A 57,671-nucleotide genomic window follows, 5' to 3' on the forward strand; every position below is an offset into this window, starting at 1 on the left:
CAACAGACTTATTCCTTAATAGCCGATTTGCGGGCGTTGGTCTAAAATCAATACAGTCCTCTGCTGACTTGCTTTCAGCAAGATTTAAGCATACTTATCCTGCAACCTTATAATAATCCTTGTGCCAGACACTGCCCAGAACCGCCCAGAGCTGGATCTGAAGACCATATTTCCATTCGAGCTAGATAACTTTCAGAGAGAGGCGATCGCCGCCCTCGATGCAGGTAAATCCGTTGTCGTGTGCGCTCCCACAGGCTCTGGGAAAACGTTAATCGGGGAATACGCCATCCATCAAGCACTCGACCGAGGGCGGCGCGTCTTCTACACCACTCCCCTCAAAGCTTTGTCTAACCAAAAGCTGCGCGACTTCCGCAGTCAATTTGGAGACGACAACGTAGGTTTGCTAACGGGCGACATCTCCGTCAATCGAGATGCACCGATTTTGGTGATGACTACCGAAATATTTCGGAATATGCTCTACGGTACGCCGATCGGAGAAGTCGGTACTTCCCTCACCGGAGTCGAAACCGTGGTACTCGACGAGTGTCACTACATGAACGATCGCCAGCGTGGTACCGTCTGGGAAGAATCGATCATCTACTGTTCGAGCGAAATTCAACTGCTCGCCCTCTCAGCAACCGTTGCCAATAGCGACCAACTCACAGACTGGATTAACAAAGTCCACGGGCCCACAGAGCTCGTCTACTCAGACTTTCGGCCAGTACCGCTGCAATTCCACTTCGCCAACCAAAAAGGGATATTTCCCCTACTAGACGAGACCGGCAAAAGAGCGAATGTCCGGTTAGTCCCCAAAAAGAAGGGGCAAAAAGTAGAAAGAGGCAGCATTCCCACTCCGAGTTTGACCGATGTTTTGGCCCGGTTGGACGATCGAGATATGCTACCAGCAATTTACTTCATCTTCAGCCGTCGCGGGTGCGACCAAGCAGTAGCAGAAGTCGGCAATTTCTCCCTAGTTAACGAAGCCGAAACAGCCGAACTCAAACGCATCATTGACGATTTTTTACAGCGAAACCCAGAAGCAGAACGCTTCGGTCAAAAAGAAGCACTTTTAAAAGGCATCGCCGCCCACCACGCAGGCATTTTGCCCGCTTGGAAAGGTTTAGTAGAAGAACTCTTTGGCAGAGGTTTGATCAAAGTCGTATTTGCCACCGAAACCCTAGCAGCCGGGATTAATATGCCCGCCCGCACCACAGTCATTTCCACCCTGTCCAAGCGCACCGACAAGGGACACCGACTGCTAAACGCTTCAGAATTCCTGCAAATGGCCGGTCGGGCGGGTCGGCGGGGGATGGACAAGCTGGGGCACGTGGTCGCAGTTCAGACGCGCTTTGAAGGCGCAAAAGAAGCTTCTTATTTGGCAACAGCCAAAGCCGACCCCCTCGCCAGTCAGTTTACGCCCAGCTACGGCATGGTGCTGAATTTGCTGCAAACCCACACTCTCGACGAAGCTCAAGAGTTGGTAGAACGGAGTTTCGGTCAATACCTATCTACCTTGTACTTGCAGCCGCAGCAATCCGAATTAGACCGATTGCAAACAGAATTGGCGGTACTCGAAGAGTCCCTGGCAGCCGGAGGAAATGTCTCCACCCTGGAAAAACACCTCGCCCATTACGAAAAATTGCAGGCAAGACTCAAAGAAGACAAACGTTTGCTGAAAATTCTCTTGCAGCAAGCTGAAGAAGCCAGATTCAAGGAGATGTCCGTAGCTGTGGCTTTTGCAGTGCTAGGCACGGTTCTGAGCCTCAAAGGCAAGCACGTTCCGACAGCCAAACGATCGCACACAACTCCTGTACCCGCCGTACTGGTTGCCAAAATCCCAGGTTCTGGCCAAGCACCAAATTTGGTGTGCTTGGGCAAAGATAACCGCTGGTATATCGTCGCCATTAGCGATGTCGCTACCCTGCACGCCGAATTACCCCGCTTGAGCGTTGCAGATACCTTGAACCCGCCGTCGGAAATGCCCCTGAGACTAGGCCAGTGCCGCTTGGGAACTGAAGAAACTGCTTCAATTGCTGCATCGATCCCACAATTGCCCGCACCGGAACCGAGCCCAGAGGCGATCGAGCAACAACAGAAAATCGCTGCCGTAGAAGCTAAGCTAGAAATTCACCCGGTTCTAGAATGGGGCAATCCCGGTACTTTGCTCAAACGCCAGCGCCGCCGGGAAGAATTGAAAAAAGAAGTCCGCAAAAGCGAACAAGACTTAGAAAAGCAACGAGCTCGCTACTGGGAGCAATTTCTCAACTTAATCGACATCTTGCTGAATTTCGGCTGCTTGGAAAAAGTAGTTTCGGCAACGGGAAACCGAGATGACTCCTCCGACAGGTTAGTGCCCACAGTCTTGGGCCAAGCTTGCGCCGCCATTCGTGGCGATAACGAACTGTGGCTGGGTTTGTCCCTAATGTCTGCCGAGTTTGACGAACTCGACCCCCACCACCTCGCTGCAGCTTGTGCGGCCTTAGTTACAGAAGTTTCTCGGCCCGACAGTTGGACTCACTACTCGCTATCGCCGGAAGTTTTGGCACCTTTGGACAATCTACAAAAAGGCCTACGCCGCCGATTGTTTCAAGTGCAGTACCGCCACGAAGCTGCGATCCCGATTTGGCTGGAACGGGATTTAGTGACTTTGGTCGAACAGTGGGCTCTGGGCGTTGAATGGCTGGAACTGATTAGCCATACGAGTTTGGATGAAGGGGATGTGGTGCGGATTTTGCGCCGGACTTTGGATTTCTTGTCTCAGATTCCTCATGTTCCTCATGTTTCGGATGCTTTGCGGAGGAATGCTTGTCGGGCGATGCAGTTAATCGATAGATTTCCGGTGAATGAAGCTGCTACTTAGAAAAGTGTTGACAGTTGACTGTTGGCTGTTGACGGTTGACTGTTGGCTGTTGGCATCTAAATTGTATTTTTGGTTTTTCAACCCAAATGCACCCAGGTTTTAATCTAAAATCGTTTCCGGTGGCATCGGTATTGTTTAAATGCAAAAATGTCCAAACAGTCAACTGTCAACTGTCATGAGGAATAGATCCAAAATCTAAAATCCAAAATCTAAAATCTAAAATCTAAAATCTAAAATCGATCGATCGCACTTTTTCCTGATTCAGGTTGCAGGGCAGGATAGAAAATTGTATGGTGCGGATCGATCGATCTTAATTGTTATTGAAATTTTCCGAAACGGTGCGCTGGGTAATTCTCCTATTTTATGATGCAACAAATCAAAAAGCCCGCTCAAATGCCTGATGCCTGCTCCCAGGTTCAAAAAATTCGCTTTTTCACTTTCTTGCAAAAAGTCTTAATTGGAACTCTAGCGAGTACATTACTCAATCTCTTCATCCTATTTCCCTCTCCGAGTTTCGCAGAAGTAGTTCTGGGCGTTGTTCGCAGTTCCGAGAATTCTCCCGACTGGGTAAAGATTACCACGCGCCTCTGGGAAAGCGGCATTGCTTACAAACCAATCAATCTCGAAGCAATCAAAAGTACGGCGGATTTAACAGGCGTTAACGTGCTGTTTTTGCCCAACATTGAAACTTTGACTCCGGCACAAATTAAAGTTTTAGAAGCTTGGGCCTCCCAGGGTGGCCGCTTGATTGCTTCGGGCCCCGTCGGCCGCAGTTCCCCGGCCTTGGTGCGCCAATCTTTGCGATCGCTCCTTGGGGCCTATTGGGCTTTTCCGTTAACCCAGCCAGCGACGCCACAACCACGCAGCCGCTGTCGGGATCTCGCCTGCACCGCTTCTAGCAATTGGATACCCGCTGTCCAACAAAATGCCTCAGTCCAAGGCGGTGTCTTGATTCCGGCTGATGCGAACAGTCAAACTATTGCTACCTGGAAAGATAGTTCCGGTTCCTCAGCAGCCATCGCCACGGATCGCGCTACCTATCTCGGCTGGCGCTGGGGTAGCGACGGTTCGGCAAATGTAGATAAGGCTTGGCTGCAAGCCTCGATCGCCCGCTGGGGAGGCACAATCGCTTCTGGGCCTGTAGCGCCGCCCACTGCGGCCGCGACCCCACTGCCAACTCCCCCCTCCAGAGTCACTAGAAACAGCCCTAGTTTGCCGCGTACTACCCCGCTGAGCCGACTTTCTCCCTCTGGCTCGCTTTCCGATCCAGTACCTGCAACTTTTACAGACCCTTCGGATCAGTCGGCGCCGGCGGGTTTGGACGTGCAGCCAAATTCCAATAAGCCGATCATCAGCATTGAAGCGTACTTGATGCGCCAAGAACTCACTAACCTCCTCGGCAGGTTTGAAAGCGCCCTGACAGCATCTAATTCAGCCAATACCGCCATCAATCTCAATGCTGCTACCTCCCCTCAACTGGTGGCGGCAGAACAGGGCGGAGGTGGCCCGGCAGCCGGTCGCCCCCCTGTTCTGCAAGCGATCAGGGTGCGGGCGATCGCCCAAGCGCGGCAGGTTTTGCAAACTTTCGACCAACTCCTGCAACAGCAAAACTACGCGGAGGCTAGAAAGCAGTGGGTGGAAGCGCGGCAGTTGCTGTGGGAAAATTACCCGAAGGAAGGACAGCGGGTTGGGGCGGAAATTCGGGCGGTTTGGCTCGATCGCGGGACGATCGTCGCAGCGCGATCTGAGCAGGGTTTGGCCTCCGTGTTCGATCGGCTCGCAGCCGCCGGTATCAATACCGTTTTCTTTGAAACTTTGAATGCCGGATATACCATTTATCCCAGTCAAGTTGCACCGCAACAAAATCCCCTGACTGTTGGCTGGGACCCGCTGGCATCTGCGGTTAAATTAGCTCACGAGCGAGGCATGGAACTGCACGCTTGGGTTTGGGTTTTTGCCACAGGAAATAAGCGCCACAATACTTTAATTGGCCAGCCTAGCTCTTATCCAGGCCCGGTACTTTCCGCCCATCCACAGTGGGCAAATATTGACAATAAAGGACGCACGCAAAATCCTAACGATGGTAAATTTTATCTCGACCCTGCGAACCCGGAAGCGCGGAATTATTTGCTACAAATAGTCAACGAAATTGCCAATAACTACAAAGTAGATGGGGTGCAATTAGACTATATTCGCTATCCTTTTCAAGATGACAATGCGAATTTTACTTACGGTTACGGTATTGCTGCGAGGCAGCAATTTAGGCAGTTGACTGGTGCAGATCCCGTAAATATTTCCCCCAGAAACGGCAGTTTGTGGCGGCAGTGGGTTGAGTTTAAAACTAATCAAATTAATAGTTTTGTAGCTGAAGTTTCTCAGCTTTTGCGGCAGAATTATCCGCGCACAATTCTGTCGGTGGCAGTGTTTCCGCACCCGGAAAGTCAGCGGATTTACAAAATTCAGCAAAATTGGGAAGTTTGGGCTCGTCAAGGTATTGTAGATTTGATTGTGCCGATGACTTATGCTTTGGATACGAACCGACTTCAGCGCATCACCGAACCGCTGGTAAATGAACAAATTCTGGGTTCGGCTTTGATTTCTCCGTCGGTTAAGTTGTTGACTCTCCCGGAAGTTGTGGCGATCGACCAAATCCAAGCTTTACGCGATTTGCCAACAGGGGGCTATGCTATTTTTGCGGTGGAAAGTATCAGCAGCGGGATGCAGGGGTTTTTTAACCGCACTCAAGGCACCCCAGTGCGTTCCACTTCTGCTGCGGAGCCGATTCCTTACCGACAGCCGTTTGCGGCGGCGGCTTCGCGGTATACTGCTCTCAAGCAGGAATGGAGTTTTTTATTGGCTAACAATCAGTTGCGGGTGTCCGAATCTGAACTGAAAGTTTTGCAAAGTCGAGCGGATGAATTGGCGCAAGCTTTGAGCAAGTTGGCGGCAAATCCTTCTACCGAAAGTTTAGCAACTACTAAAAGATTGTTAAGGAGTTTTCAATCTCAATTTCAATCTTCGATGCGCTTGCATTCTGCGGAAAATAGCTATCAGGTGCAAACTTGGCAAAATCGTTTGGAGAGTTTGGATATGCTTTTACGCTACGGCGAAAGGATGGAGTTGAATCGCAGATAAATACAGATTTTTGGGGTGTGTGCTTGTTAGCTACTGTTTGTTCAAATGAGATGTTGCACCATTCTCAATAACCCTTCCCTGGGCGGGCAGGATGCCCACCCCACAAGAAAATGTACTTGTTGTGGAACAGGCCGGAAAGCCTGTTCCACAATAAAATTCATCTCTTGTGGAACAGGCCGGAAAGCCTGTTCCTAAATAAGTAATTGAGAATGGTGCAATAGATCAGATGATTTCGACTTAGGTCGATCGCGCCCAATGATCTGTATCAGTAGTTACGAAAAAACTCTGAGTAGAAATACGCTATTTTGATATAAATTGATCGACGGTACTGTCGTCAGTAAACTACAGCATAAGGATAAAAGGAAGGGCAAAGGGAACATAATTTACACTCAAAACTCCCAACAATTACCAATGCCCAATTCCCAATGCCCAATTCCTCTGAGGATGAATATGTTTCCTAAACCCCTCAATAGTTTAGCTACAAAAATTATCGGCCAAGTTCCATTACAAACGGTGCTCGTGGTTCCTTTTTTAGTGCAAATTGTCGGCACGGTAGGACTTGTAGGTTGGCTATCTTTCCAAAACGGTCAGCGGGCAGTCAACGATGTTGCCGCTCAGTTGCGGGGAGAAATTAGCGATCGCATCAAAGACCGCATGGAACATTATATGTCAATTCCCCACATTGTCAATCACCTGAACGTTCAAGGCATAAAACTGGGGCAGTTGAACCTAGAAGACAAGCAAAAACTAGAACATCATTTCCTAGAACAAATTCAATATTTTGATTCGATCAGCATCATTTACACAGGCAAAGAAAATGGAGAACACTCTGGAGCAATCCGCACTAAAGATGGGATTTTGATATCTGCTGCTGACAGCTCTACTGGCAATAAATTAGGTCGATATACTGCGGACTCTCAGGGAAACCGTGTTCAATTAGTCCAAATTTCACCCAATATTTACGACCCGCGAACTCGTCCTTGGTACCTAGCTGCCACTGCCGCAAAAAAACCTATTTGGACTCCAATTTATACAGATTTTTTGACGAGGGAACTGGCAATTACTGCTGCTTTGCCTATCTATGACGATGCTGGCAAATTGTTAGGAGTAGCTGGCAGCGATTTGCTCTTTTCCAGAATCAAAGAATTTCTGGTTAGCCTAAAAATAGGAAAATCAGGACAAACTTTTGTCATGGAGCGATCGGGGATGTTAATTGCCACTTCAACGGCGAGTCCAGAATTCGTGGTGGAAGGTAAAGAAACAAGGCGCATTAAAGCTTCAGAAAGCGAGAATCGGGTAATTAGCCAAACTGCACAATATTTAGATAAATCCTACGATAGCTTAGCTAAAATCAATAATTCTCAACAACTTACTTTTGATGTTGATGGCAAGCGAAATTTTATTCAGGTAGCTCCTTTTAAAGACGATCGAGGGTTGGATTGGCTGATTGTAGTAGTTGTGCCAGAATCGGACTTTATGGAACAAATTAACGCCAATACGCGCACGACTTTTTTGCTGTCGGTTGCAGCTTTGATTGGGGCGACAATTCTGGGGATTCTTACTGCTAAATGGGTGGTGCGGCCGATTTTAAGATTGAATGCGGCGGCGAAAGCTTTGGCGCGGAATGAATGGGATACAAAGCTCACTCTGAATCGCGAAGATGAACTCGGAGAACTTGCCACTGCTTTTAACAGCATGGCCGAGCAATTGCAGCATTCATTTACTTCTCTGTCGGAAAGCGAAAACCGAGTAAAACAATTTTTTAATGCAGTACCGCTAGGGATTTTTATTGCAGAGCCAAACGGTCAAGCTCACTACATTAATCCTATAGGAGAGCAGCTTTTAGGTCAAGGAATTGTGGCAACAAATTCCGAAAATTTGCGCCAATCCTACGGAGCTTATTTAGCTGGAACTCAGGAAATTTATCCGGCGGAACGCGACCCAATGTTAAATGCTTTACAGGGCAAAAGTGTCACTGTTGATGACATTGAAATCTCCTCGGCTGACAAAACTGTTCCCATGCAAATTTCGGGAACTCCTATTTATGACGCCCAAGGAAATATTATCTATGGAATGTGTGCTTTTCAAGATATTACAGAACGCAAACTAGCGGAGAAAGTATTAAGGGAATACAACGACAATTTAGCACTGCAAGTTGCAGAACGTACCGCCGATCTTGCCAAGGCAAAAGAAAAGTTTTCTAAAGCTTTTCGTTTAAGCCCTAATGCGATTACCCTGACTAGAATCAGCGATGGTCGCCACATAGAAGCCAATGAGAGCTTTTGTCGGATGATGGGGTACAGTCACGAAGAAATCATTGGCAAAACAGCGGTAGAACTCAATTTTTGGGCGAGTTTAGCAGAGCGCGATCGCATGATTCAAATGTTAAAAAACAAGACGGCTCTTCACAATTATGAGCTGAGGTTTCGCAATAAAAATGGTACAGAAAGAACGGCACTGCTGTCGATAGAAACCATCGATATTGACGGAGAAGCTTGTTTTTTGTCGATTTCTAGCGATATTACCGAGCGCCAAAAAGCAGAAACTGCCCTTCGGGAAGCAGAAGAAAAGTACCGCAACATTTATGAAAATGCTTTGAATGGAATTTTTCAAACTGCTATTGATGGGAAATACATCAGCGCTAACCCCGCTTTAGCTAACATCTACGGTTACGACTCGCCGACAGAATTAATAGCAGCACAGCCGAATTTCCATAACCAGCTTTACGTGAAACCGAACCGCCGCGACGAATTTGCAGCGCTGATGAACGAGTACGGGATATTATCAAATTTTGAATCGGAAATTTACCGCAAAGATGGCAGCATAATCTGGATTTCGGAAAATTGTCGCGCTGCCTGCGATGAAGCAGGCAATCTACTTTACTACGAAGGTTTTATTAAAGACATTACTGATAACAAACAAGCGGAAATCAAACTGCAGCAGGCGAAAGAAGCGGCCGAAGCAGCAAACAAAGCGAAGAGTACGTTTCTCGCCAATATGAGCCACGAATTGCGATCGCCCCTGAACGCGGTCATCGGCTTTGCTCAAGTCATGCTTCGCAGTAAAACGTTGTCTCAAGAAAATCAAGAAGATGTTGGAATTATCCTGCGGAGTGGTGAACATTTACTGGCTTTAATTAACCAAGTTTTAGACTTGTCAAAAATCGAAGCCGGACGCACGACTATTAATGAAAAAAACTTCGATTTCTACCAACTAATCGACGATTTAGAAGATATGTTTGCTCTCAAAGCTGAGCAAAAAGGTTTGCAGTTAATCTTCGACAGAGACGCCGAAGTTCCCCATTACATTTGTACTGATGAAGTTAAATTGCGACAAGTCTTAATTAATTTGCTCAATAATGCAATTAAATTTACTTCAGAAGGGGGAGTGTCGATGCAAGTCAAAGGAGGAAGACGGAATATACATAAAAACAGCACTGACCAATTACCCGGCCGCTACTGGCTGCATTTTGAAGTTCAAGATACTGGTGCAGGCATTGCTGCTGAGGAAATCCATCAGTTGTTTGAAGCATTCGTGCAGACGAAAACAGGTAAAGATTCTCAGGAAGGAACGGGTTTAGGTTTAGCTATTAGCCGCCAATTCGTGCAATTAATGGGAGGTGAAATTACTGTTAGCAGCGAGATCGGAAAGGGTGCAGTATTTCAGTTTGATATCCAAGTTCATCTGGTTGAAGCTGCTGATATTGAAAGCAAAAAAACTCAACGTCGAGTTGTTGCCCTCGAACCGAATCAGCCGAGTTATCGCTTGCTAATTGTGGACGATAAACCTTTGAACCGCCAACTGTTAGTAAAACTTCTGAGTCCACTCGGATTTGAGTTGAGAGAAGCGAATAACGGTAAAGAAGCGGTTGATATTTTTATGGAGTGGGAACCGCATCTGATTTGGATGGACATGAGAATGCCTGTCATGGACGGCTACGAGGCTACCAAACAGATTAAAACTACAACTGGCGGGCAAGCAACGGCGATTGTAGCCCTAACTGCTAGCGTTTTGGAGGAAGAACGGGCGGTGATTCTTTCGGCGGGTTGCGATGATTTTATGCGGAAACCATTCCGAGAGGAGGACATTTTTGTGGCAATGGGAAAACATTTAGGAGTACGCTATATTTATGAAGATCCAACCGCAGTAAGTGCCACAGGTGTAGAGGAGTCAAGTCAAGAGGTGCTGACACCGGAGGCTTTCGCCTCTCTTTCTCCAGACTGGATGGCCCAATTCAAGCAAAATATTTTGAGTGTGGACATGGAGGCGATCGCAACTTCGATCGCACAAATCGGCACTGTCAATCCCTCTCTTGCGGGCAAGCTTCAAGATTGCATTAATAATTTTGAATATGACAGAATTTTGAACATAATCGAACTCAGCGAGAAACAGTAAATACCCGATGAATTCAACTTCACCTAAAACCAATCGAGCTAATATTTTAGTAGTGGACGATACGCCAGAAAACCTGCGGTTGCTGGCAGGAATTTTGAGCGAAAAAGGCTATCAAGTTCGCCCCGTACCCAATGGCAAGCTAGCATTGTCTGCATCTCAAAAAATACCCCCGGATCTAGTGCTGCTGGATATTATGATGCCGGAAATGGACGGCTATCAAGTTTGTCAGCAACTCAAAGATTCTGAAATTACCAAAAACATTCCTGTTATTTTTATTAGTGCGATCAATGACGTGCTGGATAAAGTTAAAGCTTTTGCAGTGGGCGGAGTTGACTTTATTACTAAACCGTTTCAGGTTGAAGAAGTTTTAGCCCGGATAGAAACTCATTTAAAAATTTGTTCACTGCAACAAACTTTGCAAGAAAAAAATCAAGATTTAGCAGCGGCGCTGCAGGAACTGCAAGCCACCCAAGAGCATTTGATTCAATCGGAAAAAATGGCAGCCCTGGGACAACTGATTGCCGGCATTGCTCACGAAATCAATACCCCCCTGGGAATTATAGGTTCATCTATTAATAATATAGCTAATTTTTCTGACGAGTTTTTAGAAAAATTTCCTGAAATTTATCAACAACTTTCTGAGGAAAGCAAAGCTTATTTTTTAGCTTTACTGTACAGAACAACCCATCAAGAAGTTTTATTCACAAGCAGAGAAAAACGTAAATTTAAACAGCAGTTGGCGGCGGATTTGATGGCAGAAGCTGTGGAAAACTCCGAGGAAATTGCGGATACTTTAGTTGACATGGAAATCTACGAAAATATAGAAGAGTTCTTGCCACTTTTTAAATCGCCGGATTGGGAAGTAGTTTTAAATAGTGCTTACCAGTTTGCGAGCTTTAAAAAAAGTATTAGTCTGATACAAAGAGCGACAGCGAAGTCGGGAAAAGTAGTATTTGCCTTAAAAACCTACGCTCATTTTGATAGCAAACCAGAAAAAGTCCAGGCGAACTTGCATGATGGCATTGAAACCGTATTAACCCTTTATCAAAATCAGCTAAAACACGGTATAGAAGTAGTTAAAAACTATGGAGATTTACCCCAAATTATGTGCTATCCCGATGACTTAAATCAAGTTTGGACTAATCTCGTTCATAATGCCCTGCAAGCAATGGATTATAAAGGTATTTTGACAATTGAAACTCGGCAGCAAGAGGCAAATATTTTCCTCAAGTTTACTGATAACGGCAAAGGTATTCCCTCAGAAGTTATTACCAAAATTTTTCAGCCGTTTTTTACGACTAAATCTGCGGGCGAAGGTAGCGGTTTGGGATTGGATATTGTGAGAAAAATTGTGGAAAAACACGAAGGCACAATCGCTGTAGATTCTGTACCGGGGCAGACAACTTTTACAGTCTCGCTGCCAATTTATTAAACAAAACTTACCTGTAGGGGGCAGATTCCCTCTGACCGAAAGCATCCAGGATGCCAGCCCCCGGATTCATTCCTTCGCAGACTCAGGACCCAGAAATAAAAAACCTGTATCCGATGAAACTTGCCCCCCGAATTTATCCGTGAGGTCAATGCTTCAATTCTAAAATCTAAAATCTAAAATCTAAAATCGATTGACACTCGTTACTGTCTCGCTGACAAATACAAGATTTATTACAAGAAACCGGGTTAATCTTCGGAAGTCCTATTAAAATAAGATAGGGGACAGATATCCTGCATCCTTCCCCGAAATCAATAATGTAAAAGCAATGTAAAAGCAAGTCATGTCGGTAAACCTACTAAAATTTAAGCAGAGAGGAAAAGATGAATAAGCCTATAATTCTTTGCGTTGATGATGAACCCGATATTTTGAATACTCTCAAGATTCAGCTAAAGAAGGAATTTAAAAATGATTACTTTTATGAATTAGCTGAAAGTGGTGATGAAGCTTTAGATTTACTGGAGGACTTTCAAGAAAAAGCTCAGGTGATTGTGGTTGTTTCTGATTGGCTGATGCCGGGAATTAAAGGTGACGAACTTTTAATTAAAGTTCACCAAAAATATCCTAAAATCATTAAAGTGATGTTGACTGGACAAGCGGATGCAGCGGCTGTTCAGCGGGCAGTAGAAGAAGCAGATTTATACTGTTGTTTGTACAAACCCTGGCAAAGCAAAGACTTAATAGAGACGATAAAATCTGGGCTGGCTAAATTATGAAAAAACCTGTGATTGTTTGTATTGATGATGAACCTGATGTTTTGAACAGTTTAAAGATTGAACTGAAAAAGGCGATCGGCGATCGGTGTATAATTGAAACCGCTGAAGGGGGGGCTGATGCTTTAGAGTTGCTGGCTGATTTGCAGGCAGATGAATACGAGATTGCTTTGGTGCTTTCCGATTATATCATGCCGGATATTAAAGGGGATGAACTGCTCAGAAGAATTCACGAAAGCTCGCCGGACACGCTGACTATTATGCTAACTGGGCAAGCAGATTTGGAAGCCCTGAGTAATGCTATCAAGTATGCTAAATTGTACCGTTATCTTCCTAAACCTTGGCAAAACGAAGACTTAAAATTAACGGTAGTAGAAGCAGTTCACAGTTACTTGCAAGACCAAAAATTAACAGATGAAATTCATAAGCGGCAAGAAGTAAACGAGGAGTTAAAGCTAGCAAATGAGGCGCTGTCTGCGAGTGAAAGCCGCCTGAGTCAATTTTTAGAAGCTTTACCAGTGGGGGTATCTGTTTATCATCCCGATGGCTCGATCGCCTATTTCAACCAGACAGCGCGGGATTTGCTGGGTGCAGACACTATCCCGGAAAGCACTGCGGAACAATTAGCTGCCACTTATCAACTTTATGTTGCCAATACTGATGAGCGATACCCGCCGGATAATCTGCCAATTTTGCGCGCACTAAAAGGAGAATCTGTCAAGGTTGACGATGTAGAAATTCGTCAAGGTGGCACAAGAATTGCGATCGAGATCAATACCACGCCGATTTTTGACGCTAGCGGAAATATTGTTTATGCGATCGCAGCTTTTCAAGATATTAGCGATCGCAAACAAGCCGAAAAAATACTAGCAGATTACCACCACACCTTAGAAGCGCAAATTGACGAACGCACAGAACAACTGCAACAAGCCGTCTTAGCTGCTGAAGCGGCAAACAAAGCTAAAAGAACGTTTCTGGCCAATATGAGCCACGAGTTACGCACCCCTCTCAATTCTATACTCGGCTTTGCACAAATCATGGAACCCAGCCCGGATCTGACTGTCGAAAACCGAGAAAATATGAGAATTATTCGCCGTAGTGGCGAACATTTGCTGACCTTGATCAATGAAGTCTTAGACTTGTCAAAAATCGAAGCGGGGCGGATGACGCTAAACCCGAAAAACTTCGATCTCTACCGCTTGCTTGACGATTTGCAAGATATGTTTCAACTGCGGGCACAAACTCAAGAATTGCAGTTGCGTTTCGATCGCGATTCTGACGTTCCTCAGTACGTGCGAACCGATGATATTAAACTGCGGCAAGTGCTGATTAATCTTCTGAGTAATGCGATTAAGTTTACCCAAACAGGCGAAATCATCTTAAGAGTTATAAAGTTAGAGAAATCGGGATTTATGGATTTATTGGATAGTCCTACAGCTTGCTTTGATACCACAAGAAGCATTCGGGAATTTGCGATTAATAGCACTAACTTAGCCAGAGTAGAATTGAGGGATGAGGCTGAGGATTCAACTGTGCCTATTTTTTTCCTTCTCTTTGAAATTGAAGATACAGGAGTTGGCATTGCTACTGAAGAATTGGGAAATATTTTTAAGGCTTTTGTGCAAACAGCTTCCGGTAAAAAAATTCAGAAAGGCACGGGTTTAGGATTGAAAATCAGCCGTCAATTTGTCCGCCTGATGGGAGGAGAAATTGTCGTAGAAAGTCAACTGGAAGTAGGCACTACTTTTAAATTTGAAATTCCCGTCAGTGCAGTTAATGTTGGTGAGATTCCCGATCCGGAACTTAACCGCGAAGTTAGTGGGTTGGAACCCAATCAACCGTGCTACCGGATTTTAATTGTGGACGATCGCGAAGACAACCGCCAACTTTTAGTCAAAATGCTTTCTCCTTTGGGTTTCGCGGTGGAACAAGCCACCAACGGTCAGGAAGCAATAGAAATGTGGGAAAAGTGGCATCCGCATTTAATTTTGATGGATGTGCGAATGCCAGTGATGGACGGCTACGAAGCTACTAAACAAATTAAGGCTAGAATCAAGCAGAGAGAGCAAGAGGGGGAAATGAATATTTCCCATCCCGACTCCCCGATTCCGAAGATTATTGCTTTGACAGCTAGTACAATTGAAGGAAGGCAAGCGTTTGCTTTACTGGTCGGCTGCGACGATTTTATTAGCAAACCTTTCCGCAAAACAGATATATTTGATACCCTGACCAAACATTTGGGGGTTAAGTATCTCTACTCTAACTCAAGGGATTTTATCTCAATAGGCGATCGCAATAATTTATCTGGCTCCCTCCCTAATGCTGCGCTTGCTTATTTACCTACACTTCCCGCAGAATGGATAGACAACATAAAGCAGGTAATCCGCAGTGCTGATTTTGACTTAATTGTCAGGACAATCGACGAAATAAGGGAGCCTCATCCTGAATTGGCGGAAATCCTCCAGGGTCATCTCGATAATTTTGATTACCAGAAAATTCTCAATTTAATTGCCGAGGCGGAGGAATCAGATAATGCAGATGAAGGCGGAACAAACTGAAAACTATCAAGCAGATATTTTAGTAGTTGACGATACGCCAGATAATCTGCGTTTGTTGATTAGAATTTTGCAAAAAAATGGCTATAAGGTTCGACCGGTTACTAATGGTTTTTCGGCGTTAGATGCAATTCAATCTAGCCCCCCCGATTTGATTTTGCTTGATATTATGATGCCTGATATTGACGGCTACGAACTATGTAAAAAATTAAAAGCACAATCGCAATTTAGGGAAATTCCCATCATTTTTCTCAGCGCGCTAGAAGAAGGAATAAATAAAGCAAAAGCTTTTGAAGTTGGCGGAGCCGATTATATCACCAAACCTTTTCAGGTGAAAGAAGTATTGGCTCGAGTGAGCAATCAACTTACTGTGCGTTCATTGCAAATGCAATTGCAAGAAAAAAATCAAAAATTGACCGCTCAAAATATCCAGTTGCACCAGGAAATCGCTGAACGCCACCAGGTGGAAATGGAAACAAGGTTGCTGCTGCAGGCCACTCAAGCTATTAGCAAATCTGAGGATTTTGAGTCGGCTATAGATGTGATTTTAGGTTTAATTTGCCAAACTATTGAATGGAATCTGGGCGAAGCTTGGATTCCTTGCAGTGAGGGCTTTTTAAAATGCGCTACAGGCAGGTACGTCAGCGACTCCAGTTTTGCCGAATTCCGACAAACAAGTTGGCAGTTGATTTTTGCTCCCGGTGTGGGACTGCCAGGTAGGATTTGGCAGTCGCAGCAGTCTGAATGGATCGATGATGTGTCTACTGCACCTGAACAAGTTTTTTTACGCGGGGAAATTGCGGTTAGTGTGGGATTGAAAGCGGCTTTTGGGGTGCCCATTTTGGCGGACAACCAAGTGTTAGCTATTTTGATTTTCTATCGGGAAAAAGTTCTGAAATGTCAGCCGCGCTTGTTGGAATTAGTGAGCGCGGTTGCTACGCAGCTAGGCTCGCTGATTCAGCGGAAACAAGCTGAAGCAGCGCTGAAAGTGCAGCAAGAACAAACCGAGAAATTGCTTCTCAATATTTTACCGAAACCTATTGCAGATCGCTTACAAAAAGAGCAAAAGTTGATAGCGGATCATTTTGATGATGTGAGCGTCTTGTTTGCTGATTTGGTGGGTTTTACAGAGTTTTCTGCTCACAAAAGTCCGACGCAGTTGGTAGAAATTTTGAACGGGATTTTCTCGGAGTTCGATAGGTTGTCTGAATTGCACGGGTTGGAAAAGATTAAGACGATTGGGGATGCTTACATGGTGGTTGGGGGTTTGCCGACGCCGCGGGAGGATCACTCTGAGGCGATCGCACTTTTAGCTTTGGAGATGCAGGCAGCTTTGAGGAGGTTTAATGCCAAAATGGGAGAAAATTTTCAATTGCGACTCGGAATTCACAGCGGTTCGGTGGTGGCTGGAATTATTGGGATTAGTAAATTTAGCTATGATTTGTGGGGAGATACTGTTAATGTAGCTTCGCGGATGGAGTCGAACGGATTGCCGGGTAAAATTCAAGTGACGGCTGCGACTTACGAGCGTTTGAAAGAGCAGTTTGTTTTGGAAGAACGGGGTCATATCCCGGTTAAAGGTAAAGGAAGAATGCTGACTTACTGGTTAATTGAAGAACAAAAAAAATCTTTTTAAATTTTAGAGGTCAATTTCAATTAATATGAAAAGTAGACCAAATCTGGGTTTGCCATACCCTTTATGATTCGGCGGTTGAAACCGCTACTATACAAACGAAGTCTGCCTAAGCGCTGACGCGCAGGCTTCGCCCACGCAGACTAAGAAATAAAGGGGGTATTTAAGCCGGATTTGGTATTATATCCAACTTGCACTTTCTGGAGGGCTAATCCTTTGCAAACAGTTGAAACAAAATCGCCGACAGCGTTGAAAAGAGTCCTAGTTATTTTAATATCACTGCTAGCAGTAGCGGTACTGTCGATCGCTACTTTTATCGCTATACCCGGAGAAAAAACAATGTTTGCTGGAACCAGACCTGCCAATATCGGGATTCAGTCAGGAAAACTCGCAGCGTGCCCGAGTTCCCCCAACTGCGTCAGCAGCTTCAGTCAAGATGCCGAACACAAAATTGAGCCTTTGGCATACACTTTGTCCCAGAGTGAAGCGATGGTAAAGCTAAAAGGGGTAATCGAGTCCTATGGAAAAACTAAAATTATCACGGCAACTGATAATTACCTCTATGCGGAGTTTACCAGTGCTTTGATGGGGTTTGTTGATGACGTGGAATTTTTGGTAGATGATGCAGCAAAAGTCATCCATGTGCGATCGGCTTCCCGTCTGGGACAGTCGGATATGGGAGTTAACCGCAGTCGGATAGAAGCTATCAGAACTCAATTCAATCAACTCTGAACTGAAAATTTCTAACTTTCCCGAAGCCCCTCTCCTGCAAGATGAGGGACTTTAATTTTGGTCTATTACTATACTAGGTAATGTTGATTTGTCACCACATAGTTAACAATTATTAACAGTAGGCACGCCACAAAGGAGTCTCCGGCAGGGGGAGTAGGACACAGCAATGCCCTGTTCCTACGGATGGCTTTGACTTTTAATACTTGTTATAAGATTGACGATTGTATAGTTTTACAATCTTTAAAATAGCTGAGCGCGCTAGCACAGAAGCAGAGATGCCGTAGTATTCCTATAGTATTAAACAACCTAAATTATACACTTCTGACTTTAGGGAGAGGGAAGTTAGCGAATTAATTTCTACTATTAATTTAAGTAGAGCAAAGAGGAAAAAACACATGGCACTTCAAAGATTAGCAGAATTTTATCCTAACTATCAGGAAGAGATTTTTGCGGGAGACGACATCAAGGGATTTGATGTTTATGCTGGCGACTCTGATGAAAAAGTAGGCACGGTTTATGACGCTTTGGTTGATGACACTGGTCGTTTCCGCTATCTGGTAATTGATACCGGTATTTGGATTTTTGGCAAAAAAGTATTGTTGCCAATCGGCTCGGCCCGCTTCGACTACGGAGCCCGTCGCGTCCACGCCACAGGCCTTCGCAACAAAGCTCAAGCAGAACAATTGCCGGCTTACAATGAATTAGAAGCAGTAGATTACGATCGCGAAGAACAGGTAAGAGGCGTCTACCGCAATCAAGAAACTGCCGCTGCAAGCACTGCAACTCCTGCTAGCTACGATCGCAGCAGCTACAACTACGATATCGACCGCCCTCTCTACGAAACCAACGAACAGCAGCACCAAAATCTCAAGCTTTATGAAGAACGCTTGATTGCCAACAAACACCGCGCAAAAACAGGCGAAGTAGCAGTTGGCAAGCGCGTGGAAACTGAAACAGCGCGAGCTTCAGTACCCATTGAAAAAGAACGAGTTGTAATCGATCGAGTAACCCCGGTAGAAGCGGGTCGAGTAGTTTCAGTCGGTGAGGCTGACTTCCAATCAGGGGAAGTTGCACGCATGGAAGTCTACGAAGAAACTGCCGATATCCACAAGGAAGCTTTCGTGCGCGAAGAAGTCAACATCAGAAAAGAAGTTGTTCGCAGCACGGTTGAGGGCGAAGAAACCTTGCGTCGTGAAGAATTAGACGTTAAGACTGATGGAACTGCGGTTGTAGATAATACAAATCAAAAGATCTAAACCAACCGCAACAGCTATTGCATAGGAATTGCGCCTTAATGACATAATTCTGTCACCGCGCAGGTTTGATTGGATTGGTAGCGATCGCACAATTCCTATGTGAGCGGCGGGGGGGTACAAAACTTGTCTAGTTGTGGCAACGTTTATGCACTTTCCCCGCCTTTACCAATTTCCCCTTACCAATTCATAATAAAAATCCCTAAGCAGGAAAGTTTAAAAAATGAACGGTCAAGCATCAGCAGAAAAGATAGCAACTGCTAAATCAATAACCCGTCTCAACCGGGTTCCTGAAAAAGTCAGAACTAAGCTAAAAAGTTTTACCGTCAAAGACAACCAAGGTCACTTGGTCGGCAAAGTTAAAGATGTCTATTTTGATGCTAACGGTCAGTTAAATTTTGTGGTAGCCGGGTTAGGTAGCGAAAATCCCCGCACTTTTTTATTAAGTATTAAGCTGCTCAAAAAAGTCGATTATCACCAAAAAGCGCTGTTTGTAACTATTAATTCGGATCAAGTCGATATGCTGCCGGTAGTGTCGGCTAGTGGCGCGCATCCGTATTTAGAAAATGCCTCTGAAACGCATAGTGAATTTAGCAACAGTGAGTTAACCAATCCCTCAACAGATATGTCAAATCTAACAGATGCCGATCTCACAGATCCCAATTTGGAGACAGATGAGGATGAGGACAACTTCGATATTGTCGATCAAGAAGTAATTCGCCTGCTAGAAGAACGATTGGTGATCAATCGCAGCAAGCGCAAAGTCGGCGAAGTCATAGTGCGTAAAGAAATTGAAACTCGGATGGTACAAGTACCCATCCAGTGGGAAAAGCTGATTGTCGAACAAGTCGGCGACGATCCGAAGGTGTTGGCCGAAATAGATTTAGGCGAGGGAAACATCACCGGTATAGATTTGACGGAGATTAAGAGCGATCGCCAAGAACCGACAGTTAAGGCTGAATTTACCTCTGTGCAGAAAGCTAGCAAGATCTTAAATTCGATCGCCTCTCAACCCCGCCACGGTTGCGTCAAAGTCCGCCTCGAACTCGTTCTCGAAGACAAGCAACTTGAGGATACTTACCAAAAATGGATGACGGAACACCACTCAGAGAGTTAAATTTTTCGTGCTTTTCCCTGTAGATTTTAGCTATTAGCAAGAAACTTAAATCTAATAGCTGACTGGGGGGATATAGTAATCCTTGCAGGAGTCGTAAACTTTTTACCCCACCCCAACCCTCCCCTTCTCAAGGGGAGGGAGTAAGAAATTCACAAATGATGCAAGGATTGTTATAGATGCTGTGGGAAAATTTCACAGCCATCTACTAATATCGTCTTGGGTAAATTAACCGTAATTTTGGTAGGGGCGGGTTCACCCATATCTATAATATAAGCGCGATACCCGTCAACCCGCCCCGACCGGGATATTGAAATTTTTAGTGATCGGCATCTAGACAAAATTGTACCGACTTGGGGTAAAATTGTGGTGGTAAAATTTAAAAGTATTTGAAAATGCCAAGCACAATCTCCGACATTAAAGTAAAAACGATCGTAGGCGAAGACAAGCAGCTAGGAGAGTACGCTGGCCAGGTACTCTTGATAGTTAATGTAGCCTCGAAATGTGGCTATACACCTCAATACAAAGGGCTCGAAGAATTGAGCAAGAAGTACAGCGAGGCTGGACTCCGTGTTTTAGGATTTCCCTGCAACGACTTCGGAGGTCAAGAACCCGGAAGTAATCCAGAAATCGTCACTTTCTGTACTACCAAGTACGGCGTAACCTTTGAATTATTTGACAAAGTACGGGCTAAAGGTACTCAACAGCACCCGCTATACGCTAAGCTTACGAATGCAGTCGATCCCAAGGGTGAGGTTTCGTGGAATTTTGAGAAATTCTTAGTTAGCAAACAGGGTGAAGTGGTGGCCAGATTCCGCAGCAGTGTTGGCCCCGATTCGCCAGAACTAATCGCTGCTATCGATCGAGAATTGGCAAAATAAGAATTTCGGCAAATAAGCAGGGTACAGAATTTCACGGATTTAACGGATGGATGTTTAGGGAATAGGGAAGAAATTAATAGGCTTTTTTTATAATAAATTGAGAGCTAATTTTTTTCTTCTGATATTCCCCATTGTGTGCAAGCACTAAACCATGAACAAATACCGATGATTGTATTTAATTGGAGAACGGTTTAATTTAATGGAAAATACATCGGGATTAGATTTAGTTGTAGGTGTACTTGCCTTCGCAATTCTGGCAGGTGGTCTGGCAATGCTATTTGTAGGCATGGCATCGTTTCCTAAAGAAAAATAATACTAATGGATAGTATGTGCGATCGCACGACCCGAATAAAAGTGTTGGTAGTGAGGACTGAAGTCTTCCTAGAAATCGGATGGCAGCAGTCCTCACTACAAACTTAAAATGATTATTTTACAGGGCATCATCTGAATAAATCAAACTGCTTTCAATTTGAACATTCGCAATTGATGACAATCATGCAAACTACCGAAAACAACGTCAAAATTGCCCTCGCGCCGGGGAATTTGCGCCGCGTTCACCATATCGCTTTAAACGTGCGCGACATGAAAGCTTCCCGCCACTTCTACGGTACAATTCTCGGCCTGCACGAACTAACAGGTGCAGAAATTCCCGCAACTTTAACAGAAATGGTAGCCGCTGGTAAAGTCGCTAATTTCGTTACCCCAGACGGCACTGTTATTGACTTATTTTGGCAGCCAGACTTGGAACCGCCAAATTCAGACCCGGAGAAAGCTTTTACCCGCGCCAACCACTTAGCCTTCGACATCGATCCGGCTTTGTTCGATCGCGCTCTGGAAGTGCTAAAGTCTAATCAAATTGCGATCGACAGCGGCCCCGTCACTCGCGCTACAGGACGCGGCATTTACTTTTACGATCCTGATGGATTTATCATCGAAATCCGTTGTGATCCAGTTTAAACACTCGCTATCGGGTTCTCTGTAGTCCGGGTGCACCCTACATTTACTCTTTGGATTGCGGTAATCCGTAAACATCCTACCTTTAGAGTTGTTTTATGTTCCGTCTTGGCTAATAGGTTGCTTCGGCCAAGTAAACCGAAAAGTAGCTCCCTCACCTTCGGCAGATTCTATGGAAATACTGCCCCCTTGACCTTCGACAATTTTTTTCACCAGCGACAAACCAATCCCAGTATTTTCTACTTTATCGCGAGCTTCCAAGGTCTGAAAAATCACAAAAACTTTATCGTGATATTGAGGATCAATTCCCGGCCCGTCGTCCTCTACAGAAAATTCGTAAAAATCATCTAACTCTTTAACCGAGATTTTTACGTGACCCGATTCAGCTCGGTTGTGCTTAATTGCGTTGCTAATTAAATTAGAAAAAACCTGTTGCAACAGCAATATTTCTGTCACAAAAGTTGGCATTCCCGGTTCAACTTTCACCTCAAATCCAGAGGGTGGCGCCAACGAATCAATAATTTCGGCTAATAAATTCTCAACTTTTACCATTTCTGAAGGCACTTGAATTCGTCCGACGCGGGAATATTGCAGCAGTCCCTCAATCAAACCTTCCATCCTGTGAACTCTGCCACGCAGCAGGTTCATTTGGTGCAGAGTATCCTCTGTCATCGACTCGCTGAGGTCTTCTTCTATCCAACTGCTGAGATTTGCGATCGCCCTGAGTGGCGCTTTCAAATCGTGAGAAACTACATAAGCAAACTGGTCTAATTCTTGATTCCGCTTTCTTAAAACATTCGTCGTTTGAGCCAGATTTTGGGCTGTTAACCTCAATTCTTGAGCGCGCAACCGCAGCGATTCCTGCGCTTGTTTGCGATCCCTAATATCTTCAACCACACTCATCAGAAATTGAGTGCCATTTTGTTCTCGCAGCAGCGAAACCGTCAAGTTTGCCCACACCAACTCTCCGTCTTTGCGGATGTAGCGCTTTTCCAGAGAGAAATTTTCAATTTCTCCTGCTAACAATTGGCGCACAAGTTCCAGTTCACTTGCCAAATCTCCAGGCCAAGTAATATCCTGAAATTTTTTCTCCACCAATTCTTGGCGGCTGTAGCCCAAAATTTCGCAAATTTTTTGATTGACTAACAGAAATTTGCCTTCCACACTCGCTTGAACCATGCCGACTGCCGCCTGCTCAAAAGTAGCGCGAAACCGCTGGGCGCTTTGGGCTAAAGCAATTTCTGAGCGTTTGCGATCGCTAATATCGTTGCTGATTTCCAAAATAGCAACCGGTTGATCTTGATCGTCGTACTGCAAAGTCCATCGGCTTGCCACCGTTATTTTTGTCCCGTCTTTCTTAGTTCGCACCAGTTCTCCTTGCCAAGAACCCTTCTCGAAAAATACTTTTTGAATTACCTCAAAAGGTTGGGTCCATTCTGTTTGTAAAAGCTTGTGAATATTTTTTCCTATTGCTTGCGACTTCCGCCACCCGTAAAGCCACTTCGCCCCCAAATTCCAATAAGAAATTGCCCCATTCAAGTCTAGTACCGCGATCGTATCATTTGCCAAATTCAGCATTTGCGCTTGCTTTCGCAGAGTTTCCTCGGCTTGTTTTCGTCCTCTGGCATCGCGGCAAATTGCAATAAACAAATGTTGATTTGCCAGACGCATTTCGCTGATAGCTAACTCCATCGGAAACTTAGTTCCATCGTGGCGAATTCCAACTGTTTCTTGCTGGTAAGTCTTCAGCGTAGTATCTGGATGTAACACAAAATATTCGACCGAATAATCCCCCACGCTGTTGTATGGCTGCGGTTGAGCTATCAGTCGCCGCAGGTTAGAGCCAATTATTCGATCGGCTTTCTCGCCAAAAATCTTTTCTGCTGCCCTATTAAAAGACTCAATATTTCCCCGTGCGTCCAAAGTAATAATCCCGTCAGCCGCATTGTCTACCACAGCTTGAATGCGACTTTTACTTTCTTCCAAGCCGGCTTCCCGCTTCCTCAATTCCTTCTCTAAACCATCAAATAAATACCAGGAAGCCCCGGCGCCCAAACAGCCGAAAAGCAAACCACCAACTTGCACAAAATTAGTGAAATCTATCAAACCCCGTCTTTGCTGATCTAGAGCTTTCTGGTAGGCTTCGCCGGCATTAGCAAACACATTAATTTTTGCGCGAAGGTTATCCCTCCTCACTTTGCCTTGAGTGAACACCTCAATTATTTCCGGCGACTGCACGCTTGTTGCCGAACTGTCGAGCTTATTCAAAGTGTTTTGCAAGAAATTTATATGCTGTTCGGTACTTTTTTTTATATCTTCAAATCGCTGAGCTTGCACTTTGTTTTCTTGAACCATAACCTTGAGTTCAGCCAGCAGCGGAGGCAAACTCTTCTTGGCTTCTAAGTAGGGTGAGAGAAATGCGCGGCGCTTCGTCAACCCGTAACCTCGAATGCCCGTTTCCGCATCCACCACGAGGGTTAACAAGCGGTTAGTTTCCTGAAGTATTGCCCTATTAGTATCTGCTCGCTCTCTTATCTGTATGGTAATCTGCCGGAGGCGTGCAATTGCTAGCAGCGAAGCAAACAGAAAAATAATGGGGATAGCAACGATGATTGTTCCCCGCTGGCGAATTGGTCGGTCTGTCCATACAAAGTGGAGGCAGCGAGCGAGCAAATACTTCACGAATATTGAAGGAGAAAGTTTGCTGCCAGTATATCGCTTTTTGGCAGTTTAGGCTATGGATAAGTTTGTTTTGTTTGGTTTGACGATCGCCGGGGACTAACCGTGGAAACTAGATTAGACCCCTGCGATAGCTACCTGCTGACACTAACAGCAGATTTTTTGGCACGGTGTTTAAACGGAGGCACGGAGAAGGAAAGAACTTTTTTCGACACCGAGACAGCAGGCGAAGCAGAAAGGATCGTTTCTGCTTTACCTTCGTTTTCGCCTTCGGCTTCTGCTTTTAAACTAGAGTCTGTTTCGCAAGTGTTTGGAACACTTGTAACTACAGTAGTCCACCTGCCTGTAGCCGGATCGCGATAACAAGTAAAAGGGTTTATTTTTAGCGGTTGACTGCAAGGTTTAATCATGTAGATGCACTCCTTTGATTCTGAGAAATTGTGCATTGCTTTCAGCAGCAATGCTATCTCGCCCGTAGAAGCAGTATGAAGGCAAAAAGCAGAATTATGTTTCTGCGTCCAGAGACTTTTGAAACTTCCTGATTTCCTGTTAACTTTTGCCTTCTACTGCTTCGCGACCATAGCATTACTTTTACCAAATTGCCTTTCTGGAAGCAACCCCCCACCGCCTTAATTAGGTTGAGGTGGGAATTGTGAATGCAGCGAGGCCCCCGATCGTGCCTGCAGGACAATCTTGGAATAATATAGGTATTCTAGGCTGAAAAAAAATGCTACTGTGTGATCGACAACAGAGGTCGATCGCGATCGGTGTCACAATTAAAAAGGGAATGGGTAATTGGTAATGGGTAATTGGTAAGGGGAAAATTAGTAAGGGGGAAATTCTTCCATCTTTTGCTATTCGTTAAATCCGTTAAATCCGGCCCACAATTTCTGGAAAAATACCCACCCGTTAAATCCCTTAAATCCGCTACATTGCTAGTTACCCAACTTGCTTCTAACTAATATCAACTTTTGTCTTTAAATGAACAGTAAAAGTAGAGCCCACCTCCAACTCACTCTCCACAGTGATATCGCCGCCCATCATCTGGCAAAACAAGCGGCTAATGGCCAATCCTAAACCGGTGCCGCCGTACTTGCGAGTAGTCGAAGCGTCCCCTTGAATAAAAGGTTGAAACAAATTCTGTTGCTGTTCAGCCGACATTCCAATCCCCGTATCAGATACCTGCAAATACACCCAATCGCTATCGCCTGCTGGTTCGCGAGTCGCACTCAACAGCACCGTTCCACCTTCGGTAAACTTCAGGGCATTCGAGAGCAAATTGAACAGAATTTGCCGGACTTTAGTCAAATCTGCATACATCACTCCCAAATTTTCAGAGCAAGAAACTTGCAATTGATTGTGATTTTTTTCGACCAAAGGGTGCAAAGTTGCAACAACTTCTTCTATTAAATTACTGAGGTCAAATTTTTCTAAATAAAGCTCCATCCGACCTGCTTCTATCTTAGAAAGGTCTAAAATATCGTTAATTAAAGTCAGCAAGTGTTTGCCGGCGTTATAAATTTTTTGGGTATCGGGAATGATCTCTTCGAGTCCCGATTCCCGTGCTTCTTCTTGTAGCATTTCGCTGTAACCGATAATCGCGTTGAGCGGCGTCCGCAGCTCGTGGCTCATATTGGCTAAAAAAGTGCTTTTAGCTCTCGAAGCTGCTTCAGCTTTGTGTAAGGCTTCTTGCAAGGCTATTTCGGCTCTTTTGCGCTCGGCAATTTCGATGCGGAGCAGTTTATTGGCGGTGGTGAGTTGAGTGGTGCGCTGATCGACGGTCATTTCTAGCTGCGCTTTGGCTTTGGAGAGTGCTTCCTGAGCCCGCTGGCGCTCAAATCCTTCGATCGCCAGTGCTACCAAATTTGCCAAAGAATCAGCGAAGGTGCGCTCCTCCAGAGCCCACTGGCGGGGCGCGCCGATATGTTCGAGAGAGAGGATGCCCACGATCTGGCCACCGAGCCTAATTGCTACATTTAATATGGATGAATTCGGCTTGCTGGCATTTGGCAGCACACCGGAATGTTCGGCTAGGGAAGATGAGTGGGACAAATTTGTTTGTAGAGAGTTTTGAGTCTTTGTCGTAGGTTCTAAAGCATTGTCCGATCGCAAATTTTCGCCCGGTGCGTCGCCTTCAACATCTAAAATTGATAAATTTAAATCGCTTGCCGATATGGACTCCCGGTTCAAATGATTCTCTTGGGTGCGATCGTACACGTCGAGACAAACTAATTTGAGGTTGGGGATTTTAAACTTAGAATGATTAACCCCCTCGTTTTGATCAGGGGTAGTGGCCTCTGTATCGAGTGGCTCTGTTTGGTTGTGGGCGAGCACTCTCTCCGTAAAATTTAGCTGCTGATCGCTGGGGTAGCGATTTCCAAATCTTCCATGGTTGTAAAGCCAGACGCTGACTTTTTCCACATCCAAAGTCCGGGCAGCAGCCTCGGTAATTTCGCGAATTCCCACATTCAGCGCACCGCTGTTGAGAGTCCTCTGCCTACCTAGCTGCAACAAAGCCAAACTCTGGCGGCGGAGACGCTTTTCGCTCTCTTGGAGGGTTTGTTCTGCTTCCTTGCGCTGGGTGAGGTCGTACAAGGCGCACAATGCTGTCGGCTGCCCGTTAAACACCAGCGACTGAACCGAGATCATCGCCCAGAAAGCGGTGCCGTCTGATTTTTTACAGTGGATTTCGTAGTTTTGCAGGTATCCCTCTTTAGCAAGTGCCTCAAGTACCTTTGGGCGATCTGCGGGGTTGAAGTAAAAGTCTGGAGTGCAGCAGCCGATCAATTTTTCTAGGGGTATGTTCAGGAGAGAAGCCAATTGAGCGTTCGCATACATAATTAAGCCGTCACAGAGGCGAGAAACTAATATCGGCACGGGAGTTGCCGAGGCGATCGCCCGAAACTGCTCTTCGCTTGAACGCAGCGCCAACTGAGCTTTGCTCAGCAAGTGAGCTTCCATCGTATCTGAATGTTCGGTGGTAGTCTCCAGCAAAATTTCTAGGTCAACCTTTTCGCGCTTCAAGTTTTCAAGTTCCGCACTCAGCCGCTGAACGTCGAAAAGTAGCTGTTCTGTGGATGGTTCTTCCTGCATAGCAATTGAAAATTGGTAATTTTTAGTCGGTTCTGAAGTTTTTTAGGGTTTTGTGCTAGTTTAACTATGACTTATTGCGATTAACTTCAGCCACCCTCATCCTGGTTCTCGGACTTAGCCGGGGATTCCTGTTTACCTTTTTCGTTATTATTCCAATTCTAAGTGCAAGGAAGGCATCAGCCGCTGCAAGTTCTTCAGGGATTTTATCTGCCAGGGGATCTGTTTAGAGCCTTTGATGGCGATTTGAATATTTTTTTGCTGGCGGACTTTGATCACAAATTTTGAGACAATATTAATTCCAGAACTATTTAAAAATTCTAGCTTTCGCAAGTCTAGAGTAACGGTGTTTGGGCAGGAGTCAGCCACTTCGTTGAGCAGATCGACGATCGGTTCGTATTCTTCCGCCTGGCTGAGTCGGAACGAGCCGCTACAGGTGACTGTTTGCGTAGCGCGATCGTACTGGATCGTGTAATCTTTGGTCTGAATCTCCATACTTTTGTCAGTTGCCGGTTTTGAGTGGTAAAGGGGCTTGCCTGCGTGAGCGAGGATTGAGCTTCAGGCTAGCACGATCAAAATTCAGCCGTTTGCCCAATGCCGAATGCCTTGGCTTGTGTAACTTTTATTACATATAGTGCCAACTGTACCATTGCCACAGGGCAGTTATGAGTTATTTTAGGATTTATCAGTTGTGTGAGTTGTGATACCAGTTGGCAAAAAGAATGCAACTGTTGACTAGCTCCAAACCCTGATAGTCATCAGTCATTGCCAACCTAACATCTCAAATCTCAAATCTCAAATTGTATGAGTTGTGGGTTGACGAGAGCGGCTTTTGCTGATGATCCGAGCTATCAATTGGATTTTATTCTCAACTTGGTATTGACAAAATCCCCAAAACATGAGAGATATTTCACATCTGACACTGGAGTGAAGGGGAGAATATTTAATGGCAATTTCAGGAATTACAGAAAAGCTTTTGGCTGCTAAAAAAGCTCAAGGAATTAGTTTTGCAGATTTGGAAAAAGTTTTGGGGCGCGACGAAGTTTGGATTGCGGCGGTTCTTTATCGTCAAGCTACCGCATCAGAAGATGAAGCCGAGAAAATTGTCTCGGCTTTGGGGCTAGATAGCGAGACGGCTGCGGTTCTCTGTGAACCTTCCTTAAAAGGTTCTTTGGAATCCCCGGTTCCAGTTGACCCTCTGATTTATCGTTTCTATGAAATTATGCAGGTTTACGGGATGCCACTCAAAGCAGTGATTCACGAAAAATTTGGTGACGGGATTATGAGCGCGATCGACTTTACTATGGATGTCGAGAAAGAAGCAGACCCAAAAGGCGATCGAGTGAAAATAATTATGTCGGGAAAATTTTTGGAATACAAAAAATGGTAAGCCCGTGCGGCTTTATTTTCAAGTGAAAATGAAAAATTCAAATTTTCTCGAATGACTCGTGACTAATGACTAAAGCCTCAAAAGTGTTAACTTAGAAATAGAGATCGCGAAGCTTGACTGGCTTGGGTGTCCGATCGGGAAACCCTTCTAGGGCAAAGCTAAGGTCGCTCCCGCGGCAACTTCCCCAGTCGAAACAAGCAACCGCAACCGTAAATTAAGAGGCAAATATGTCAAAATATGACTCCCATCTCAGATGCTCCTTTTGCGGCAAGTCGCAAGAGTACGTCCGCAAGTTAATAGCTGGGCCCGGCGTATACATTTGCGATGAATGCGTGGAACTGTGCAATGAAATTTTAGAGGAGGAGTTCTTTGACTCCAGTAAAACAATTGGTCAACAGATTCCCCAATCAGAGGTGCGAGAGTCTCAGGGACAAGGAACCCGGCGCCCGGGTCGATCGAACAAATCGAAAATCGTTCTAGCTCAAATTCCGAAACCAACAGAGATTAAGCAGCATTTAGACAACCACGTCATCGGCCAGCATTCAGCAAAAAAAGTTCTTTCTGTAGCAGTTTACAACCACTACAAGCGCTTGAGCGTTGACCAAGCTAAAGATAGCGAGAAGTCTTCCCCTGACAGCGATGTAGAACTGCAAAAATCCAACATCCTGCTAGTCGGGCCCACAGGTTGTGGCAAAACTTTGTTAGCGCAAAGTTTGGCGCAAATGCTCGAAGTTCCGTTTGCAGTAGCGGATGCGACGACACTGACAGAAGCTGGATATGTCGGCGACGATGTAGAAAATATCTTGCTGCGGCTGTTGCAAATGTCAGATTTTGATGTTGAAGCGGCGCAACGTGGCATTATTTATATTGATGAAATTGACAAGATTGCTCGCAAAAGTGAAAACACTTCGATCACTAGGGATGTATCGGGAGAAGGAGTTCAGCAAGCGCTGCTAAAAATGTTGGAAGGAACAGTGGTTAACGTTCCCCCGCAAGGCGGCCGCAAACATCCTTACCAAGATTTTATTCAAGTTGACACTAGCAAAATTCTATTTATTTGTGGCGGTGCTTTTGTCGGTTTGGAAAAAATAGTTGAACAGCGTTTGGGTAAAAAATCTTTAGGCTTTATTCAGCCAACGGAAAGCGAAAGCAACTCGACTTTGCCGGGGAAAGACAAGCGGGCTGCTGATATTTTGCAGCAGGTACAGCCGGACGATTTAGTCAAGTTTGGTTTAATTCCTGAGTTTGTGGGGCGGATTCCGGTGGTAACGGTGATTTCGCCGCTGGATGAAGCAGCTTTGATGCAGATATTGACCGAGCCCCGGAATGCGCTGGTGAAGCAGTATCAAAAGCTGTTGAAGATGGACAGCGTGGAGTTGGAATTCCAGCCGGAAGCGCTACGGGCGATCGCCCAGGAGGCCTATCGACGCAAAACTGGCGCGAGAGCTCTTCGCAGCATTTTAGAGGAGTTAATGCTGGATGTGATGTACGAGTTGCCTTCTCGCAAGGATGTGGCTAACTGTATGATTACTCCTGAAATGGTCGAGAAGCGATCGACTGCTGAATTGCTGTGGCATCCCGCATGGCGGCAGCACGAAACTGCATAATTTGTAATCTGTAGGGTGCTTGTGGCGCACCCTACAAGCTTGGCAAATTTACTTTATGACAGTTAAAAAAATGTCAGTCAATGTAGCTAAAGCCAGTAAAAAATCGAGATTGTTAGTATCCAGTTTGCTGCCGAGGATTGCAATTTACAGCGCGGTTGTGGCTGGCATCATGGCGTCAGTTTACGATTTCCCACTCAATACGATCGTCCCGCCCCCGTCCCCGTCAAGGGGTAAGAATTTTTTTGAAGCCATACAATATATTTCAAGCATCAATAGAGCGCAGCAAGCTTACTATGCAGAATACGGTCAATTTAGCGATTCCATTGGAAAATTGGGTATTGGAATTAAAGAACAGACCAATAACTATAATTACACGATCGTTTCATCAATGGGCCCGGTTCAAACTTTGCACAATCACCGCAAACCAGCACAATTTGAAAGCGCGATCGCGATTGCGAAACCTAATGATATGAACACCGGGAAATCCTACACTGGCGCAGTGTTTGCTTTTAAAGAAAAGGGTGGCATAACAACTATTGCTGCCATTTGCGAGAGCGATCGAATTAATGCAAGTTATGCAGAAACTTGGAATCCGCCAACTTTTGACGGCAAAGAAATTCACTGCCAGCCCGGAACAACTATCTTAAGGTAAGACCTTGAAACTATTTTGCGCCACTCTTTCACCGTCTAAGTAAAATTCAAACTTCCACTTTCCCGGCTTGTCATCCTTTTGAAAATTGTACCAACACCAAGTATTTAATCGATCGCCCGTCGTTTTTAAATAAGATTGACTTTGGGCTGCCAATAGTCCTTGAGGGTTGACAACCTTACAATAACTTCTATATTCTCCTTCTGGCAAGTTAGCAGCACTTACAGCAAAATAGACTTTTTTGTTTTTCTTCAAAGACCAAACATTCCTAAGTTTCGTTGATTCTAATTCGTCAGTTAACATTACTTGAGTCTTAGGGTTTAATTTTTCTGAGTTGATTACTCGTTTGATATCTACTGCTGTTTGAGGTTCGGGAGATTTCCAAAAAAGCGGAATAAAAATAGCAGAAATTGCTGTTAATATTCCGACTGATATCAATACCGGTTTTAAGTTATTAGGCTGCTGAACTACTTCGAGGGGAATCAAAGCATTTAAGGCCACATCTGCGGAAGGATAACGGTGTTTGAAATTAGGTTCCACCATTTTTTGCAACCAGTCAAGAAATTCTGGAGTTAGCTGCGGCAAGCGAGGTTTAAAATTAATCCCCCCCGTATCGTCCATCAAGCTGCCAATTTCAGTAGAATGGATGCCGATTAGCAAGCAAATTAGCGTTGCGCCGAGACTATATAAATCCGATCCAACTGTTAGCTGCCGATTGAACATTTGTTCTGGCGGCATAAAGCCCAAAGTGCCTTTAACAACGCTGCTGGCGGCCACTTCTCCCCCGCCGATTCTAGCAAATCCAAAATCGACAAGGCTGACATTCAGACGATCATCCACCAAGATATTTTCCGGTTTTAAATCTCTGTGAATCACTGGCGGAACGCGGTTTTGCAAGTATTTGAGTATTTCTAAAACAGAGATAGCAATTTGTTTGGTTCGCTGCGGTGTTAGCTGGCGCAAAATAGCGAGAGAATCGGCATTTTTGTATTCCTGAATCATGCAGAAACCCGATGCAGTTTGGAAGGAATCTAAATAGCGGGGAATGTTGGGATGATCGAGTTCTCGCAAAATCTTAATTTCTTGTTCGCACGCTTGATATTGAGCCCAATTAGCGCCTGTTTGGGCAAATTGAAATTGTTTGACAGCGACGGAACGTTGGGTATTAATTTCGGTAGCGAGATAGGTAACTCTCCCGCCGGCGCGATTGTACCCGAGCTCGCAAGTTACTTGATAGCCGTAGTTAGAAAAGTCAGGAAAAGCGTTCATAAATTTGTAAAGTTTGTAGTAAGGACTTCAGTATTTAAAATTATTGAAGAATCCCAACAAAAGTTATTAGTAGGAACTGTTGATTATGGTTTAATCAAATATGGCTTGGATTTGCGGTAGCCAGCCATCATTCTGTTTCTTTTAAGAACAATCAAGTAAAGTAAGGGAATAGCGGTGACGAGGAGAGGGGCAGTCGCACTTGCTGCTAAAACTAAAACTTTTAATGGTTCGATCGAACCCATCTCATTTGCCAACCTTAAGTACCGTTGAAATACAGCTCCTAAACTGATGTAAAATCCAGCGGTTAGAAATGCGATTGCTACAGCATCTTTCTTAAAAAAACCTCTTTTAATCTGTTCGTAACTCCTGGCTTTAGCTAAGGTATAAACTACCTTAAAACAACCCAAATTAGTAACAAAAAGCACAAATATCACTGCTATACTTGTCGGTAAAGAAAAGACAATCAAAAGTCCACAAGCTACAAATGCCAGCATTGTCCAACTCCTACTATTCTCAAAACCACCTGAAGCACCAACTATAGCTGAGATCACAAAACCAACAAGTAAAGCGATTTCTTTACCCGTACTATTACCAAAACCACTACCAACAAGTGATAAAACAGTAGTCGCTGCCAGCAATATTGCTGTAATCCCTAAAGTGCCTCCTAAGATAGATTGAAACCAATTTACAGTTTTATTTCCTGTTGTATATATAGTCTTTTCTTTTTCTGTATAGAGCGTCTTTTCTGCTGCTGCAAAACCCGGAAGTAGGACAGCTATTAACGTGAAAAACATCGGTGGGTCCATCGGGTTGCTTAGCAGCCAACCGACGCAGATAAACACCAACATAAAACTCCCTCTATCTTTAAACAAATATGGCATTTTCTTGGGTTCTATAAGAGGAGCACTTTTAACTTGAATCTCAATTTTTTGGGTATCTGGATCGGAATTAACATGGAGTATCATCTGGCGATGATAAATTTTACTTGCTAGCAATTTGCTCGTATCTACCGTTATTTTGCACCTAACCTCATTGCCCTCAAATTTCTGCGGTTCAAAGGAGATGTAAGGGTGGTCGTAAGGAGTATGTGGCGGATCGTTCGGGTGCGGTGCTACTTCCCATCGACCTGCTAAAATTGTATCCGGAATAGGGTTGCTAACGGTAACGATTTGTGTTACTTTTTCTCCATATTCTGCGGCGATGAATTGAATGCGATCGCGCTCAATTCTCACTTTAGGCAAGCTGCTGACATCCAAAGATTCTAGCGCAGTTAAAGCATCCGCAGCCGATGGATATCTGTCTTGCAATCTCGGCGCTACCATCCTCTCCAACCAATTCATCCAACCCTGCTGCAATGGCGGTACTAAATGCCGGAAATGAATGCCATAATTGGCATCAACTAAATTACCGACATCCGCAGATTTCGTACCACTTAACAAGCAAATTAGTGTTATCCCCAAGCCGTAAAGGTCGGAGGCTTTTGTTAATTTCCTGTTAAACATTTGCTCCGGCGGCATGAATCCCATCGTGCCTTTGACAACGCTGCTAGCCGCGATATTTCTACCTCCTAGACGAGCAAAACCGAAGTCTACTAAATAAACATTGAGCTGGTCATCTATTAACAAGTTTTCGGGCTTAATGTCGCGGTGAATTATCGGCGGTTTTTGAGCTTGCAGGTCAACTAAAATATCTAAAGTTGCGATCGCAATTTGCTTGATATCGGGCACGGAAAAAGTCTGCGCGACAGCAGATTCGGCATTTTTGTATTCCTGCACCATGCAGAAACCACTGTCAGTTTGAAAAGAATCGAGATAGCGGGGAATGCCCGGAAAATCCAGTTTTTGCAGCACTTTAATTTCTTGTTCGTAAGCTTCGTATTCTGTCCAGCTAGCACCTAATTGGGCAAATTGAAATTGCTTAATTACAACGGATTTTTTTGTGTTAATTTTTGTGGCGAGATAGGTGACGCGACCGCCCAAACTGTTGTATCCGAGTTCGCGACTTATTTGATATCCATGTTTGGAAAAGTCAGGAAAAGCGTTCATAGGTAATTACTATGGTTGGTAGTAAGGACTTTAGTCCTGAAGCCGTTATCTTATAAGGACTAAAGTCCTTACTACGAACGAAACGATCGCTCCTACAAACATAACTTTTTTGAAAAAAGGCGGCAAGTGCGGTATGATGTGATTTCGCGATCGGTTCTAGCGGGGAGCAGCCGTTAGAGGAAACGGGGAAAGTTCGGTGCAAGTCCGGCGCTGTCCCGCAACTGTAATGAAACCCTTGGGGTTTCTCAAGTCAGAATGCCCGCCGATATCTAACTCACTTTTGAACGCATCTGCGAGGTACGGATGATGGATGGAATTAACACGGCTGTACGCACAAAGCACAGTCTATTTGTTTGCACTGCTTGCGCTAGTGTTTGGAAAAACGGCAAGCGAGAAGGCAAAAGCGGCGGTCAACAATTCATGGAAAATTTGTCGCAACTCGCTAAAGATTGGGAGTTTTCTGATAAGTTTGAGATTCAAGAGGTGGAGTGCATGAGTGCTTGCAGTCACTCTTGTGCGGTGTGTTTTGCTGCTGTTGGAAAGTACACTTATCTGTTTGGCGATTTACCAGCAAATGACTCGGAAAGCGTCGAGGCGGTACTTGAATGCGCTGGTCAATACTATGCTAAACCCGACGGTTTGTTGCCTTGGTCTGAGCGTCCTCAAGCTCTGAAAAAAGGCGTTTTAGCAAAGATTCCACCCCTGGGAAACTAGAGCATTTCTCGTTACCATGCTCTGCCCATTGGTGACAACTAATGCCACCAATCCGCCAGGGACTTAAGTGCCTGGCTAATAGCGAAAGTCCTCTAAAGAGGACTGAGAATAAAAATTTTAAACTCATTAGTTTTCTTGAGAGGACTTTCGCTTTGAGGCAGGGGTTTAAACCCCTGCCGGACTGTCGGTTTAACGAGTTTCCTGTCAGCAATTGACTGACCCAAAATTGAAAGATATTCAATCACACAACAACAAAATTATCAATGCACAAAATTCCTGTTACTGTCATCACTGGTTTTCTCGGTAGCGGCAAAACTACCTTAATTCGCCACTTATTGCAAAATAATCAAGGTCGCCGCATTGCTGTTCTGGTTAACGAATTTGGCGAAATCGGAATTGACGGAGAACTGCTGCGCGATTGCCAAGTTTGCGACGAAGAAGAAACTGTAAGCAGCAATATTGTTGAACTAACAAATGGTTGTCTTTGCTGCACTGTTCAAGAGGAATTCTTGCCGACTATGCAGGAATTGTTGAAGCGCAGAGAACAAATTGATTGTATTTTAATTGAGACTTCGGGCCTCGCACTTCCTAAACCTTTGATTCAAGCTTTTCGCTGGCCGGAAATTCGGACGGGTGCTACAGTGGACGGTGTTGTTGCTGTTGTCGATTGCGAAGCTATTGCTAGCGGTTCTTTTGTCGGTGATATCGATGCTTTGATGGCACAGCGGCAGGCTGATGATAGTTTAGATCACGAAACTCCGATCGAGGAATTGTTTGAAGACCAGTTAGCCTGTGCCGATATGGTACTTTTAACGAAGGTCGATCGCGTAGATGCGGAAACTCACAAGAAAGTCCAAAGCTGGTTGCAGCAAGAGTTACGTCCGAGTGTGAAAATTGTACCCTGCAAAGGTGGCGAAATTAACCCTGATGTGCTCATGGGATTTAATGCCGCGGTTGAGGATGATTTGGAGTCTCGCCCCAGTCACCACGACACTGAGGAGGAACATGAACATGATGATGATATTAACTCGACTTACTTTATTGCCGATCGCGAATTTGAACCTGAAGCATTAGTGAAAAAACTGCAATCCTTGATGCAGCAGGAGGAAATCTATCGGATTAAAGGGTTTGTGGCGGTTCCCAAGAAACCGATGAGGATGGTGTTGCAAGGTGTGGGCTCGCGGATAGAATATTTTTACGATCGTCCTTGGCAACCTTCCGAACTCCGGCAAACCAAATTAGTGCTGATCGGTCGAGAGTTAGAGCGCGATCGAATTGCAGCTATGATTAACAACTAATTGTCATTTGAGAGGGGCGGGTTGATGGATATTTTGAATTGCAGCAAATATTATTGGCAAAACTCGCTCCTCCAAGCTCTGACGAACAATTAATTAACATTATTTAATATTGTGACCACTGCCAGCAAGTCTGGTGTAAAATAGCGATAATGGTTATCATTGTACAAAAATCGAGGTCAAGTATGGTGACTGCTGGGGCGATCGAATCAGTTCCTGTTACTGTTCTCACAGGCTATCTGGGTGCAGGCAAAACTACGCTACTGAACCGCATTTTAACACAGGAACATGGCAAAAAAGTTGCAGTCATCGTCAACGAATTTGGCGAAGTAGGCATCGACAACCAACTGATAATTGATGCCGACGAAGAAATTTTTGAGATGAACAACGGCTGCATTTGCTGTACAGTCCGAGGTGATTTAATTCGGATTATCGGTAACTTAATGAAGCGGCGCGACAAATTCGACCACATAGTTATCGAAACCACAGGTTTAGCCGACCCCGCGCCCGTAATTCAAACATTTTTTGTAGACGAAGATATGCGGGACACATTACTGCTAGATGCAGTTGTCACGGTAGTCGATGCCAAGCACATCTGGCAGCACTGGGATGCAGACGAAGCTCAAGAACAAATTGCCTTCGCAGATGTAGTTTTACTAAACAAAACAGATTTAGTAACTGACGAAGAATTGGCAGAATTAGAAAAGCGAATTCGTGCAATGAATGCAATGGCCAAAATTCACCGCACCCGCAACGCTGAATTAGCAATGGATGCTTTGTTGGGCGTTAAAGCATTTGATTTGAACCGGGCATTAGAAATCGAACCCGACTTTTTGGGCGAACACACTCACGAACACGACGAAACAGTTACTTCCGTAGCAATAGTCGAATCCGGTGCTATTGATGGCAACAAATTTAGCGATTGGATCGGCGAATTGTTGCGAACTCAAGGCCCGAATATCTTTCGGACAAAAGGCATTTTGAATATGGCTGGACAAAACAACAGATTTGTTTTTCAAGGAGTGCATATGCTGTTCGATGGCAGACCGGATAGACCTTGGAAAGCTACAGAAACTCCGAAAAACGAACTCGTATTCATTGGTCGCAACTTAAATGAAAATCAATTGAAAGAGGATTTTCGGAAATGTCTGGTTTAACTGGCATATTGAAGCATTTTTAATCAGCCTTTTAGGAACAGGCAAGATGCCTGTTCCACAGGAATAAAATTCATTTATTGTGGAATGGAACAGGCATCTTGCCTGTTCCACAGGAAGAAAATTCATCTCTTGTGGAACGGGCATCTTGCCCGTTCTTAAGAATAGTGCAACATCTCAGATTCAATAAATATGGTTAACAAAAAGACAAATAAAAGTGAACTAACCCTGCAATTTCACGCTAAAGAAATGCTGTCTGACTACGTAACTGCTGTTACTTGGTCGCCGGACGGCAAAACTTTAGCAGTCTGTTCTGGTGCGGGCGAAGTGATGCTGGTGGCAGTAGGGGCAGTTAATGAATTGTCCTTGCAAAGGCTACAAACTGCCACGGGTAAATCAGCCGATTGCTTGTCTTTTTCCCGCGACAGTCAATTCCTAGCTGCTGGCGGACAAGATGGAAAAGTGCGAATTTGGCGCGTTAATTCTGGGGAATTAATTGCTGATTTGGACAACCAGCGTGTCTGGGTTGATAAGTTAGCTTGGAGTCCCAACTGCAACCAGTTAGCTTTCAGTATGGGCCGCTACGTTCAAGTCTGGAATGTTGAGGATAATGTTGTTGAAGTAACGCTGAATTTCGAGTCATCATCTATCCTCGATTTAGCATGGCATCCGATGGTTCAATATCTGGCAGTTAGCGGCTATCAAGGCGTCAAAGTTTGGCATGGCGAAGACTGGGACGAAGACCCGGAAATTTTATCAGTACCCTCTGCAACCGGTGCAATTGCTTGGTCGCCACAAGGAGAATATTTAGCTTGTGGCAATATGGACAATACTCTAATTGTTAATGAATGGGGCAATTTTGAACCGTGGGTAATGCAGGGTTTTCCGGGGAAAGTTCGGGAGTTAGCTTGGTCGGATAAAACTAATTCTTTGGGTGCACCTTTGTTAGCTGCTTCGAGTTCTCAAGGCATTTCTGTCTGGGAAAGAGACGCTGATGAAAGTGTCGGTTGGGATTCTTGGGCGTTAGAGGTGCATGAAAATGTGGTAAATGCGATCGCCTTTCAACCTAGCACATTTTTATTAGCTTCCGCAGCGGCAGACGGTCAAGTTTGTTTGTGGTACGAAGCAGAACAATTGCTGCAAATTCTAGAAGGTGCAGAGGGCGGTTTTTCCTGTCTCGCATGGCATCCCGAAGGCCAGTTTCTCGCCGCTGGCGGATGCGGTGGCGAATTGCTGGTTTGGTCAAAGTCTATGCGCGGCCAAGGCTTCGGGCGGCGCTAAGTTGGCATAACGGGCGCACCAGTTTGACCAAAACATAAAAATTGAAAACTTGGTCTTGACAAAATGCTAGATTACAATACCATTTTAGTGGCTGAACTATCCTCCAAGGCGATCGACAATTATGACCCAACAGCAATTTCTCGAACAACTCAACACTATTCTCGACCAAAACCACTTGCTGAAACACCCGTTCTACCAAATGTGGAACGAAGGTAAACTCGACCTCGCAATGCTGCAAGAGTACGCCAAAGAATATTATCTGCAAGTCCACAACTTCCCCACCTACGTCAGCGCTACGCACGCCGCCTGTGACGACATCAAAATTCGTCAAATGCTCCTCGAAAACCTGATAGAAGAAGAGAGAGGCGCTGCTAATCACCCTGAACTGTGGCTGCGCTTTGCCGAAGGTTTGGGTTTAGACAGAAATGCAGTTATCGATCACGAACACTTAGAAAAAACCAGCGAATCCGTTCGCATTCTCAAAGACTTAGCGCGCAGCGAATCGCCCGTCACAGGTTTAGCAGCCCTTTACGCTTACGAAGCGCAAATCCCCGAAGTTTCTACAACCAAAATCGCTGGTTTGAAGGAATTTTACGGCATCGATTCCGAATCTGCTTTGTCTTTCTTTAAAGTCCACGAAAAAGCCGACGAGTTCCACTCGGAAGCTACCCGCGAAGCGCTGTTAGAACTTTGCCAAACTGAAGAAGCAAAACAGGAAGCGCTGTTAGCCACCGAGAAAGCAACTTTTGCTATCAACTTACTGCTTGATGGCGTTTACGAAGCTTATTGTCAAGCTAAGTAAGCTGTACTGGACGCAGAATCTCTATATGTAGCCCTTGTAGGGAAACAGCAATGCCCATAGGTGTCAACTTAAACCGAAAGTCCGCCAGTCAGCCCGTCAGTCCGCCAGGGAATGAATTCCCTGTCTAATAGCTAAAGTCCTCGCTATGAGGACTAATGAGTTGAAAATTCTTTTCTTCAGTCCTCTTAAGAGGACTTTAGCTTTGAGGCAGGGGTTTCAACCCTTGCTGGACTATGGGTTATATCTTAAGTTGACACCAATGGGCATTACCGTGTTCCTACGGGAAAATTTTTCGTAAGTAAGCGTAAAAAACCCACAACAAATAGAGTGTGTGCATCCAAGAGAGTTATCCTCTCTTTCTTGTCAAAATTCCTTGACTGGGACTGAACAATAAAGCCCCTAAAAATAACCCAAAAATAACTAATACAATTGCCGCCCCAGACGGCATATTAAAATAATAGCTGAGATACATACCACTCACGCTAGCTGTAATCCCAAGAATTGCTCCTAATCCCATCATTAAATGTAGCTCTTTTACCAACAAATACGCCGTTATTCCCGGCCCGATTAATAGCGAAATTACTAACAGCGCTCCCACAGTTTGCAAACTCGCAACAATCGTCAGCGTAATCGCCGAAATCATCCCGAAATAAATCCAGTTTACAGGCAAACCGCACGCTTGCGCCCCCAGGGGGTCAAAAGTATAAAATAGCAGTTCTTTATAAAAGATTTTAACCGTCGCCAAAATAATCAAAGTAATGACAAAAGTCTGCTGCACGTCCGCAGGCGCAACTGACAAGATATTCCCGAACAGAAACCCGTCTAAGTCTAATTTTGTTGTCCGCAATAAGCTAATCAAGGTGACGCTAATGGCTAAAAATGTAGATAAAATTAATGCCATGACTGCATCAATTTTTAGGCGCGATTGCGATTGAATCCACGCCATAATCACGGCGCTGATAATTCCCGATATAAAGGCGCCGATCGAAATATTGAAACCTAAAGAAAAAGCTACGGGCAATCCTGCTAATACTGAATGGGCAATCATGTCAACCATCATTCCCATTTGCTGTACAATTAAGTAGGAGCCGACAACGGCGCAGAGAATTCCTAGCAAAACGCCGACGGCGATCGCATTTCGCATGAACTCGAATTTTAGCGGCTCAATTAGTAGGTTTAACATTGAATTACGTCAATAATAGGATTTTTTCAACCACCTTCAATTGCACAGGCGGGACGCCCGTGCCACTATCAATTGCACAGGCGGGACGCCCGTGCCACTATCAATTGCACAGGCGGGACGCCCGTGCCACTATCAATTTTAAAGATAAATCTTTTTTGGCTTACGCGGAAACTAAACTTAAATCGTATCCATAGGCTTTTTGAATATTGGCTGCGGTGAGCACTTCCCGGCAGGTACCACTTGCAATTAACTGCTTATTTAGCAATAATAAATTGTCGTACTGTTTTAAAGTTTCGCCTAAATCGTGGCTGATTACTAGCAATGTTTTATTTTCGGCTTTGAGCTCTGCAAAAATATTGAAAATAATTTCTTCAGTTGCTTTGTCGATCGCGTTAAAAGGTTCGTCGAAAAAAAATAAATCGGCTTGTTGGGCGATCGACCTTGCTAAGAAAATCCGCTGCTGCTGTCCGCCAGACAGTTCGCCAATTTGCCGATCGCGCAAATCCCACATTCCTACCCGCAGCAAAGCAGCTTTGACCAATTCTTGGGACTGCTTCGAGGGAGTGCGAAACCAACCAGTCTGAACGGTTCGCGCCATCATCACCGCATTCCACACCGTAATCGGATAATCCCAGTCAATTTGTGATCGCTGCGGCACATAAGCCACCCGCGACAACTGTTCCTTCAGCAGCCGCCCCTGATATTTGACCAAACCGCGACAGGTGGGTATCAATCCCAGCATCGCTTTCACCATCGTGCTTTTCCCCGCGCCGTTGGGGCCGAACACGCCAGTTAATTGTCCGGGATCTAACTGGAAATTCACGCTGTTGAGGGCCGCAATTCCGCGATAATTGACAGCCAAGTCTTGCACTTCTAGCATAATTAGAGATTTTGAGAACGATTCTTGTTCGTAGCTACTACAATAGGATAACTCGAAAAAGCAATAATGATTATCGTTCCAAAGGTGAAAATGTTAAAGAACTTGGCTGGAAAAACCCGCAGATTGTGGGGTACGGCTGTTTTGGCAATTGGTTGCGGAGTGGTTGCGTGCAGTGGAGCACAGAACGCAAGTAATGGAGTGCCAGAGAGTCCCGCCGCAACTCAAACTCCAGCCAGTCAGGCCGCCAACTTGCCCAAAGTCGTGGCCACGACTGGCGTTATCTGCAACCTAACTAAAGAAATCGCTCAAAGTTCGATCGACACCACCTGTCTAATCAAGCCGGGAGACGACCCCCACGCCTATCAAACCAAGCCGGAAGACCGCAAAGCGATTGAAACAGCAAATCTGATTTTATACGGCGGCTACAACCACGAACCCAGCATCATTAAGTTAATTCAATCCAGCAGTAATTCCGCGCCCAAAATCGCCGTCCACGAACTCGCCGTTCCCAAACCGCTGATGGGCAAAGACGAGCACGAACACGGTGAAGAGAAAGGGGAAAACCAATCTCATGCAGAAGGCGAAAAAGTCCCTGACCCTCACGTTTGGCATAACCCTCAAAATGGCATCCGTATGGTAGAAACAATTCGCGATGAATTGATCAAAGTTTCCCCCAACAATGCTCAAATTTATACAAAAAATGCAGCCAGCTTAACAGATGAGTTGCAAAAAATAGATACTTGGATTAAAGCTCAAATTGCGACTATTCCAGCCCAAAAACGCAAGTTAGTAACAACTCACGATGCTCTGAGTTACTATGCCGATGCTTACGGTTTGGAGATGGCTGGAGCTTTGCAGGGTGTGACGACAGAGGAACAGCCCACCGCCGCAAGAATTGCCGAATTGTCCTCAGAAATTAAGACCACAGGAGTGCCGACAATTTTTGCAGAAACTACAACTAATCCGAAGTTGATGGAGACTGTGGCGAGGGAGGCAAATGTCAAAATTTGGGACAAAGAACTTTACAGCGACGAGTTGGGCGGCCCGGGCACCGATGCTGATACATATCAGGGAATGCTGAAAACTAATACTTGCGCGATTATTTCTGGCCTCGGCGGTAATTGTACTTCCTTTGCCGGAGAAACTGCACCAACTCCCAAACCATAGAATTTTCTAAAGTTCGCCTACTACCAAGAACCTTACATTTTCTGGGTAAGCAGCAAAATGCAGCGCTCGCAATCGCAGGGGTTTTCGATTGCAAACGCAGCGTTTGCTGCGATGACTTTAAGGTGAATTTTGCTCCTCGGTACTGGGGGGTTTTTGACCAATTCCCAATTGCTTCTTAGAGGATTTTAAGTCTTTCCAAAGCATCTTAATATCTTTATAAGCTTTCTCAGCGCTAATTTTCCCCCCTGTTTCCAGCGAGCAAATATAAGTTATTTTTTGAGCAAACTCCTGCAAGTTGGCATTAAACGCCAAGTTTTCTGGCGTGAAATCACCGTAGTAGCGATTGCGAGGATGTAAAAAATCTTCCCGCTCTTTCATTGCCCCCTCCTAATTAAACTTTTGGTATTCAACTTTTGGTTCGGTCTCTGCTGTTAATAGCACTATTTGTACTCTGTATCGCGGCGCCAACTTGCTTCTATTGTATTGCGTAAGTAGCAATTGTGCTTTTTCGCTCTGTATTTAGTCTATTAATGCAGTCTTAACCTTAAGTTAGCTTTATTTTAACTTTTCTTTAACCTAAAAGCACAAAAAATGGGAAATGCGCGCTTCGCATCTCCCTTAAGATATATTTGGCAGTTGGTGATTAACCTTTTCTGAAGCCGAATATTTATTTGTGGCACTCGCAGCCTGTGTGGCCGCAGCCTTGGCCGTTGGGGTGCCCGTCAGCGCAAGCACTGGAACAGTATGTTTTGCCGTCTTTTTCAATGGCTTCGCTGGGGCTGACAACGCACGAGCATGAAGGACAGGCACATTTTGTTTGGGTGGCAGTAGTCATTTTACATTCTCCTGGTGGGGTTGTTTGTCTATACTAATATATGAACACATATTCAGATATAAGTCAAGGGAGTGTAAAAGTTTTGTTACAAAAGCTTTGCCGATCGCACTAAAATGAAAATGAGAATTAAAATTAGCCGGGAAAAGATGTCACCCAACTCTGCTGTTAATGGAGCGATAAGTCAGCCTCACCAAGAAAACGATACACCAATGTGCGATCGACCGCACCTAGTTGACAGTGTACGGGCCGGGGACATCCAAACACAAGTTCTCAACACCGCAAAAGCTCAGCGGATGGCTGAGTTTTTCAGTCTTTTGGGAGATGCGAATCGCCTGCGGCTGCTGTCGGTTTTGGCAAAACAAGAACTGTGCGTGTGTGACTTGGCTGCGGCGTTGAGTATGAGCGAGTCAGCAGTATCGCATCAGTTGCGGGCATTGCGGGCGATGCGGTTGGTAAGTTACCGCAAGGTTGGGAGACAAGTTTTTTATAGTTTACTCGATCGCCACGTTTTTGAACTTTACCAAGCAGTCGCCGAACACTTAGACGAAGAATAATCTTTTGGGCGTTGGGCAGTGGGCATTGGGCATTGGGCATTGGGCATTGGGCAGTGGGCATTGCTAATCGATTTAAAATTTTGTAGGGGCGGCTTTTACCAATTATTTTGGTTTAAGACCACTAATCTCGTAAACCCGCCCTCACCAAACTCAATATCAATCTTTGACGGTGTGGCCCGTAGCAACAACCGCCTGTGAAATTGACTCTTCAGAAGCTTGAGCTTCAACTGTAACAGTCTTAGCTGCGACATCCACATTGACAGTAGCATCGGAGTCAACAGTTTTGATGGCTTTGGTAATTGTATCAGCGCAGCCAGAGCAGACGATCGAGGGAACGTTAAGTAGTATTGCCATAATTAAGCAAATTTTCGTAGATGACAGTATTATTTTTTATTTTAATCTAAATTCGTGAAACACGCGCTTTCCCCGATTCCGGCAGGGGCTTAAACCCCTGCCTCAAAGCTCAATTCGGTTAAAACCGACTGTAGAGTTTGACGTTAAAAGTTATAGATTATTTCCTACCAATATCACTTCCAACTTAATACCTCTGAAGGCACATTAATCTCCGGTATGCAGCGGCCAACGGCGGCGGCTACAGGGCGCAAACTAACAACTAAATCTACCATATCGGGCAAAGAAAGAGCTTGCCGCGCGTCAGAAACCGATTTTTCCGGTTGCGGGTGACACTCAATAATTAATCCGTCTGCACCGCAAGCAACCGCTGCTTTGGCTAGTGGTGCGACTAATTCTCGCTTGCCGACGGCGTGAGAAGGGTCTACAATTACTGGCAAATGAGTTAACTGTTTCAGCGCTGCGACTGCACCTAAATCTAATACATTCCGGGTGTAATTGTCGAAGCTGCGGATGCCTCTTTCGCACAGAACTACATGAGGATTTCCGTGACTGAGAATGTATTCGGCGGCCATCACAAATTCTTCGATTGTGGCTGACAAGCCACGTTTTAGCAGGACTGGTTTTCCGGCTTGACCGATCGCCTTTAGTAACTCGAAGTTTTGCATATTCCGGCTGCCTAGTTGCAGCATATCAGCATAGGTGACAACTGGCTCGATTTGGGCGATCGACATTACCTCTGTCACCACGGGCAAACCGTAACGCCGGCTGACATCAGCTAAAATTTCCAGTCCCTCAATTCCCATCCCTTGGAAAGCATAGGGAGAAGTGCGGGGTTTGTAGACTCCGCCTCGCAAAGCTTGCACGGATGCGGCGGATAGTTGGCGGGCGACTGTTTCCATTTGTGCGGAACTTTCTACGGTACAGGGGCCACCGATGATTAATAATTCTGTGCCGCCGACTGAGACTGTTTCTGAGAGTTTGACAATTGTTTGGTGTTCGGGATGAGATTTGGTTACGAGTTTGGCTTCTAACATGAGGGTATTTTCCTAGAAATTTAAGTGGGTGGTTGACAATAAAAAACCCGGAACTTTTAAGGAGTTCCGGGTTGGTGCGAAAAGACAGCACGACAATTTACCCAGAACTCCTGTGGGGCCAAAAATAAAAGCTGTAGTACCAGTTACTGAATAATGTCATTGCTGTTTTCGCTTGTGCTCGATTGGTTGTTGGGGAAAGAAGTAGAAAAAACAAAACCGCAGGTGTTAATCTGCGGTTCGCCCGGATGTTCACAGTGAATTACCAATTCACTCCGGGCGAACTTGGCTGCACCAAAAATAAAAATTGCTGTGGGCTGTGAACATAGCTAAAGTGCTGCAATTTGTGGATTAAACACCATACTATTCGACAAGCTAGCACAGGGAGACTGGGATGTCAAGTTATTTTTGGCAAAAGATTTGTAAATGCCGCGGCGGTTGGAAACCGCGGCTACAAAGACGAAACCTGCCTCCGCAGGTTGGGACATTCACATTTACCAGTCCACGTAGGTGAACTTTGTTTGTGTAGTAGCGGTTTCTAACCGCCGAAAATTGTCGAAAATTAACTACTTATGGTTGAATGAAAATACCGATCGCATTATGAACTCTAGCCGCCGTTGACGGAGGTCGATCGAGCAAACTACCTCCCAAATACAAACTCGTCGAACTTCCCCCATCCAAATTTAAAGCCTCCACAGCACCCATTTGCTGCAATATCTGCGCCAGTTCTGCGAAATTTGGCCCCGCCCCGCCCGCACGATTGTGCACCGCTACAATCAGCAAATTCCCCGCAGCATTTCGCCCGATCGCACTTCTAATTGCTGTCTGTCTAACATAGGCATCGCTAAACCCTTCCGCCCTAGCATCCAGCACAACTTGACTGTTTTGTACCAACACCGGTCCGCCGCCGAGAATGTACGGAAAACGGTTAAAATCAGCAGGAAAAGTGTTAGTTTCTAAACGCAATAAAGTGCCGATAGAGAGTTCAGATGCAGGGAACAAATCGGCACGCAAAGCCAAAATATAACCGTTAGCTGGAATGGGAAAAGTTGTTATTCCCACCGCACCTGCGGGGGATTGGCTGACAACTCTATCGTCCGCAACTGTCACAACTATTTCATTGCCAGACAACGGAGTATAAGTTGTTCCCCAATCAGAATTGTAGCGACCGATTCCCGGTTGTACGTAGGCACTATTGAGATGAGAAACAGGCAAAAATTGATTGGCCGGAGTGATCAAAATTTCTTGCAAAGTTAAACGATCGATCGCAAATTCTCCCCGATCGTTCCAGGCGATCGCCCCCCGGTTCAAAATCGGCCCGGAAAGCCATTTATTGTCACGCCGAATTGCCCCTAAAGCTAAGCGATTAATTCGATTGAAAAAACCTGCATTAATTGCCGCAGCAGCACCCGACACTTCTGCAGTTTGCAATAAAGGTGCAGTGCTTTGCTCGGCAGGCGGATTGCTGAGAATTGGTCGAATTTTTACACCGGATTGACGCGGATTAACTTCTAACCAAACTACTGGAAAACGAGCAGTTCCTAAATTTTGATACTGCTGCCGCCACTGCACACCGGGCGCCCAAACAATGTTTTTTTCTACTAACGAATCTGGCCGAATGTCGATAACTAATCGATTGGGATTTCCCAGGCTGAAAACTTGCGGCCGCCAACCTAAAGGAATCTTCACTTTGACTTTGGTTCGATCGCCGTCAGGTTCGACTTTTAGTGATAGCAATTGTTTGCTGGTTTGAAAAGTGTCCTGAAGTAACGCCGGATCGACTTTGGCATCGATCGCGATCGACCATTCTTGACCGGCGATCGGCGCTGCGGGCGTTATTTGCAGCGGGAGAGCGGGTTTGGTAGGGTCGTCTGGTGTTTCGAGGTTTGGCGCTGCGCGGAGGTTGGGCAGTGGGATAGCGGGCTTTGTGGGGTCGTCCGGGGGGTTGGGTGTGGGTGTCGGCGACGGGATTGGTTTATTGACAAAGTTAACTTGCCAAGGAGTTGGTCGATCGAGATCTACTACAATGCGATCGCCCGATTCTATTTCTGCTTGCCGAATTCCGGTAACACTTGCACTTTGAGAAGTAATTTTTAGAATATTCCCATCAGCAGATATCTCCCAGCCCGCAAGTCTAGCAAAATCGGTAACATCTAAGTAACGATAGGGTCCCGTTGCCCGCGCTGCTAAGCTTTGAGCACCAGTTAAAGATACCGAAAACCACTGCACCGGTTGTTTGGTACTGTCGGCGCTGCTAAGCAAATCCACTCCCGCACTTTGCATCAATCCAACATCAGCAATCCAAGTTCGGAAATTCCCAGAAGTGCTGTTTGCCGGCTGCTGAGTCCAAGCTAGGGGCAGAATGCGGCCGTTTAGAGAAACTTGGCGGCCTTGTCTAATTATCGAAGATGGCGGTACAGATTGAGCCAAAAGCCTATATTCCGACAGGGAATGAATTCCCTCTCTCATAGCTGAAGTTCTCTCAAAAGAACTATCGCTCAATATTTCAGTCGGTTTTAACCGACTTTCGCTATCAGCCAGGGAATTCATTCCCTGGCGGGCTCTCGAAGCATCAATCCGCCCACCCATCTCCCCCTGTTGTGCTCTTCCGGGTTGATTCCAGAGCAAAGACGGGACGATCGCCAGTCCGGGTAAAATCGAGACTGACAATATTAGACGCCAATAGAAAAAATTACGTTTCACAGCTTACAACTCACAATTTCACTTCTAAACGCATGGGGATTTAGAAACCCGGACAATCCGTATGTCTCTTCTTACTAAATCCGATATTTTTGGCGATCGCACTAATTGCGCTCAAGCCCTACTAAAAACTGCTCACCCCGGAATAGAAATCACAAACTCCGAACCCTGGCCCAAAGAAGAATTCACGAGTAACGTACCTCCATGTTTTTCTACAACAATTTGGTGGGCTATAGACAATCCTAATCCAGTTCCTTGACCCACGGGTTTGGTTGTGAATAAGTGGTTAAAGATGTTTTCCTTGACTTCGGCTGACATCCCCACTCCATTATCCTTAATGCGAATCAAAACCTGATTGTTGTCTTCGCTCAGAGCAGTTTGAACCGTGATTTGATTAGGTAAGGCTTTAATTTCACTAAAACTCCGCCCCTTATTTGACTCCTCCAGAGCGTCAATGGCATTAGCCAGTATGTTCATAAATACCTGGTTCAACTGTCCGGGAAAGCATTTCACTAGGGGCAAGTTACCATACTCTTTCACAACTTCAATGGCAGGGCGGAACTCGCTGGCTTTTAAACGGTGCTTGAGAATTAGCAGAGTGCTTTCAAGTCCATCATGAATATTGAAAGAAACTGGTCGATCGCTATCAGCCCTGGAAAACGTTCTCAAACTCGTACTGATATTGCGAATGCGCTCGACTCCCTCCTTCATTGAGCTAATCAATTTGGGCAAATCTTCTCGCAAATACTCCAAGTCTATATCCTCAATTTCTGTTTCAATTTCCCCTCCCGGATTGGGAAATTTTTCTTGATACAAATCAATCAAATTGAATAAATCCCCCACGTATTCTTGAGCCGGTTGCAAGTTGCCGGCGATAAAGCCTACGGGATTGTTAATTTCGTGGGCTACACCTGCGACTAAATTTCCCAGAGCAGACATCTTTTCTCCCTGCACCAATTGCAGTTGCATCTGTTTGAGATCCTGGATAGACTGCTCCAGTTTTTGGGCATAATCCTGAGATTGTTGATAAAGCTGTTGAGATTGTTGATACAATCGGGCGTTTTCCAGCGAGATGGCAGCTTGCGAGCAGAGGATGTTGAGGAGGGCGACGCGATCGCCAGTGAATGCCCCTGTCGTCAGATTATTTTCCAAATACAGAATTGCCATCATTTTGCCTTGATGGATAATCGGAGTACAGAGGATGCTCTTAGGTTGGTGCTGCTTGATATAGGGGTCAGAAGTAAATATTAATTCAGTCTTGACATCATCGAAAACTAGGGTTTTATTGCTACGTTTAACGTAATTAATCACAGTCTGGGGAATAGATTCGCTCTCCTCAATCCCAATAGTTTCTTGCAGAAGACAGCCTTGGCGATCGCTACAGTGGACGGCGATTTTCCAGTTGTCCTCTTCTTTCAAAATCAATACTCCTGTTTGAGCGCCTGCATTCTGAATCGCTACTTCCATAAGGGTAGTGAGCAATTGTTCCAGCTTAATTTCGCTAGACAAAGCTTGATAAGCTTTGATAACAGTTGGTAAATCTATTACTGTGGTACTCGTACTTCCAGCAATTGTTTGGCGATGACTAGAAATTAATGAAGTCTCATGGGAGGTAGTACCTTTCTCGAACGAACCAGCATTTTCCTGTTTGAAGATAGGAGCAAGAAGTTCGGGATAGCGTTGTTCTAAATCGTCGATTTTTGCTTTCGCTCCCCAACGAGCATAAGCATAGTAAGCATCTCTTAGATATACCTGGCCAAGTTTTTCTTTCCCCCATGCCATGTAGAATTTAGCAGCCAATTCATTCGCCAGAGCTTCTTCGTTGAGATAATCGTTTTCTTTAGCAAGAACAATAGCGCGATCGTAATTCTCCATCGCCTGCACATTTTCACCCAGCACTCGGAAAAGTTCGGCTTCCACTAGGAAAAATTTGTGAGAGAAATTCATGGGGGCGTGATGCGCCCATTTATGAAGGGTTTCTTGGTTGCTTTTTACTTTTTCCAGATGTTCTTGTTTCTCTTCGGAGGAAGCCACATCGGTACAAACGCCCAGCCGTGCTAGAGAGTCATAAAAGTAGAACATGGGCACATTCAGCATACCCGTCACCGCGTCTAAATACTGTTCGGCTTGCCGAGCATTTTCTAAAGCTTGCTCGGTTTCTCCAAATAGGTAACACACAAGCATTTTATGGAAGTACAAATAGTGGAGCCCGTTGCGATCGTTTGCTTGGATGTGAAATGGGAGCATTGTTTCTTCATTGTAGGCATCTCCCACAAATTGACATGGATTTTCCGATCGCCCCAGCAGGTTTAATAAAGCCTGATGAACGATTTGAGTATAATTTAACGCTGCTTCTTGTTTAAATTGAACCAGCGCATTGCAGTAAGTCGCTACCTCCTCTTCGAGTCCGGCAATTTCCCGACCGATTAAATATGAATATTGAGAGATTTCTTTGGCTGAATATCCTAATTCTAGCTCTCCTGTTTCCAGTCCTCTGGCGTAACCCTCTTTTAAAAGAGGGATGGTTTCTTTAACATGATGTTTACCATGTATGATGTGAACGGCGACTGTATAATATACTTTAGTTTTGAGGTAATTAGCATTAAATAAATCAACAATATTTAACGCCAATTGCCCAAATTCAAACCCGGTTTCAATATCTTGAACTACACCGCTTAATACCAATCCATACAAGCCGTAAGCAAAAGCAGATAAGGGAGCATTTCCATAACTAACCGACAAATGCACCATTTCCACAATAACCAGTGGCAGGAGAAGTGGAGCCGTGATGTAGGCTGGAGAAACTAAACCTGATAAAATCCGCAAGGCTGCTTGCTTTTGGAGATTTTCCATTTCTGCCAAATCAATAAACTCCGCGATTTTTTTACCCGCAAAAAGTGACGCGGTTTGTTCTAGTCGCTGCTGAATATCTGCCGGAGTTGGATTTTCTGGGAAGCAGATTCCCAAAAGTTTGAGAACTGCTAACCCCATTTCAACGGCTTGTTTGGGTTTGACTTGCGCCGTACAAGCAGAAAGCTCGATTTCATAAACTTTGACCTTATCCAGCAGCGTTCTGGCATTGTGGAGGACTAAAGCTGCTAATTCCTGCATTTCCTGAAAATCATAGCTCAGGTATGCAGTTTCTGCCGCTAATACGTGCAGTTCGAGGGCTGTTTCATAGTGAGTTTGCCAGCTATCGGGAGCTAGGATTTGTCTGCCAAAACTTAAATATTTGCGTGCTGCAGCATAAGCAGTAGCAGTCTTCGCCTTGCGTCCCGCCGTCAAATTCAACTCAACCAGTTGGTAACGCTGTGTTGTTTCGGCAATTAAATCAACACCATAATTCAACTGGTTGACTATATTAAAAATTTGCTCTTCCCTTTCAGTTGTCGGAGTATTAATCAACAACAGTTGGCCAATATTGAGGTGAGTGGATTGTTTCTGGGATTCGGGAATCAAAACGTAAGCTGCTTGCTGTACGCGATCGTGCAGAAATTTGTAATAACAGGAGTCGGGATTCTGGAACCATGAGTCAGAAGTATTGCTGTCTCCTTGTGAATTCTGATTTATGAATTCAACCTCGTCTGAAGTAAAAAATTTATAAACTTCAGTTAGTGGGAGAATCAACCCTGCTTGCAAAGCAGGCCACAAGTTGGCTGCCGTATCTGAAGAAGATTTTTCACAAACTACCGCCAATGTTGCTAAATCGAATTCGTTGCCAATGCAGGCAGCTAACTTTAAAACTTCTTGCGTCTGGGATGGCAACTTTTGCAATTGAAGCGCCATGAACTCTACAACATCATCTGTCAGGGCTAAGGTTCGCACTGTGGCGATATCGCACTGCCAATACCGCTCGTCAAAATTAAATGTAATTAGCCCATCTTTATGCAGAGATTTGAGAAATTGCGTGCTAAAAAACGGATTGCCTTGGGTTTTTTGATCGACCAGTTCTGTTAAGGGCATAGCCAACGCTCTAGAACAAACTAAAGTATCGGCAATCAAACAATTCAAATTGAAGCAATCGAGCGGCGCGAGGGTAATGGTGTTTACCGTAGCTCCGCTTTGTTGAATGTCGGATAACGTCAGCACCAAAGGGTGTACGGGACTGACTTCGTTATCTCGATATGCTCCAATTAATAAGAGATAGCGCCGATCGCGATCGCTCGTCAGAAGTTTAATCAAGTTCAATGAGGCTGAGTCGGCCCATTGCAAGTCGTCTAAGAAGATGACGAGGGGATGTTCTTTGGTTGTGAAGAGTTGAATGAAGTTCTCTAATAAGCGATTGAAGCGATTTTGGGCAGCACTGCCGACGAGTTCTGGTGCCGGTGGTTGCTCTCCGATAATCCGTTCTAGTTCAGGAATTACCTCAACGATTACCTGAGCATTCTCGCCCAATGCTGCCAGGATTTGAGTCTTCCACTGTTCAACTTTAGCATCTGTTTCGCTCAGCAATTGGTTTATTAAATCGCGAAAAGCTTGTACAAAAGCTGAGAAGGGTTGGCTGCGTCCAAATTGGTCGAATTTGCCTTTGATGAAGTAGCCTCTAGCTGCGACAATCGGTTTGTGAACTTCGTTGACGACGGCGGTTTTGCCAATGCCTGAGAAGCCAGCCACCAGCATCATTTCGGCGCTTCCTGCACTGACGCGATCGAAGGCTGTCAGTAGGGAGAATACTTCGATCTCTCTACCATATAATTTTTCGGGAATGATGAAGCGATCGCACAAATCTCGCTGCCCTAGTTTAAAAGAGGCGATGTCTCCAGTTTTTTGCCACTGGTACCAACAATTTTCCAAATCAAACTTGAGTCCGATCGCACTTTGATACCTATCTTCAGCATTCTTCGCCATCAGTTTGCTAACAATTTCAGACAACACCAATGGAACTTTATTGTTGAGGTGATGAACTGAGATAGGCTGCTTGGCAAGGTGACAGTGTACTAACTCTATCGGATCTTCGCTTTGGAAAGGCAACTGTCTCGTCAGCAGTTCGTAGAATGTGACTCCCAGAGAGTAGAAATCCGTGCGGTAGTCAATCCCTCGGTTCATTCGCCCAGTTTGTTCTGGAGATATGTAAGGTAAAGTGCCTTCAAGGAGGTTGGGATTTTGAATTTCTTGGGTTTGGCGCGGCAATAGGGAAGCGATGCTGAAGTCAATCAGCTTAACTTGTTTGCTGACAGGGTTAATTAAAATGTTGGCGGGTTTGAGATCCTTATGGATGATGTGGTGGCGATAAAGTCCCTCAAGCGAGTTGGCAATTTGAATGGCAATGGGAAGAAACTCGTTAAGGGGCAAGCCTTCTAGGGGTTCCTTGCTGGCGAACACCAGACTAGCGAGGTAGCTACTTAAGGAAATTCCGCCAAAGTCTTCCATCACCAGAGCATAGTGGTTATGGTAAGTCTCCAGGCTGTATGCCTTGACAGTGCCGGGGATCTCTAAGTTTTTAGTAATGACGTACTGGTTGCGGAAGTGAACCAGTTCGTGAAAGCGGGGAAAGTCATTTCGCAGCAGTTTGATCACGACGGGCTGCTGATCTGAAGACCGACGGCCACGATAAACTAGAGTTCGATTGCCTGCGTATATTTGCTCGTTAATTTGATATCCTCGAAAAATATTTGTTATGCTCGCCATACCTACCTACTCCTACTGCTTCTGTCAAGCCTGAAGCTTTTTAGAGTTACTATCTACTATTTTCGCTCTATCGGCTGTGCTATTGATTAACTATATTTAGTTTAATCTACTTTGTCGCTCAAATTATGAAAGCGCTCTCTTAAAACCAGACTTAATATTTGGTTTTTTTTTCTTCTATACTTTTTTTGAGATAGCGTTGACCTAAAATTACTTTAGCTTTTGGCTTATTTGCTGAGTCATTAACACGCATTGATACAAGTGTGCGGGGTGAATTTCAGCTAACCTCTTCCTTACGAAAAAAAGCGTGGATTCTCAAGCGATATGCTATTTTAATCATTGTCAAGTTATTTTAATAATATCTCTCATATAATAGGATTACCATGATTTATATCACTGGGCTTCGATCTACCTGTATGCAGAATTGAGTGTAATCACCATCGGCACATTTTACCAGTCTTACGATTTCCGCTAACTAACCTTTCTTTTATAAAAGATAGGCATGAAATATTCCCCCTGCCAATCAAATATGTAAAAACGCTCACGGTTGAGCTAAACAAAATTACCAAGAACAAGCTTGTGAGCGTTAGTCGAGTTGAGTTTGAGATTTGAGATTTACTTCAATGAATCTGGCAGCTTGAACAGTGGTCTAAAATTTTTGCCTCTCCCCGAATCTTGTCAGCAAGCAAGTATCCATTTGGGCGCGTGATCAAAAAGGCGGCGCAGGCTCTACCAGATGCTCCTAATGTGTTAGAAATCCTTGAAATATCCTGCATTGATGAGTGATATCCATTCCGGTTGTATCGGAATGATTAAACCGCAGAGGACGCAGAGGATACAGAGAAAGGGAAGAGAGAGATGAATAATTCCGATGCCAACGGATTTGAGATGACAAAACTTTGTGGGTAAAAAAATCTAAATTAGAGTTATGGAAAACTGTCAACTTTTTTCGGCTAGGCATCTTAGCGTGAGTTCTGGACGATCGCTGACAAGACTTGCACGCAAACTCTAAGTCTAATGGGTGAAATTTTATCAATTTTTTGATAAACTTGATGTTCGCGGCTTGAGAGTTGACTTCACAATAAGACAGGTTTCACCAGTTGTGAACCGCGCTGCTACATTGCACCTACCGACTGAGCGGGCAGGTTGCTTTTGTGTCTGCGGGCGCTGACGAAAGCAACTCAACAGCGCAGCAAGCAAAATAACGCTAAAGTTACTATCTACCTGAGTCCGCAAGGCTACCCTTCCGAGCTCAGGAAAAACCCACACAAAAAACTAGATCGGCTGCAATGTATCTAGTTGCAGGGCGGCGATCGCCCAAAGAATCACTGCTTTTTAACAGCAGGGTATTCTAGGAGACATCTCTGAGGCGATGCGAGCGAGATAATTTAAAATCTGCAAACAGGGTTTCAGTGCTAGGTACAGGCCGCATAGACGTAAATTTTTAATCAAATCAGCTTCCAATGTGCTGTCTTAAAGTTTACTAGGCTCCCACCGCTCGGCAGCCTTCTCTCTCCGAGCTATAAAAACGCATCAACCACACAATCACGGAAATAACATTCAATCAACATGGGTAACACGATCGATCCAAACAGAAACGTGCATCAGACTGAGCGAGGAACTCCATTCGCCGGCCAAAGCTGGTTAGTGGAAGAAAGAGATGCCTGCGGTGTGGGTTTTATTGCCAACCAAAGCGGCGAAGCTACGCACTCGATTATTGAAAAAGCGCTCCCAGCTTTAACTTGTCTAGAACATCGCGGCGGTTGCAGCGCCGACCAAGATTCCGGCGACGGTGCGGGTTTGATGACCGCGATTCCTTGGGAATTGCTGGATACTTGGTTTGTCGAACAGGGAATTGTGCCTCCGGCGCGGGAAAACTGCGGCGTGGGAATGCTGTTTCTGTCTCAAGATAAATTTCAAGCGACTATAGCGCGGCAGGTGGTTGAGCAAGTTCTGACCGATCGCGAGCTGACAGTTGTGGGATGGCGCAAAGTTCCCATTGTACCGTCGGTTTTGGGCGAGCAAGCGCTAGAAAATCAACCTCAAATCGAACAAGTAATTGTCAGTTCACCGCACTTAGCCGGAGACGAACTCGACAAACATCTATTTCTGGCGCGCCGCACGATCGGACACGCGCTGTCAAATCGCCCCAACTTCACCCGCCAAGACTTTTATACTTGCTCTTTTTCCTGCCGCACGATCGTCTATAAAGGCATGGTGCGATCGGCCGTATTGGCAGAATTTTACCCAGACCTGAAAAATCCCGCTTATAAAAGCTCCTTTGCCGTCTATCACCGGCGCTTCAGCACCAACACGATGCCCCGCTGGCACTTAGCCCAGCCCATGCGCTTGCTGGGACACAACGGGGAAATTAACACGCTGTTGGGCAATATTACCTGGATGAAGGCGCGGCAAGCGAATTTAGCTCACCCGAATTGGAGTCAAGCTGATATCGACACGTTTAACCCAATTGTCAATCCCGAAAGCAGCGATTCGGCAAACTTGGACAACGTGATGGAGTTGTTGGTGCACTCCGGCCGCACCCCCCTGGAATCCCTGACAATTCTGGTGCCCGAAGCTTACAAAAATCAGCCGGATTTGGCTCCTTATCCAGAAATTGTCGATTTTTACGAATATTACAGCGGCATTCAAGAACCTTGGGACGGCCCCGCACTGCTGGTGTTCAGCGACGGGAAACAAGTAGGTGCTACGCTCGATCGCAACGGTTTGCGGCCGGCCCGCTACTGCATTACTAAAGACGGTTTGGTAATTGTGGCTTCGGAAGCGGGAGTTGTCGATATTCCCGAAGCAGATATTGTCGAAAAAGGCCGTTTGGGGCCAGGACAAATGATTGCAGTTGACCTGCAAACCAAGGAAATTCTCAAAAATTGGCAACTCAAGCAGCGAATTGCTAAGCGGCATCCCTACGGCGAATGGCTGCAACAAAACCGCGAAATCTTGCAACCGCAGCCTTTTGCCGAAACAGCAACCCTCGACTCCCAAACCCTGTTAGCAACCCAAACTGCTTTTGGCTACACAGCAGAAGATTTGGACATGGTGATCGTCGAGATGGCGAGTTCTGGGAAAGAACCGACTTTCTGCATGGGCGACGACGCTCCCTTAGCTGTATTGTCAGAAAAGCCTCAGTTGCTGTACAACTATTTCAAACAGCGGTTCGCTCAAGTGACAAATCCGCCGATCGACCCCCTGCGCGAGGGGATGGTGATGTCGCTGACGATGAATGTGGGCCTGCGGGGCAATTTACTGCAAGCAGTACCAGAAAATGCCAAGCGCATGAAAATTGATTCCCCCGTACTCAACGACGCTGAACTGTCTTTCTTGAAAGATCAAAAGTCTTTCCCCGCAACCGAATTGTCAACGCTTTACAAAATTGCGGCCGGGCCTGGAGGTTTGAAAACCGCAGTCGAGCAACTTTGTCAAAAGGCGGCTCAAGCCGTGCGCGAGGGTTCGAGAATTCTGATTTTGAGCGATCGACTTTTGAAGAAAGAAGGCGATGGATCTTCTGTTGGATTGAGTGCAGAATGCACTTATATTCCGCCCTTCCTGGCAGTTGGCGCGGTTCACCACCACTTAATTAGCGTCGGGCTGCGGATGCAAACTTCCCTAGTTGTCGATACCGCCCAATGTTGGAG

At 45.2% G+C, this 57,671-nt stretch carries 38 protein-coding genes and 1 riboswitch (1 of these 39 cut by a window edge); of the genes, 24 read left to right on the forward strand and 14 right to left on the reverse strand.

Features of this window, described 5'->3' with window-relative positions; all coding sequences use genetic code 11:
- Positions 1-121 precede the first annotated feature (121 nt).
- The 12 genes from QUA07_RS11200 (at position 122) to QUA07_RS11255 (ending at position 21,717) form a co-directional block, all read left to right on the forward strand.
- Positions 122-2,860, forward strand: coding sequence for a DEAD/DEAH box helicase (locus QUA07_RS11200; protein WP_333324987.1), 2,739 nt, complete (start codon positions 122-124; stop codon positions 2,858-2,860).
- 393 nt (positions 2,861-3,253) lie between these two features.
- Complete coding sequence (locus tag QUA07_RS11205; protein WP_445305882.1) at positions 3,254-5,995, forward strand: family 10 glycosylhydrolase; 2,742 nt, start codon at positions 3,254-3,256, stop codon at positions 5,993-5,995.
- Between the two features lie 450 nt (positions 5,996-6,445).
- Entirely contained in the window at positions 6,446-10,390 is a 3,945-nt protein-coding gene (locus tag QUA07_RS11210; protein ID WP_445305883.1) for a PAS domain S-box protein, read from the forward strand.
- Positions 10,391-10,397: 7 nt separating this feature from the next.
- The gene (locus QUA07_RS11215; RefSeq protein ID WP_333324992.1) at positions 10,398-11,822 is read left to right on the forward strand and encodes a response regulator; all 1,425 of its coding nucleotides are present in this window, start codon (positions 10,398-10,400) and stop codon (positions 11,820-11,822) included.
- Positions 11,823-12,202: 380 nt separating this feature from the next.
- The gene (locus QUA07_RS11220; RefSeq protein WP_333081395.1) at positions 12,203-12,595 is read left to right on the forward strand and encodes a response regulator; all 393 of its coding nucleotides are present in this window, start codon (positions 12,203-12,205) and stop codon (positions 12,593-12,595) included.
- A complete protein-coding gene (locus QUA07_RS11225) occupies positions 12,592-15,150 on the forward strand; it encodes a response regulator (RefSeq protein ID WP_333324994.1) in 2,559 nt (852 codons plus the stop codon). The genes QUA07_RS11220 and QUA07_RS11225 overlap by 4 nt, the downstream gene beginning before the upstream one ends.
- On the forward strand, positions 15,125-16,783 hold the full coding sequence (locus QUA07_RS11230; RefSeq protein WP_333324996.1) for an adenylate/guanylate cyclase domain-containing protein: 1,659 nt from the start codon (positions 15,125-15,127) through the stop codon (positions 16,781-16,783). Before QUA07_RS11225 ends, QUA07_RS11230 begins: the two co-directional genes overlap by 26 nt.
- Before the next feature lie 213 nt (positions 16,784-16,996).
- Positions 16,997-17,512: a DUF1499 domain-containing protein gene (locus tag QUA07_RS11235; RefSeq protein ID WP_333324999.1), complete on the forward strand. Its 516-nt coding sequence runs from the start codon at positions 16,997-16,999 to the stop codon at positions 17,510-17,512.
- Between the two features lie 395 nt (positions 17,513-17,907).
- Positions 17,908-18,768, forward strand: a complete 861-nt coding sequence (locus tag QUA07_RS11240) for a DUF2382 domain-containing protein (protein WP_333325001.1) — start codon at positions 17,908-17,910, stop codon at positions 18,766-18,768.
- Positions 18,769-18,988: 220 nt separating this feature from the next.
- Positions 18,989-19,882: a DUF2382 domain-containing protein gene (locus QUA07_RS11245; protein ID WP_333325002.1), complete on the forward strand. Its 894-nt coding sequence runs from the start codon at positions 18,989-18,991 to the stop codon at positions 19,880-19,882.
- 392 nt (positions 19,883-20,274) lie between these two features.
- Positions 20,275-20,760, forward strand: a complete 486-nt coding sequence (locus QUA07_RS11250) for a glutathione peroxidase (protein WP_333325003.1) — start codon at positions 20,275-20,277, stop codon at positions 20,758-20,760.
- Between the two features lie 495 nt (positions 20,761-21,255).
- Positions 21,256-21,717, forward strand: coding sequence for a VOC family protein (locus QUA07_RS11255; RefSeq protein ID WP_333325004.1), 462 nt, complete (start codon positions 21,256-21,258; stop codon positions 21,715-21,717).
- Between the two features lie 93 nt (positions 21,718-21,810).
- Here QUA07_RS11255 and QUA07_RS11260 read toward each other — a convergent pair whose 3' ends face one another.
- Positions 21,811-24,396 carry a PAS domain S-box protein gene (locus QUA07_RS11260; RefSeq protein ID WP_333325005.1) on the reverse strand — a complete coding sequence of 862 codons (2,586 nt, stop codon included), beginning with the start codon at positions 24,394-24,396 and terminating at the stop codon, positions 21,811-21,813.
- A 102-nt stretch (positions 24,397-24,498) separates the two neighbouring features.
- Between QUA07_RS11260 and QUA07_RS11265 the strand changes: the two genes are divergently transcribed.
- Complete coding sequence (locus tag QUA07_RS11265) at positions 24,499-24,756, forward strand: hypothetical protein (protein ID WP_333292767.1); 258 nt, start codon at positions 24,499-24,501, stop codon at positions 24,754-24,756.
- Between the two features lie 591 nt (positions 24,757-25,347).
- On the opposite strand, the gene QUA07_RS11270 is transcribed toward QUA07_RS11265, so the two are convergent.
- On the reverse strand, positions 25,348-27,486 hold the full coding sequence (locus QUA07_RS11270) for an ATP-binding protein (protein WP_333325006.1): 2,139 nt from the start codon (positions 27,484-27,486) through the stop codon (positions 25,348-25,350).
- Between the two features lie 147 nt (positions 27,487-27,633).
- On the reverse strand, positions 27,634-27,978 hold the full coding sequence (locus tag QUA07_RS11275) for a slr1659 superfamily regulator (RefSeq protein WP_333081406.1): 345 nt from the start codon (positions 27,976-27,978) through the stop codon (positions 27,634-27,636).
- A 451-nt stretch (positions 27,979-28,429) separates the two neighbouring features.
- Between QUA07_RS11275 and cynS the strand changes: the two genes are divergently transcribed.
- The 3 genes from cynS (at position 28,430) to QUA07_RS11290 (ending at position 31,132) form a co-directional block, all read left to right on the forward strand.
- On the forward strand, positions 28,430-28,873 hold the full coding sequence (gene cynS, locus QUA07_RS11280) for a cyanase (protein WP_333325007.1): 444 nt from the start codon (positions 28,430-28,432) through the stop codon (positions 28,871-28,873).
- A 227-nt stretch (positions 28,874-29,100) separates the two neighbouring features.
- A complete protein-coding gene (gene clpX / locus QUA07_RS11285; protein WP_333325008.1) occupies positions 29,101-30,480 on the forward strand; it encodes an ATP-dependent protease ATP-binding subunit ClpX in 1,380 nt (459 codons plus the stop codon).
- A 55-nt stretch (positions 30,481-30,535) separates the two neighbouring features.
- Positions 30,536-31,132 carry a type IV pilin-like G/H family protein gene (locus QUA07_RS11290; protein ID WP_333325009.1) on the forward strand — a complete coding sequence of 199 codons (597 nt, stop codon included), beginning with the start codon at positions 30,536-30,538 and terminating at the stop codon, positions 31,130-31,132.
- On the opposite strand, the gene QUA07_RS11295 is transcribed toward QUA07_RS11290, so the two are convergent.
- A complete protein-coding gene (locus QUA07_RS11295; RefSeq protein ID WP_333325011.1) occupies positions 31,124-32,398 on the reverse strand; it encodes a serine/threonine-protein kinase in 1,275 nt (424 codons plus the stop codon). The two genes, QUA07_RS11290 and QUA07_RS11295, sit on opposite strands and share 9 nt — an antisense overlap.
- Positions 32,399-32,481: 83 nt before the next feature.
- A complete protein-coding gene (locus tag QUA07_RS11300) occupies positions 32,482-34,443 on the reverse strand; it encodes a serine/threonine-protein kinase (protein WP_333325013.1) in 1,962 nt (653 codons plus the stop codon).
- A 134-nt stretch (positions 34,444-34,577) separates the two neighbouring features.
- Positions 34,578-34,724: riboswitch (cobalamin riboswitch) on the forward strand.
- 22 nt (positions 34,725-34,746) lie between these two features.
- On the opposite strand from QUA07_RS11300, the gene QUA07_RS11305 reads away from it, so the two are divergent.
- The 5 genes from QUA07_RS11305 to QUA07_RS11325 all read left to right on the forward strand — a co-directional run bounded on the left by QUA07_RS11305 (position 34,747) and on the right by QUA07_RS11325 (position 39,689).
- Complete coding sequence (locus tag QUA07_RS11305) at positions 34,747-35,157, forward strand: DUF1636 domain-containing protein (RefSeq protein ID WP_333325015.1); 411 nt, start codon at positions 34,747-34,749, stop codon at positions 35,155-35,157.
- A gap of 263 nt (positions 35,158-35,420) precedes the next feature.
- Positions 35,421-36,455 (forward strand): cobalamin biosynthesis protein CobW, encoded by a 1,035-nt coding sequence (gene cobW, locus QUA07_RS11310; protein ID WP_333325017.1) that lies wholly within the window; start codon positions 35,421-35,423, stop codon positions 36,453-36,455.
- A 182-nt stretch (positions 36,456-36,637) separates the two neighbouring features.
- On the forward strand, positions 36,638-37,609 hold the full coding sequence (locus QUA07_RS11315) for a GTP-binding protein (RefSeq protein WP_333325041.1): 972 nt from the start codon (positions 36,638-36,640) through the stop codon (positions 37,607-37,609).
- Between the two features lie 189 nt (positions 37,610-37,798).
- Entirely contained in the window at positions 37,799-38,887 is a 1,089-nt protein-coding gene (locus QUA07_RS11320) for a WD40 repeat domain-containing protein (protein ID WP_333325018.1), read from the forward strand.
- Between the two features lie 121 nt (positions 38,888-39,008).
- Positions 39,009-39,689: a CADD family putative folate metabolism protein gene (locus tag QUA07_RS11325; protein ID WP_333325020.1), complete on the forward strand. Its 681-nt coding sequence runs from the start codon at positions 39,009-39,011 to the stop codon at positions 39,687-39,689.
- Positions 39,690-40,035: 346 nt separating this feature from the next.
- On the opposite strand, the gene QUA07_RS11330 is transcribed toward QUA07_RS11325, so the two are convergent.
- Together QUA07_RS11330 and QUA07_RS11335 are read right to left on the reverse strand one after the other, a co-directional pair.
- A complete protein-coding gene (locus QUA07_RS11330; protein ID WP_333325022.1) occupies positions 40,036-40,872 on the reverse strand; it encodes a metal ABC transporter permease in 837 nt (278 codons plus the stop codon).
- Positions 40,873-41,032: 160 nt separating this feature from the next.
- Positions 41,033-41,752, reverse strand: a complete 720-nt coding sequence (locus tag QUA07_RS11335) for a metal ABC transporter ATP-binding protein (RefSeq protein ID WP_333325024.1) — start codon at positions 41,750-41,752, stop codon at positions 41,033-41,035.
- Positions 41,753-41,818: 66 nt separating this feature from the next.
- Between QUA07_RS11335 and QUA07_RS11340 the strand changes: the two genes are divergently transcribed.
- On the forward strand, positions 41,819-42,919 hold the full coding sequence (locus tag QUA07_RS11340) for a metal ABC transporter solute-binding protein, Zn/Mn family (RefSeq protein ID WP_333325026.1): 1,101 nt from the start codon (positions 41,819-41,821) through the stop codon (positions 42,917-42,919).
- A 117-nt stretch (positions 42,920-43,036) separates the two neighbouring features.
- On the opposite strand, the gene QUA07_RS11345 is transcribed toward QUA07_RS11340, so the two are convergent.
- Both QUA07_RS11345 and QUA07_RS11350 read right to left on the reverse strand, forming a co-directional pair.
- On the reverse strand, positions 43,037-43,297 hold the full coding sequence (locus tag QUA07_RS11345; RefSeq protein ID WP_006631574.1) for a DUF7219 family protein: 261 nt from the start codon (positions 43,295-43,297) through the stop codon (positions 43,037-43,039).
- A 289-nt stretch (positions 43,298-43,586) separates the two neighbouring features.
- A complete protein-coding gene (locus QUA07_RS11350; RefSeq protein WP_333081421.1) occupies positions 43,587-43,754 on the reverse strand; it encodes a metallothionein in 168 nt (55 codons plus the stop codon).
- A gap of 146 nt (positions 43,755-43,900) precedes the next feature.
- On the opposite strand from QUA07_RS11350, the gene QUA07_RS11355 reads away from it, so the two are divergent.
- Complete coding sequence (locus QUA07_RS11355; protein WP_333081430.1) at positions 43,901-44,308, forward strand: metalloregulator ArsR/SmtB family transcription factor; 408 nt, start codon at positions 43,901-43,903, stop codon at positions 44,306-44,308.
- A gap of 156 nt (positions 44,309-44,464) precedes the next feature.
- On the opposite strand, the gene QUA07_RS11360 is transcribed toward QUA07_RS11355, so the two are convergent.
- The 5 genes from QUA07_RS11360 to QUA07_RS11380 form a co-directional block, all read right to left on the reverse strand.
- Entirely contained in the window at positions 44,465-44,662 is a 198-nt protein-coding gene (locus tag QUA07_RS11360) for a heavy-metal-associated domain-containing protein (RefSeq protein ID WP_333081422.1), read from the reverse strand.
- Positions 44,663-44,835: 173 nt separating this feature from the next.
- Positions 44,836-45,696, reverse strand: coding sequence for a 3-deoxy-7-phosphoheptulonate synthase (gene aroF / locus QUA07_RS11365; RefSeq protein ID WP_333325028.1), 861 nt, complete (start codon positions 45,694-45,696; stop codon positions 44,836-44,838).
- 326 nt (positions 45,697-46,022) lie between these two features.
- Entirely contained in the window at positions 46,023-46,181 is a 159-nt protein-coding gene (locus QUA07_RS11370) for a hypothetical protein (RefSeq protein ID WP_333307419.1), read from the reverse strand.
- A gap of 82 nt (positions 46,182-46,263) precedes the next feature.
- A complete protein-coding gene (locus tag QUA07_RS11375; RefSeq protein WP_333325031.1) occupies positions 46,264-48,396 on the reverse strand; it encodes a phosphodiester glycosidase family protein in 2,133 nt (710 codons plus the stop codon).
- 132 nt (positions 48,397-48,528) lie between these two features.
- Positions 48,529-54,021: an AAA family ATPase gene (locus QUA07_RS11380; protein ID WP_333325032.1), complete on the reverse strand. Its 5,493-nt coding sequence runs from the start codon at positions 54,019-54,021 to the stop codon at positions 48,529-48,531.
- Positions 54,022-55,587: 1,566 nt separating this feature from the next.
- On the opposite strand from QUA07_RS11380, the gene QUA07_RS11385 reads away from it, so the two are divergent.
- Positions 55,588-57,671, forward strand: partial view of a glutamate synthase-related protein gene (locus tag QUA07_RS11385; RefSeq protein WP_333325035.1) — the 5' portion only. It continues 2,647 nt past the right edge of the window; 2,084 of the gene's 4,731 nt are visible here — the first part of the coding sequence; its start codon is at positions 55,588-55,590; the stop codon falls past the right edge of the window.

The organism is Microcoleus sp. T3_A4, from assembly GCF_036700465.1.
Classification (GTDB): domain Bacteria; phylum Cyanobacteriota; class Cyanobacteriia; order Cyanobacteriales; family Microcoleaceae; genus Microcoleus.

What these genes read in the sequence shown, in the direction of transcription:
- aroF (WP_333325028.1), bottom strand. Translation starts at nt 45,696, where the DNA reads ATGTTAGAAGCCAAACTCGTAACCAAATCTCATCCCGAACACCAAACA.
- QUA07_RS11325 (WP_333325020.1), top strand. Translation starts at nt 39,009, where the DNA reads ATGACCCAACAGCAATTTCTCGAACAACTCAACACTATTCTCGACCAA.
- QUA07_RS11270 (WP_333325006.1), bottom strand. Translation starts at nt 27,486, where the DNA reads ATGCAGGAAGAACCATCCACAGAACAGCTACTTTTCGACGTTCAGCGG.
- QUA07_RS11300 (WP_333325013.1), bottom strand. Translation starts at nt 34,443, where the DNA reads ATGAACGCTTTTCCTGACTTTTCCAAACATGGATATCAAATAAGTCGC.
- QUA07_RS11290 (WP_333325009.1), top strand. Translation starts at nt 30,536, where the DNA reads ATGACAGTTAAAAAAATGTCAGTCAATGTAGCTAAAGCCAGTAAAAAA.
- QUA07_RS11275 (WP_333081406.1), bottom strand. Translation starts at nt 27,978, where the DNA reads ATGGAGATTCAGACCAAAGATTACACGATCCAGTACGATCGCGCTACG.
- cynS (WP_333325007.1), top strand. Translation starts at nt 28,430, where the DNA reads ATGGCAATTTCAGGAATTACAGAAAAGCTTTTGGCTGCTAAAAAAGCT.
- clpX (WP_333325008.1), top strand. Translation starts at nt 29,101, where the DNA reads ATGTCAAAATATGACTCCCATCTCAGATGCTCCTTTTGCGGCAAGTCG.
- QUA07_RS11370 (WP_333307419.1), bottom strand. Translation starts at nt 46,181, where the DNA reads ATGTCCCAACCTGCGGAGGCAGGTTTCGTCTTTGTAGCCGCGGTTTCC.
- QUA07_RS11355 (WP_333081430.1), top strand. Translation starts at nt 43,901, where the DNA reads ATGTCACCCAACTCTGCTGTTAATGGAGCGATAAGTCAGCCTCACCAA.
- QUA07_RS11255 (WP_333325004.1), top strand. Translation starts at nt 21,256, where the DNA reads ATGCAAACTACCGAAAACAACGTCAAAATTGCCCTCGCGCCGGGGAAT.
- QUA07_RS11320 (WP_333325018.1), top strand. Translation starts at nt 37,799, where the DNA reads ATGGTTAACAAAAAGACAAATAAAAGTGAACTAACCCTGCAATTTCAC.
- QUA07_RS11230 (WP_333324996.1), top strand. Translation starts at nt 15,125, where the DNA reads ATGCAGATGAAGGCGGAACAAACTGAAAACTATCAAGCAGATATTTTA.
- QUA07_RS11350 (WP_333081421.1), bottom strand. Translation starts at nt 43,754, where the DNA reads ATGACTACTGCCACCCAAACAAAATGTGCCTGTCCTTCATGCTCGTGC.
- QUA07_RS11380 (WP_333325032.1), bottom strand. Translation starts at nt 54,021, where the DNA reads ATGGCGAGCATAACAAATATTTTTCGAGGATATCAAATTAACGAGCAA.
- QUA07_RS11295 (WP_333325011.1), bottom strand. Translation starts at nt 32,398, where the DNA reads ATGAACGCTTTTCCTGACTTTTCTAACTACGGCTATCAAGTAACTTGC.
- QUA07_RS11345 (WP_006631574.1), bottom strand. Translation starts at nt 43,297, where the DNA reads ATGAAAGAGCGGGAAGATTTTTTACATCCTCGCAATCGCTACTACGGT.
- QUA07_RS11330 (WP_333325022.1), bottom strand. Translation starts at nt 40,872, where the DNA reads ATGTTAAACCTACTAATTGAGCCGCTAAAATTCGAGTTCATGCGAAAT.
- QUA07_RS11225 (WP_333324994.1), top strand. Translation starts at nt 12,592, where the DNA reads ATGAAAAAACCTGTGATTGTTTGTATTGATGATGAACCTGATGTTTTG.
- QUA07_RS11250 (WP_333325003.1), top strand. Translation starts at nt 20,275, where the DNA reads ATGCCAAGCACAATCTCCGACATTAAAGTAAAAACGATCGTAGGCGAA.
- QUA07_RS11335 (WP_333325024.1), bottom strand. Translation starts at nt 41,752, where the DNA reads ATGCTAGAAGTGCAAGACTTGGCTGTCAATTATCGCGGAATTGCGGCC.
- QUA07_RS11245 (WP_333325002.1), top strand. Translation starts at nt 18,989, where the DNA reads ATGAACGGTCAAGCATCAGCAGAAAAGATAGCAACTGCTAAATCAATA.
- QUA07_RS11340 (WP_333325026.1), top strand. Translation starts at nt 41,819, where the DNA reads ATGATTATCGTTCCAAAGGTGAAAATGTTAAAGAACTTGGCTGGAAAA.
- QUA07_RS11305 (WP_333325015.1), top strand. Translation starts at nt 34,747, where the DNA reads ATGATGGATGGAATTAACACGGCTGTACGCACAAAGCACAGTCTATTT.
- cobW (WP_333325017.1), top strand. Translation starts at nt 35,421, where the DNA reads ATGCACAAAATTCCTGTTACTGTCATCACTGGTTTTCTCGGTAGCGGC.
- QUA07_RS11205 (WP_445305882.1), top strand. Translation starts at nt 3,254, where the DNA reads ATGCCTGATGCCTGCTCCCAGGTTCAAAAAATTCGCTTTTTCACTTTC.
- QUA07_RS11360 (WP_333081422.1), bottom strand. Translation starts at nt 44,662, where the DNA reads ATGGCAATACTACTTAACGTTCCCTCGATCGTCTGCTCTGGCTGCGCT.
- QUA07_RS11240 (WP_333325001.1), top strand. Translation starts at nt 17,908, where the DNA reads ATGGCACTTCAAAGATTAGCAGAATTTTATCCTAACTATCAGGAAGAG.
- QUA07_RS11315 (WP_333325041.1), top strand. Translation starts at nt 36,638, where the DNA reads ATGGTGACTGCTGGGGCGATCGAATCAGTTCCTGTTACTGTTCTCACA.
- QUA07_RS11210 (WP_445305883.1), top strand. Translation starts at nt 6,446, where the DNA reads ATGTTTCCTAAACCCCTCAATAGTTTAGCTACAAAAATTATCGGCCAA.
- QUA07_RS11215 (WP_333324992.1), top strand. Translation starts at nt 10,398, where the DNA reads ATGAATTCAACTTCACCTAAAACCAATCGAGCTAATATTTTAGTAGTG.
- QUA07_RS11220 (WP_333081395.1), top strand. Translation starts at nt 12,203, where the DNA reads ATGAATAAGCCTATAATTCTTTGCGTTGATGATGAACCCGATATTTTG.